Consider the following 57671-nt stretch of genomic DNA (forward strand, 5'->3'; position numbering starts at 1 on the left):
CACCGCCGGCGGGACGCTCTGCCGCGGGGTTTCCTGCTTCCGCGGCACCCGACTCTGGCGCGCAGCATGTTCCGCTACGCCTTCGGACCCGCGCTACGCGGATCCGGGGTGCCGCCGTCCGAATGCGCGTCCAGCGTCCGAAACAGGCGCGGAAACTGCGTCCCCGCGGGCACCCTGGGGCTCAAGGCAGCCACCGCCGGCGGGACGCTCTGCCGCGGGGTTTCCTGCTTCCGCGGCACCCGACTCTGGCGCGCAGCATGTTCCGCTACGCCTTCGGACCCGCGCTGGGCGGATCCGGGGTGCCGCCGTCCGAATCCGCGGCCCGCGTCCGAAACAGGCGCGGAAACTGGGTCCTGGCGGGCACTCCGCACGGGGGCAGGGAAGAAAAAGGTGGCAGAGGAGGGACTCGAACCGCCGAAGGCGTTGCCAGCCGAGCACCCTGGGGTTCAAAGCCTCCACCGCCGGCTGGACGCTCTGCCGCGGGGTTTCCTGCTTCCGCGGCACCCGACTCTGGCGCTCAGCATGTTCCGCTACGCATTAGGACGCGCGCTACGCGGATCCGGGGTGCCGCCGTCCGAATCCGCGGCCCGCGTCCGAAACAGGCGCGGAAACTGCGTCCCCGCGGGCACGCCGGTCTGAGGCAGGGAAAAGAAAAAGCCTCCGGAACCTGTGGGTTCCGGAGGCTTTTCCAAGGGTGGCAGATGAGGGATTCGAACCCCCGTAGGCGTTGCCAGCTGATTTACAGTCAGCCCCCTTTGGCCGCTCGGGTAATCTGCCGAACTTCAAAAGAAGATCACTCGCGGCTTCCTTGGTCGGAACGGCCGTTTCCGGTTCGTTCCGCTTCCAGTAACCGCGGGCAAGACAACTTTACAGAACTTATGCCGAAGAATCGAATCGGCGCTTTTTGGCCCCAAAAAGCCCGGAAAATCAGGCTTCTCCGAGGATGCGGCCAGCGAGTTTGGACTCAAACCGGGCCGCCTGCTCCTCCGTGATCTGGTTCAACTGGACGGCGCGTGCCAGATCAGTGTGGACGCCGTCGAGCCTGGACGAGGCATCCGCGGCCGGGCTGAAGATGATCGAGGCGGCCAGCGTTGCGGCTGCCACCGACGTCGCGGCCGTGGCGATCCCGCCTGCGGCGGCTGCGGTGGATCGGATGACATACCGGACGGCTTGATTCTGCATGAGCTCTGCCTTTCGAACGACTCTTCCAACTCCTCCAACTCTGCCGCACGAACCTTCGTTCCCGCCCGGACTCAGCTTTGAGCGGACTGTGAACCGAAGCGGGGTGTGAACCGAACGCCGCCGCCCGGCCTTCACATCAGGGGCATCCGTACTAGGCTGGATTGCAGACACCACGGCCCCCACCGGGCACCCCCCAACCATCAGGAGGACAGTCATGGCAGGCGAATCAACATTCGACGTCGTCAGCAAGGTCGACAAGCAGGAAGTCGCCAATGCGCTGCACCAGGCGCAGAAGGAACTGGTCCAGCGTTACGACTTCAAGGGCGTCGGTGCCGAGGTCGATTTCAGCGGCGAGAAGATCCTGATGAAGGCGAACTCCGAGGAGCGTGTGCTCGCCGTCCTGGACGTGCTGCAGTCCAAGCTCATCCGCCGCGGCATCTCCCTGAAGTCGCTCGACACGGGCGAGCCGTACCCTTCCGGCAAGGAGTTCCGGCTTGAGGCCACCATCAAGGAGGGCATCGCCCAGGACCTGGCCAAGAAGATCAACAAGCTCATTCGCGACGAGGCCCCCAAGTCGGTCAAGTCGCAGATCCAGGGCGACGAACTCCGCGTGACCTCCAAGTCCCGCGACGACCTCCAGGAGACCATGAACCTGCTGAAGGGCTTCGACGAGGCCGACCTGCAGTTCGTGAACTTCCGCAGCTAGCGGACGCACTTCCGGCGCAGAGCGGCGCGCAAGGGTCCGGGGGCCACCAAGATTTGGTGGCCCCCGGACCCTTCTTGCATTCCCCGGCTTGGCGTTCCCGGATCTTGCGTGCCGGATCGGGCGTTTCCGGGATCTTCCGCATCCCCTGCCGTTCCGCAATTGCCCATCGAAGTTCTTAATTAGGGCACGGAAATTTTGCTTAATGCCCGGACGTGGGTAATCTTCCAGGTTAGGTAAGCCTATGCTTGGTTCCGACATCCCGAGGGCACACAGAACATGACCGCAAACTTTTTGATTGGCCTGCGCGAAGGCCTTGAAGCATCCCTGATCGTGGTGCTGCTTCTCGCGTACGTGGTCAAGACCGGACGCCGCCACCTCATCCCGCGCATTTGGGCCGGCGTCGGAATCGCCGTCGCGCTCTCCCTCGGCTTCGGCGCGCTGCTGACCTTCGGCCCGCGCGGCCTGACCTTCGAGGCCCAGGAGGCCATCGGCGGGAGCCTGTCCATCGTGGCGGTCGGGCTGGTCACGTGGATAGTGTTCTGGATGGCCAGGACCGCCCGCTCGCTCGGAGCGGACCTGCGCCACCAGGTCGACCGGGCCGCAGGCGGCGCCGGCTGGGGACTCGTGGTCGTCGCCGCCCTCGCCGTTGGCCGCGAAGGCCTGGAAACTGCCCTCTTCCTGTGGGCCGCCGCCCAGGCCACCGGCGCCTCCACCGTGCCGCTGCTGGGCGCGCTGCTGGGGCTCCTGGTCGCCGCCGGGCTGGGCTACCTCCTGCACCGCGGCGTGCTCAAGGTCAACCTTTCCCGCTTCTTCACCTGGACCGGTGCCGCGCTGATCGTCATCGCCGGCGGCGTGCTCGCCTACGGCGTCCACGACCTGCAGGAGGCCGGCATCCTGCCCGGGCTGCATGCGCTGGCCTTCGACGTCTCGGCGGCAGTCCCGCCGTCGTCCTGGTACGGGACGCTGCTGAAGGGGACGCTGAACTTCTCCCCGGCCACCACGTGGCTCGAAGCCTCCGCCTGGGTTCTCTACGTCGCGCCGACCATGTACCTCTACCTCACTGCACACCGGCGGGGCGTTCGCCGCGCTGCCGCCCGCACCGCCGCCCAGCCGGTCGGGGCCTCCAACACCTAGCCGCACCTCCGCCGTTTTCCCTCCACCCAAGGACTCCCTGATGACTGCTTCCCCCCGCCCCGCCCACCAGCGGACCCCGCGCCGCTTCCGTTCCGGCCTGAACCTGCTCGCCGGCGCGGTCCTGATCCCGCTGGCCCTGGCCGGCTGCACCGACAACTCCCAGCCGTCGTCGTCGGCCAGCGACGGACCTGTCACGGTGTCCAGCACCGGCGACGCGTGCCAGGTCTCCACCGCGGAGGCCCCCAGCGGCAACCTCACCTTTTCGGTGAAGAACGACGGCGACCAGGTCACCGAGTTCTACCTCCTCGCCGAGGACGGGCTCCGCATCATCGCCGAGGTGGAAAACATCGGCCCCGGCATCAGCCGCAACCTGGTGGTCACCGCGCCCGCCGGGCGGTATGTCACCGCCTGCAAGCCGGGGATGGAGGGCGACGGCATCCGGTCCGCCTTCACCGTCACGGACTCCGGCACCGCCGTCACCGTCGACACGGACCTGCAGAAGCTGCGCGATACGGCAACAGCCCAGTACACCGCCTACGTGAAGGACCAGACGGAGCAGCTGCTGGCCGCCACCCGGACCTTCGCCGAGGCGTTCGCCGCCGGCGACACGGACAAAGCCCGCGCACTGTATGCCTCGACCCGGCTGCATTGGGAGCGGATCGAGCCGGTCGCCGAGTCCTTCGGTGACCTCGACCCCAAACTGGACCTGCGCGAGGCAGACCTGCAGCCGGGCGAAGCCTGGACCGGCTGGCACCGTGCCGAGAAGGACCTGTTCCCGCCCGCCGACTACACCGCCATGACCGCCGCCGAACGGGCCGGGATCGCGGCCGCGCTGGTGACGGACACCGAAGACCTCTTCACCCGCACACGCACCGTGGAGCTCACCGCCGACAAGCTCGGCAACGGCGCCAAGGAGCTGCTGGACGAAGTGGCCACCGGCAAGGTCACCGGCGAAGAGGAAGCCTGGTCGCACACCGACCTGTGGGACTTCCAGGCCAACGTGGACGGCGCACGGATCGCGTTCGAGAACCTGCGCCCGGTGCTTGACCAGAAGCAGCCGGAGCTGGCCGAGGAACTGGAGACCAAGTTCGCGGCGCTGCAGACTGAACTGTCCAAGTACGCCAAGGGGGACGGGTTCGTTTACTACAACGAGCTCACCCCTGAGCAGGTGCAGAAGCTGGCGACCCTGGTGGACTCCCTGGGCGAGCCGCTCTCCAACCTGACAGCCGCCGTCGTTCTCTAAGCGACCAATCCCCTAAGCAGGCAACAATGACGAAAGTAACACGCCGCGGACTGCTCTCTATGGCCGGGGTTGGCGGGGTGGGGGCCGCCGCCGGCCTCGCGGCCGGGTTCCTGGGCCACGACGCCGTGGCCGGGGCCGAGCCGCCGCCGCAGCCGGACAGCGACACGGTGCCGTTCCACGGCGAACGCCAGGCCGGCATCACGACGCCGGCCCAGGACAGGCTGCATATGGCCGCCTTCGATGTGGTCACCGAAGACCGCGACGAGCTCATTGCCCTGCTGAAGGACTGGACGGCGGCCGCGGCCGCGATGACGGCGGGCAAGGAAGCCGGCGCCACCGGCGCCGTCAACGGACCCTACGACGCCCCGCCGGAAGACACCGGCGAGGCCCTGGGCCTGAGCGCGGGCAGGCTGACGCTGACGTTCGGCTTCGGCCCGACGTTGTTCGAAAAGGACGGCACGGCCCGGTTCGGGCTCGAGGGCCGCAGGCCGGCAGCCCTGATCGATCTGCCGCATTTCCCGGGCGACGACCTGCAGGAACAGCGGACGGGCGGGGACCTGGTGGTCCAGGCCTGCTCCGACGACCCGCAGGTGGCAGTCCATGCCATCCGGAACCTGGCGCGCATTGCCTTTGGGAAGGCGCACGTCCGCTGGTCGCAGCTGGGCTTCGGACGAACGTCCTCCACCTCGCGGGCGCAGCAAACGCCGCGGAACCTCTTTGGTTTCAAGGACGGCACCAACAACGTGAAGGCCGAAGACGGGGGGCTGCTGGACGAGCATGTCTGGGTGCCCGCCGGGGCACCGGCCCCGGAGGCGTGGATGGAGGGCGGCAGCTATCTGGTGGCGCGCCGGATCCGGATGCATATCGAGATCTGGGACCGGACGTCGCTGCGGGAGCAGGAAGGCCTGATCGGCAGAACCAAGGCGGAGGGCGCCCCGCTCTCCGGGGGCACCGAATTCACGGCTCCGGACTTCGGGGCCAAGGGCTGGGCGGACGCGCCGCTGATCGCCACCGACGCCCACGTCCGGATTGCCCACCCGTCGCAGAACAGCGGCGTGCGGATGCTGCGCCGCGGCTACAACTTCACCGACGGATCAGACGGGCTGGGGCACCTGGACGCCGGCCTGTTCTTCATCGCCTTCGTGACGGACCCGCGCACCCACTACGTGCCCATGCAGTCGGCGATGGCCCGGCAGGACTCGCTGTCCGTGGAGTACCTGGTGCACACGGGCTCTGGCCTGTTTGCTGTCCCGCCCGGCGTCCGTCCCGGCGGCTACGTGGGCGAAGGGCTGTTCCCGGCGTAGGGGCCGGCTAGGCCAGCGGGCGGCCGGCCATCCGCTCGAGCCGGCCGATCCGTTCGCTCATCGGCGGGTGCGTGGAGAACATTTTCGCGACCCCGCCGCCGCGGAACGGGTTCGCGATCATCAGATGCGAGGCGTTGACCAGCCGCTGGTCCTGCGGCAGCGGTGCCAGCTGCACACCGTGCTCGATCTTGCGCAGGGCCGAGGCGAGCGCCAGCGGGTCGCCCGTGAGCTTGGACCCGTCCTCGTCGGCGTCGAACTCCCGGGTGCGGGAGATGGCCATCTGGATCAGCGACGCAGCAAACGGGGCCAGCAGCGCCATCGCGATCGCCGCGATCGGGTTGGCGTTGCGCCGGTCCCCGCCGCCGAAGAGCAAGAACATCTGCGCCACCGAGGTGATGACGCCGGCGACGGCGGCGGCCACCGAGGAGGTCAGGATGTCCCGGTTGTACACGTGCATCAGCTCGTGGCCCAGCACACCGCGGAGTTCCCGGGCGTCCAGCAGCCGCAGGATCCCTTCGGTGCAGCACACCGCGGCGTTCTGCGGGTTCCGGCCGGTCGCGAAGGCATTCGGGGCCATCGTCGGCGAGAGGTAGATCCGCGGCATCGGCTGCTGCGCCGTGGCGGAGAGCTCCCGGACGATCTGGTGGAGCTGGGGCGCCTCGGCCTCCGTCACGGGATAGGCCTGCATGGAGCGGATGGCGATTTTGTCACTGTTCCAGTAGCCATAAGCCGTGGTGGCGACGCCGATCAGGGCCATGATCCAGATCGGCGCGGCGCTGCGCATGCTGGAGGCCATCAGCGCCCCGAGGCCCAGCAGCACTGCCCACAGCACGCCGAAAAGGGCGGCGGTCTTCAGTCCGTTGTGATGCTGATGCACTTTTCCTCCAGAAGTCGTCCCACTGTGGATTCACACCCAAAAACGTCCGGCTACGGCACCGGGTTCCGCGCGTCGTACTTCAGGAAGCCCGACTGGCAGTGCGCCACGGTCCAGGCCACCGCGATGCACAGCAGGCCGCCCGCAAGCAGGACCCAGCCCTCATTCAAAATTTTAGTCCCACCGCCGGCGAGCATGTCCCCCACGCGGGGTCCGCCGGCCACGACCACAATGAACACGCCCTGCAGCCGGCCGCGCAGGTGGTCCGGCGCGGCCGCCTGCAGGATCGTGGTCCGGAAGACGGCACTGACGGAGTCGGCGATTCCGGCCATGCCGCAGCACAGGGCGGCCGGCAGCAGCCACCACGTCACGCCCCCGGCGCCGGCGCTCCCGGCGAGCACCACGACCAGGCCAAAACCGGCAATCGAGGCGCCCCAGCCCATCACGGACCAGACGACGGCGGCGCCCTGCCGCCGCACCGCCCCCAGCGGCCCGGAGAACAGGCCGGCCAGGAACGCGCCGACGGCGGTGGCGGCGAGCAGGATCCCTACCGTGGTTTCGCCGCCGCCGATCATCACGGCGCCGATCGCGGGCAGCAGCGCCCGAGGCTGGGCGAAGATCATGGCGACCAGGTCGACGACGAAGGTCATCCGCAGGTTGGGGCGGGTCCCCAGGAAGCGGAAGCCCTCGACGACGGAGCGCAGCCCCGCGCGCCGGGCATGTTCCCCGGGCGGCATGGCCGGCAGCTTCAGCAGCGCCCACAACGCGAAGGCGAAGGTGGCGACGTCGATCGTGTAGGTCCAGGCAAAACCCACCGTGGCCACCAGCAGCCCGGCCAGCAGCGGCCCGGCGGTCAGGGTGAGCCCGAAGCTGATCATGCTCAGCGCGTTGGCGGCCGGCAGGAGCTCCTTGCGGACCAGCACCGGAATGATCGCGCTGCGGGCCGGCTGGTTGATGGCCTGCGCCCCGCTTTGCACCGCGACCAGGACGTACAGTAGCCAGACGTTCCCCAGCTGCAGCCAGGCCTGCAGGGCGAGGCAGGCGGTGGTCAGCCACAGCACCGAGGAGGCCAGCAGGGCCACCGTGCGGCGGTCGTGGGCATCCGCGATCGAGCCGCCGAGCAGGCCGCCGAAGACCAGCGGGACGAGGGCGAAGATGCTCAGCAGGCCGACGTAGAGGCTGTCCTGGGTGAGCCGGTAGACCTCCAGGCTCACGGCCACCAGGGTCAGCTGGCTGCCCACTGCCGCGACAGCGGATCCCAGCCACAGGCGGCGAAACGCCGGACTCTCGCGCAAGGGCGTGAAGTCCGCCAGATATTTCCCCACCCGGATACTCTAGTGGCGCCGCCGCGGCGTCATAGGCGCGCCTTATTATGATCGACTCATAATAAGTGATTGAATGGGGGCATGACGGATTCGATGGGCACGCACGAAGCATGGGCCGCGGCCCTGCATGCCCACGGCCGCCGGGTGACCAAACAGCGGCTGGCCGTGCTGGCCGCCGTCGAGCACCACCCGCATTCCCCCGCCGAGCAGATCCTCGCCGCCGCCCGCCAGGAACTTCCCGAGCTGACCGCGCAGTCCGTATACGTGGTCCTGGGCGATCTGACCGATCTGCAGATGCTGCGCCGCTTCGAGCCGCCGCACTCCCCCGCCCTGTACGAGACGCGGGTGGGCGACAACCACCACCACGCCGTCTGCATCAGCTGCGGGCGGGTGGAGGATGTCGAATGCGCCGTCGGCCACGCGCCGTGCCTGACGCCAAGCTGGGACGAGAACAGCAGGCCGATGACCATCCAGATCGCCGACGTGCTGTACCAGGGCATCTGCGAGGACTGCCAGCGCACCCAAAAACTTCCCTCCACAACAGACAAGTAAGTAACGACAAAGGAGAATGATGACAGCGAACCTTTCTGCGCCCATCACGCATACTGCGACCACAACCCAGACCGGTGCCCCCGTCGCTTCCGACGAGCACTCGCTGACTGCCGGTGCCGACGGCGCCACCGCCCTGCACGACCGGTACCTGGTCGAGAAGCTGGCACAGTTCAACCGCGAGCGGATCCCGGAGCGCATCGTGCACGCCAAGGGCGGCGGCGCCTTCGGTACCTTCACGGTGACCGGCGACGTATCCCGCTACACCCGCGTGGCTGCCTTCCAGCCGGGCGCCCAGGTCGGCACGGCCATCCGTTTCTCCTCCGTGGCCGGCGAGCAGGGCTCCCCCGACACCTGGCGTGACGTCCGCGGTTTCGCGACCCGTTTCTACACCCCCGAGGGCAACCTAGACATCGTGGGCAACAACACCCCCGTGTTCTTCATCAAGGACGGCATTAAGTTCCCGGACTTCATCCACTCGCAGAAGCGCCTGCCGGGCTCCGGCCTGCGCGACGCCGACATGCAGTGGGACTTCTGGACCCTCTCCCCCGAGTCGGCCCACCAGGTCACCTACCTCATGGGCGACCGCGGCCTGCCCCGCTCCTGGCGCGAGATGCACGGCTTCTCCTCGCACACCTACCTGTGGACCAACGCCGAGGGCGCACGCTTCTGGGTCAAGTACCACTTCCGCTCCAACCAGGGCGAGCACAACATCACCAACGAACAGGCTGAGCAGCTGGCCGGCGCCGACGCCGACTACTACCGCCGCGACCTTTACGAGGCCATCGCCGAGGGCAACTTCCCCAGCTGGGACCTGCACGTCCAGGTCATGCCGTACGAGGACGCCAAGACGTACCGCTTCAACCCGTTCGACCTGACCAAGGTCTGGCCGCACGCGGACTACCCGCTGGTCGAGGTTGGCCGCTTCGAGCTGAACCGCAACCCGGAGAACTTCTTCGCCGAGATCGAGCAGATCACCCTGTCCCCCGCGAACGTCGTTCCGGGCCACGACATCTCCCCGGACAAGATGCTGATGGCACGGGTGTTCTCCTACCCGGACGCTCAGCGCTACCGCGTTGGCACCAACTTCAACGAGGTGCCGGTCAACCGTCCGATCTCGCCGGTGAACAACTACTCGCAGGACGGCTCGCTGCGCCACGGCTACAAGCCGGCGGCCGCCCCGGTCTACGCGCCGAATTCCTTCGGCGGCCCCGTGGCCGACCCGGCCCGCGCGGCTGAGGGTTCCTGGGAGTTCGACGGCGCGCTGGTGCGCACCGCTGCGACCCTGCACTCCGAGGACAGCGACTTCGGCCAGGCCGGCACGCTGTACCGCGAGGTCTACGATGACGCGGCCAAGGCCCGCTTCCTCGAAACCATCACCGGTGCCGTGAGCGGCGTCCAGAACCCCGGCATCAAGGAACGCGCCATCCAGTACTGGACCAACGTCGACGCCGAGCTTGGCGCCAAGCTGCGGGCCAACCTGGGCGCAGCCGCTGTCTCCGACGCCGAGGCCGCCAACAAGATCGGCTAATCAGTTTCGGACGAACGAAAACACCCCGCCACGGATCAATTGTGGCGGGGTGTTTTGTTTGGTGCCGGTGCGCCTCAGACGACGTCCGCGCCCGAGGAACACACCGCGAGCGCCCACATAGCGACAACAACGGGGTCATGTACGGCCCGCCCCTCCGGACGGGCCGTACATGACCCCGCGTTGCGGTTATTTAGGAGCGGGTGAGGGTGGCGTCCGGCTCGGCGTCCTCGGCGTCGGCGGCCGCACTCTTGGCGGGTCCGTTGACGGAGGCTCTGGCCGCTGCGAATTTCTCGTTCAGCCGGGAGTGTCGCTGGCCGTAAGAGAAGTAGATGGCTATGCCGATCACGAGCCAGATGGCGAAGAAGATCCAGGTCTCAACGGCCAGGTTTGTCATGAGGTACAGGCACAGGACGGCGGAGACGATCGGGAGCACCTTGCCCAACGGCACCCGGAAGGCGGGCTTGAGGTCCGGGCGCTTCTTGCGCAGCACGAGCACGCCGATGCTCACCGTCACGAACGCGGACAGCGTGCCGATGTTGATCATTTCCTCCAGCAGGTCCACGTTGGTGAGCCCGGCCACCACCGCGACAGCGGCGCCGCAGATGATCTGCAGGCGGACCGGCGTCGCACGGATGGTGCTGGTCCTGGACAGCGAGCGCGGCAGCAGGCCGTCGCGGCTCATGGCCAGCACCACGCGGGAGAGGCCCATCAGCAGCACCATGATCACGGTGGTCAGGCCCACGAGGGAGCCGAAGGCGATGATCTTGGCGGCGTCGGTGTTGCCCACGGCCTCAAACGCCGTGGTGAGGGTCGGGTTCTCGGCCTCGGCCAGCTGGGTGTAGGACACCATGCCGGTCAGGGCCAGGGACACCAGGATGTAGAGCACCGTGACGACGGCGAGGCCGCCGAAGATGCCGCGGGGCAGGGTCTTCTGCGGGTTCTTGACCTCCTCGGCCGAGGTGGCCACGACGTCGAACCCGATGAACGCGAAGAAGACCAGGGCAGCGCCGGCGAAGATTCCGAGCGTGCCGTACTGTGCGGGGGCCGCGCCGGTGAGGAAGGCGAAGAAGGACTGCTTCATAACGTCGGCGGCGCCGGTGCCGCCGGTCGGCACGGACGTGGGAACGAACGGTGCGTAGTTCTCGAACTTCACGTAGCTGAAGCCGACCACGATCACAAAGAGCACAACGCCGATCTTGATCAGCGTGAAGATGTTGCCGACGCGGGCGGACAGCTTCGTCCCCAGCACCAGCAGCACGGTGAACACGGCGACGATCAGGAAGGCGCCCCAGTAAAGGTCCACCCCGCCCAGGGAGATCGACGGCGGGATGTCCACGCCCATCAGCGCGAACACCTTGCTCAGGTAGATGCCCCAGTACTTGGCGATCACCGCGCCGGCGGTGAACAGCTCGAGGATGAGGTTCCAGCCGATGATCCAGGCCAGCAGCTCGCCCATGGTGGCGTAGGTGAAGACGTAGGCGGAGCCGGCAACGGGGATCGCGGTGGCGAACTCGGCGTAGCACATGATTGCCAGCGCACAGGTGACGGCGGCAATGGCGAAGGACAGGGTCACGGCGGGGCCGGCGAAGTTTGCTGCAGCCTTGGCTCCGACCGAGAAGATCCCGGCGCCGACAGCAACGGCGACGCCCATGATCATCAGGTCCCAGGAGCTGAGCGAGCGCTTCAGCTTGCGTCCCGGTTCATCGGCGTCCGCCATGGACTGCTCGATCGACTTGGTCCGGAATAGGTTCATAGGAAGGTCCAAAATTCTCGGTAGCTTGATGGAAACAGACCTATCCATAGTAGTGTCCATCCACTGGACGGCCAGATTTATCCCACAATGTGAGACTCCTGTGGTGAAGCCGCAGGTGGGACGGGCGGAGCCCGGACGCCACTGGCGGGACGCAAAAGCGGGCCGTGCAGGTTCCCCTGCACGGCCCGCCCGGGCGCAGCCCCTCCGGTTTAGACCGGCCAGTCCATCAGCGTGGACCGGATCAGGAACCGTTTGCCTTCCGGCGCTTCTACCGAGAATCCGCTCCCCCGGCCCGGGACCACGTCCACGGTCAGGTGCGTGTGGCTCCAGTAGTTGAATTGCTCCTTCGACATCCAGAACTCAATCGGCTGCGGCTGCAGGCCGTCGGAGATGTCGAACAGGCCCAGCTGCACATCCGAGTCCCCGGTGATGAACTCCCCGGTGGGGTAGCACATCGGCGAGGATCCGTCGCAGCAGCCGCCGGACTGGTGGAACATCAGCGGACCGTGCTGGAGCCACAGGGTGCGCAGCAGTTCCACCGCCACGGGGGTGAGTGCCACCCGGGAGAAGTCCTCCCCGGGAACGGTCACGGCGGCGTCGAGCTTGGTCGGTGGCATCAGAGTCCTTTCTTCATCAGTACCTGATGACCATCAGTACTTGATGACCACGCGGCCGTCGATCTTGGCGTGCTTCATCTCGTCGAGGACGTCGTTCACTTCGGAGAGCTCGCGGGTGGAGACGGTGGGGTGGATCTTGCCCTCGGCATAGAACTCCAGCGCCTCCTGCAGGTCCTGCCGGGTTCCCACGATGGAGCCGCGGACGGTCAGGCCCTTGAGCACAATCTCGAAGATCGGTGCCGGAAAGTCTCCCGGCGGCAGGCCGTTGAACACAATCGTTCCGCCGCGGCGGGCCATCCCGATCGCCTGGCCGAATGCTGACGGGTGCACTGCCGTGACCAGGACTCCATGACAACCTCCGGTTTCGCGCTGAATGACTTCAGCGGGATCTTCATGCAGGGCATTGACGGTCAGTTCCGCACCGTGCTTCTTGGCCAGGGCGAGCTTGTCATCGGCGATATCCACCGCAGCCACCCGGAGGCCCATGGCAACCGCGTACTGGACGGCGATGTGGCCGAGCCCGCCGATGCCCGAGATCGTGACCCACTGGCCGGGCCGCGCCTCGGTCATCTTGAGTCCCTTGTACACGGTCACTCCGGCGCAAAGCACCGGCGCCACCTCAACAGGGTCCGAGCCGGCCGGGATCCTGGCCGCGAAGCGTGTGTCGACCAGCATGTACTCGCCGAAGGAGCCGTCAACGCTGTAGCCGGCGTTCTGCTGCGCTTCACAGAGGGTTTCCCACCCGGTGCGGCAGTACTGGCAATCACCGCAGGCGGACCAGAGCCAGGCGTTGCCGACGAGGTCCCCAACGGCCAGGTCAGTGACGCCCTCACCGAGGGCCACCACCTCGCCGACGCCTTCGTGGCCGGGGATAAACGGCGGGGTGGGCTTCACCGGCCAGTCGCCTTCCGCGGCGTGCAGGTCGGTATGGCAGACGCCGGTGGTCAGCAGCTTGACGAGTGCCTCGCCGCGGCCCGGTACGGGCACCGGGAGGGTCTGGATCTGCAGGTCCTTGCCGAATTCTGTTACTACTGCGGCGTGCATTGTCGTCGTCGTTGTCGTCATTAGCGAAATCCTTGCGTCATCGGGCGTGGGTGTGGCTAAAAGGGGTGCGCAGTGGACCGGCGGCCTGCCGCGTGGGTGCACTAGTGGTGCGGGCGGGGCGGTCCATCGTGATCCGCCCCGCCCGGGTTTGCTGCGGCTTAGAAGAAGCCGAGTTTGTTCTCGTTGTAGCTGACCAGGAGGTTCTTGGTCTGCTGGTAGTGGTCCAGCATCATCGAGTGGTTCTCGCGGCCGATGCCGGAGGACTTGTAGCCGCCGAACGCCGCGCCTGCCGGGTAGGCGTGGTAGTTGTTCACCCACACGCGGCCAGCCTGGATCTCGCGGCCGGCGCGGTAGGCGACGTTGCCGTTGCGGGACCAGACGCCGGCGCCGAGGCCGTAGAGGGTGTCGTTGGCGATGCCCATGGCGTCGTTGTAGTCGCTGAAGCGGGTCACGGACACGACCGGGCCGAAGATTTCCTCCTGGAAGATCCGCATCTTGTTGTGGCCCTCGAAGACGGTCGGCTGGACGTAGTAGCCGCCGGCCAGGTCGCCGGGCAGTTCGGCCCGGGCGCCGCCGGTGAGGATCTTGGCGCCCTCCTGCTTGCCGATGTCGATGTAGGACAGGATCTTCTCGAGCTGGTCGTTCGAGGCCTGGGCGCCGAGCTGGGTTTCGGTGTCCAGCGGGTTGCCCTGGATGATTTTCTCCACGCGGGCCACGGCGTCGGCCATGAAGGAATCGTAGATGTCCTCCTGGACCAGGGCACGGGACGGGCAGGTGCACACTTCGCCCTGGTTGAAGGCGAACAGTGCGAAGCCTTCCTGTGCCTTGTCGTAGAACGCGTCGTCGGTGTTGTCGGCGACGTCGTTGAAGAAGATGTTGGGGCTCTTGCCGCCCAGTTCCAGCGTGACCGGGATCAGGTTCTGGCTGGCGTACTGGCTGATCAGCCGGCCGGTGGAGGTTTCGCCGGTGAAAGCGATTTTGCGGATCCGGGGGCTGGAGGCCAGCGGCTTGCCGGCCTCGACGCCGAAGCCGTTGACCACGTTGAGGACGCCGGCCGGGAGCAGGTCGCCGATCAGTTCCATCAGGACCAGGATCGAGGACGGGGTCTGCTCGGCCGGCTTGAGGACGACGGCGTTGCCGGCGGCGAGCGCCGGGGCCAGCTTCCAGACGGCCATCAGGATCGGGAAGTTCCAGGGGATGATCTGGCCGACGACGCCGAGTGGCTCGTGGTAGTGGTAGGCGGTGGTGTCGTCGTCGAGCTGGGACAGCCGGCCCTCCTGGGCGCGGACGGCGGAGGCGAAGTAGCGGAAGTGGTCGGCGGCGAGCGGGATGTCCGCGTTGAGGGTTTCGCGGATCGGCTTGCCGTTGTCCCAGGATTCAGCGACGGCGAGCATCTCGAGGTTCTCGTCGATCCGGTCGGCGATCTTGTTCAGGATGGCGGCGCGCTCGGCGACGGAGGTCTTCCCCCAGGAGGGGGCGATCTTGTGCGCGGCGTCCAGCGCCAGCTCAATGTCCTCGGCGGTGCCGCGGGCGACCTCGCAGAAGGCCTTGCCGGTGACCGGGGTGATGTTCTCGAAGTACTGGCCCTTGACCGGGGCCACCCACTCGCCGCCGATGTAGTTCTCGTAGCGGTCCTTGAAGGTGACCTTCGAGCCCTCGGTACCGGGCTGTGCGTAAACAGTCATTGCAGCTCCTTTGCTGTGCACGATGGTGGCGGCCCGTTGCGGGTGCCTCCGATGCGTTCAGCCTAGGAGCGGGGAGGTTGCAGTCAGGTTGCAACCGCGTGACCCGGGTCACTCCGGCGGGTCACTGCGGCGGGACCGGGCGCTGGCTCCGGCGCGTCAGGCGCTCAGTTCCGCCTCGAGCCGTTCCAGGTCAGCCACGACGGCGGCCCGCTTCGGCGAGCGCGGCGGCAGCAGTTTCAGCGCCGCGATTCGGACCTCGACGTCGTCCCTCGCCTCGGGCAGCTCGGCATACCTCAGCAGCGACTCGGCACTGCCGTCCGTCAGCACCGCTTCGCGGAGCAGGGAGGAGACCCGGCTCCGCAGCTCGGCGATGCCGGGGGCCTCGGAGCGGGGCAGGACGGCGCCGCGGTAGATCTCCAGGGCGATCCGGTGGGCGCCGCGCTGCAGGCAGCTCAGGACCTGGCCGGAGTCCGGCACCAGGTCCAGCGGCAGCCGGTAGGGCCGCGAATCCGGAACAGCGGCCGGGTTGAGCTGCTGCAGGACCTTGCGCAGGCGGACCATCTCGGCCCGCAGCGTCATGGTGGAGGCGTCGCCCGCGTACAGGAGGCCACAGAGTTCCTCGGCGTTGAGCCCTTCGGGGTGGGTGCTGAGCAGGGCCAGGATTTCGCTGTGCCGGGCGGACAGTGCCACGGTGCGGCCGTCGATGCTGAGCAGTGCCTGGTCCCGGCCGAGGAGCTGGAGGCTGTTGCGGTACAGGCTGCCTGCCGCCCCGTCACCGTCCCGGCCCGCCGCGGCGGAAGCGCTCCGGCGTCGGGCGGGCGTTGACTGCCTGGCGGCGGCGAGCTGGAGCCGCTCGACGCGGAGATGCGCCTGGGCGGCGGCCACGGTGGCCTCGACCAGGGACAGGGTGTGCGGGGCGACGGCGGACTCGGTGCCGGTGATGTCCACAACGCCCAGCAGGGCACCGGAATCCGGATCGTGGAAGGGGACGGCCGTGCAGCTCCAGGGGTGGACGGAGCGATTGTAGTGTTCGGCGCCGGAGATCTGGATGCCGCGGCCCAGGGCCAGGGCGGTGCCGGGGGCGCTGGTCCCCACGGTCGCTTCGGACCAGTCGGCCCCGGGCACGAACATCATGCCCTCGGCCCGGCGGCGCATCTCGGCGTCGCCTTCGACCCAGAGCAGCCGGCCCACCTCGTCACCCACGGCCACCAGCATGCCACTGTCGTGGCTGGGCAGGACCAGGAGCTTGTGGATGACCGGCATGATGGCGGCCAGCGGGTGCTGCCGCCGGTATTCCTCGAGTTCCTCGCGGTCCATCGCCAGCGGCGCCTCGGGGTTGTCCGGGTTGGCCTGCAGCTGGGCCGAGCGCCGCCACGACTCCTGGATCAGGCGGCTGAGGCCGGGCAGCTGCAGCTCGGCGGGAAAAACGAGTCCCTGGCTGCCCAGCTGCTCGTGGCCGGCGCTGGCATACTTCTGCCGCAACCCTGCGGGGACCCCGTCTGCCGGCGGGAACAGGGCTGCCGGATGGATCGGATTCCTCATTGAACTCCCACCGGACGGGCACGACGGCGTGCCGGAGGCAGCCATGTCAGGTCAAGTGTAGTGCGGGCGCCGGGCCGCCGCCAGAGTCCGGGGTCAGCGCGGTGCACCGTGTCCTGTCCTCGCGGGGATTCCGCGCCGGATTCAGACAGCCGCTGCGTGGATCCGCGTGGCGGCTGTCCGTTTCCGCAGCGGATTCCGCGGCCGGGGCAGTGGGGCAGTGCGGCCGGGGCAGTGGGGCGGGGGTCAGCCGCGGGAGATCTGCACCATGTCCTCGCGCGGAACCACCTTGACGCGTTCGCGCACGATGCCGTTGGCGTCGGCGGAGGCGGTCCACTCTGCGCCGAGGGCCAGTTCCCGGGCGTCGAGCTTGTTCCAGCCTTCCCAGGTGGTGTATTCGATCCCGCGCTCCTCGAGCAGGTCGATGATCGCCTGCGGATCCGGGTTCTGCGCCGGCGGGAGGCTCAGGCGGTCCTCGAGCAGGAAGCCGATCGTTTCCAGCGCGTCACCCTTGGTGTGTCCGATCAGGCCGACGGGGCCGCGCTTGATCCAGCCCGTGGCGTAGATGCCCGGGACGGGGTTGCCCTCGGCGTCGAGCACCCGGCCGCCCTCGTTGGGGATGACGCCGCGGCGCGCGTTGTATTCCAGCTCGTCCAGCGGCGATCCGTGATAGCCGATCGCCCGGTAGACGGCCTGCACCGGGTAGTCGAGGTACTCCCCCGTGCCCTTGACGTTGCCGGTGCCGTCCAGCTGCATGCGTTCGAACTTGATGCCGGTGACCTTGCCGGGGTGCGCGGCGTCGTCGTGGATTTCGACCGGGCTGTGCAGGAAGTGCAGGTGCAGCCGGCGGGAGGACGGTTGCTCGGCCTCGGCGTGTTCCTCGACCAGCCAGTTCGTCAGGGTGTTCACCATGGTGCGGATCTGGTTGTTGCCGCGGATCGCCTCGTCCGAGGCCTCGTCGAACTCGAAGTCCTCCGGGTACAGGACGATGTCGACGTCCCGGGCGTGGGAGAGTTCGCGCAGTTCCAGCGGGGTGAACTTGACCTGGGCCGGTCCGCGGCGGCCGAAGACGTGCACGTCCGTGACCGGGGAGTTCTTGAGGCCTGCATAAACATTGTCCGGGATTTCCGTCACCAGCAGCTCGTCGGCGTGCTTGACCAGCATCCGCGCCACGTCGAGGGCCACGTTGCCGTTGCCGATCACCGCGATCTCCTTGGCCTCGAGCGGCCAGTCGCGCGGAACGTCGGGGTGCCCGTCGTACCAGGAGACGAAATCTGCCCCGCCGAACGACCCCTCGAGCTCGACGCCGGGGATGTCCAGGTCCGCGTCCTTGATGGCGCCGGTGGAGAAGATCACGGCGTCGTAAAAGGCGCGGAAATCGTGCAGGGTCAGGTCGCGGCCGTAGGTGACGTTGCCGAGGAAGCGGATGTCGCCGCGGTCCAGGACCTTGTGCAGCGCGTTGACGATCCCCTTGATCCGGGGATGGTCGGGGGCGACGCCGTAGCGGATCAGGCCGTACGGTGCCGGGTACGCCTCGAACAGGTCGATGCTGACCTCGAAGTCGCCGTCCTTGACCTCGTTGGACTTGGTCAGGATATCCGCGGCGTAGACGCCGGCCGGTCCGGCGCCGACAATCGCAACGCGGAGCGGACGTTTGGACGTGGATTCGGCCGAGTTGGACACCGGGAGCCCTTCTGAGTCTTAGCGGCTGCGCCTATTCATGCAGCGCACAAGCTCCTATTCTAAATGTCCGCGGTAAGGAACGGGCGCTTCGGTGACCGACACCGCGGGGATCCGCGACCGGCGCCGGGCGCATCGGATCCGAAAGGCAGGAATAGCGGTCCCGGAGGTGGTGTTATGAATCGTGTGCCTACCCCCGACGGATCCCTCTCCCCAGCCACGCTGAGCGCCCCGGCCGCTCCTGCCTCCGGCGGCCCGTCCAAGCGACCGCCGGCCGCGCTGAAGGCAGTGGACACGGATACGACGGCGGGCATCATCTTCGGGATCGGCGCGTACGGCCTGTGGGGGCTGATGCCGCTGTACTTCTTCCTGCTGCAACCGGCCGGCGCGGTGGAAATTGTGGCCAACCGGGTGCTCTGGTCGCTGGTCTTCTGCGTCCTGCTGATAACCGTCACCCGCTCCTGGCCCGTCCTGGGAGCCGCGTTCCGGAACCGGACGGTGATCCTCCCGCTGATCATCGCGGCGGTGCTGATCGCGGTGAACTGGCTGACCTATGTGTACGGCGTGACCACCGGGCAGGCGGTGGAAGCGTCGCTGGGCTACTTCATCAACCCGCTGGTCTCGGTCCTGCTCGGCGTCGTGGTGCTGAAGGAGAAACTGCGGCCGCTGCAGTGGGCCGCCGTCGGAATCGGCTTCATCGCCGTGGGCGTTCTGACGGTGTCCTACGGCAAACTGCCGTGGATTGCCCTGACCCTGGCCCTGAGCTTCGGCCTCTACGGCTTCGTCAAGAAGCGCGTCGGCCCGCGTGCTGATGCGCTCACCAGCCTCTCGGTCGAGACGATCGTGCTCGCGCCGGTGGCCGCCGCCGTGATGGTTATCCTTGCGCTCACCGGCGCCGCGACGGTTACAGCCCTCGGCCCCGCGCACTTCTGGCTCCTCGCGGCGTCCGGCATTATCACCGCCGTGCCGCTGCTGTTCTTCGGCGCCTCCGCCCGGCGGCTGCCGATGACCACGATCGGCCTGCTGCAGTACTTCGCTCCGGTGCTGCAGTTCATCGTGGCGCTGGCCGTGTTCAATGAGCCCATGACCACGGACCGCTGGATCGGCTTCGGCGTCGTCTGGCTGGCGCTGCTGGTGCTCACCGTGGACATGCTGCTCTCCGCGCGGAAGAACTCCGTGAACCGGAAACTGGCCCGCGCGGCCGCCTGAGGTCTTGCCCAAGTTCGGGGTCAACGTCCAGCTGCTTCGGAGTCGACGTCCAGCTGCCGTACACCAAGCCGTTCCCCCGCGGAGCCATGCCAAGCGAGTAGCTGTTTACAGCACCTCAGCGGCGCCGTAAGGTGCTCATCTAACCACGTTCAAGATATCGTCGAGAACGGAAGTAGAGCACCATGAAGAAGATCAAACTTTCCGTCGCGGCCCTGGCCGCCGCGACCTTGGCCGTGGCCTTGCTGGCCGGCGGCCCGACCGTGGCGGCCCAGGCCGCCGACAAGCCCCTGATCGGCCTGACCTTCGACGACGGGCCCTCGCCCCAGCGCACCGCGTTCGTCCTCGACGTCCTCAAGCAGAAGGGCGTCAAAGCGACGTTCTTCCTCGAGGGCTCGCACGCGCAGCAGTACCCCGACCTCGTCCGCCGGATCAAGGCGGAGGGGCACGTGATCGGCAACCATTCTTGGGACCACGCCAACTTCCCCGAGATTAGCCAAGCAGCGCAGAAGCAGCAGATCGACCGCACCAACGCCGCCATCAAGGCCGTCACAGGCGAGGCGACCAAGCTCATGCGCTTCCCGTTCGGCAACAGCACCTCCTACGCTTCGGGCTACCTCAAGAACATCGGGATGAGCGGCGGGGTTCTCTGGCACTGGGACGTTGGCAACCCCGGCGACTTCGAGTGCCCCGGTGCGGCCGGCGTCCAAAAGTACGTGATGGCGGAGGCGGCGCCCGGCGCGATGATCCTGCTCCATGACGCTGAGGACGTCTTGTCCTGCCCCGCGTCGCAGTGGAACTACTTGGCCACCACCATCGACGCACTGCGGGCCAAGGGCTACGAGTTCGGAGTGGTCGCCCCCTCCACCACTGCCAACCCGGTCAACCAGGGCTCGCCGGCCGTCGTGGTCGCGCCCGCCGGCGGCTGATATTTAGGTCGGGTTGTCAAGAGGCATGGATAAACGGCTCCTGGGCTTTCTGTATCCGGGAGCCGTTTATTGTGCACCCGGCAAGATTTCCCGGCGTGTTTTGCCCTCCCGGGTGCGTCGGTCGCCGGTGCCCAGCCAGATTAGTTGCGTGGCCAGATCCGCTGCGTGGCCAGATCCGCTGCGCCGATTACCACGACGACGAGGCGTCCGTCATCTCGAGCGGCTGTCGGAGACCCAACGGTCAGCCGCCCAGCGCGCGCCTCATCTCGTCGTACGCGGGCGTTGGCTGCCCGTCGTCGAACAGGAAGTCGTGGCCCTGCTGCAGGCGGCCGTTGTCGTCGATCAACCAGTCGTAGCGGTCGTCCACGCCCCACGTCGTGTAGGAGACGCAGGCACGCGAGCGCAGGCAGGTGGCCAGGACCGTGGCGTACTGCTTCGCCTGGGCGCCCGTCCCGCGGCCGTCCGTTACGTCGTTTTCCGAGATGCGGACGTGCAGCCCGGCGTTCTCGAAGTTATTGAGCGTATCGGTGAGATCGCCGGCTGAGATGGCGTCGGTCTTGAGGTCGTAGACGTGGGCCTGGAGGCCGACGCCGTAGATGTGCCCGCCCAGCCCATTGGTGTCCAGCGCGAGCTTGAGCAGGGCGTCCTGTCGGCGCCCCGGCACGTCTGCCCCGTTCTCGTTGATGAACTGCAAGACGTCCGGATCGGCGTCGTAGACGGCCTTGGAGACGACCGCCGGGTAGCCGGGCCCGAAGACGCGGTACCAGATGTTCTGCTGGAAGCTGGTCCCCTGGTCGACGTCGAAGGGCTCGTTGACGACGTCGAGCGAGTCGAGCCGTCCCTTGAAGTGCGTCACCACCGTGGTGACGTAGTCGAGAAGCGCGGTGGCGCTGGACTGGCGCTCCGCGTCCGTGCCGCTGGGCAGCTCCTGCATCCAGCGGGGCATCGCCTCGGTGAAGGCGATCGTGTGGCCGTGCACCGCCATGCCCTTGCTCTCGGCGATCGCGAGGATCGCGTCGGCCTCCTCGAAGGTATACACGCCCTGCTGCGGGGAGAGGAACTGCGGCTTCATCGCGTTCTCCGCTGTGACGGAGCCGAAGTTGGACACCAAGTTCCGCGCATAGTCCTCGTCGCTGGTCAGCGGACCGAGCGCCACCGCCGCACCGATCTTGAAGTCCGGCCGGGTCCGGGCGGCCAGGGCCTGCAGCCCGTCCGCCGACTGCTCGGCCTGCGCGACGGCGGGGCCTGCGGTGGCCAAGGAGGCGCCCTTCGGAGCGGTGGCCGTGAGGGAGTTGACCTGGAAGGAGCCGCCGTCGCTCGACAGCCCCAGCCAGAGCTTTCCCGATTCGAACACCCGGCCGAGGGGCAGCGAGGACACGGTGTCCCCGCCGCTGGCGACCTCGAGCGTATCCCCGGACCGGCGCACCGAGAGCGCGGCCTCCGGATCCGAGACCGTCACATGCTCGTCGTGCGCCGGCTGGGGGTTGGTCACGTCCTTCTGGGGCGAGCCGTCGAAGACCGCAATCTCCAGGTCGTCGCCCCGGAGGGTGAGGCGCAGGCCCCCCGGCTCGATCCGGAACTCGTCGGCTATCACCGGCGGGCTGTCGTAGACGGTCCAGGACGCGTCGGAGGTCACGTCGGTGAATGACGCGCTGAGGGAGAAGTCCCCCTCGGCCACGAGGTGCGTGCCGGCCAGGTTGAGCGGCGGGTTCGGCTGGCCTCCCCCGCCGTCCTGCTCGACGATGCTCCGTGCGGTGGCCGCGACCTGCAGCCCGTCGCCGCCGGCCTTCACCCCCGGCGTGTGCTGCCAGTCCTGCTGGAGCAGGTCAACTACCACGTTGGGCTCCGGTGTCGGGTCGTTTGGTGTGCAGCCTGCGAGGGCTAGCAGAAGGCCGGACGCCAGCACCACCTTCAGTGCGTGTGGGCGCCCGGCCATCCTGGGTCCTCTTCCTCGTCGTTAGGGCTTGGTCCAGCGGACGTCGTCGAAGTACGCCTGCAGTCCGGAGTTGCCCTGGACGATGACCTGCAGGCTCGCCTTGGCGACCGCAGTCGTGCTGGGCGAATATGTCAGGTCGGCGTTGGTCACACCGGCGACCGCTACCCCGAGCTTATACTGCCCGGAGATCCACTGCCCGGCGGCGTTGTACTCGTCAATGTAGAACCCCACCTCACCGCTGGTTCGCGCCGCGACGTTGAGGTACGCGGCGATCTTGTAGGTACCGGGCGTCACCGCGACCTGCGGGGAGAACAGGTGCTTGTTCGCCGTGGTGGCCGTCAGCTTGACCGAGTTCACGGGGTTGGCCGGGCTTCCGTGGTTCGCGGCGTCGGCCACAATGGTGGCAGCCGAGTCGGTCGTCCAGCCCGAGCCGATGCCGGCGTCGAAGGTGCCGTTGGCGACCAGGTTGGATGCCGGCGGCGGGACCGTCTCCGCGGCGAGCGACAGCATCTGCACGTTGTCCACATATGCCGTGATGCCGGTGCCGGTCACCCAGATCTGCAGGCTCGCCGAGGCCACATTGGTCGAGCTGGGCGTGTAGGTGAAGTTCATCGACTCCACCCACCGAGTGTTCTCCCGCTTACGGAACTGCCCGGAGATCCACTGCCCGGCCGAGTTGTACTCGTCGACGTAGAACCCGACCTCACCGGTCGTGATCGAAGCCACGTTGAGGAAGGCCTTGAACATGTAGTTCGTCGTTGGCGACACGGGAACCGTCGGCGAGAACAGGTGACCCGTCGTGGCGCCCGAGACCAGCTTCACCGACTTGGCGAAGTCGGGGTAGCTTCCGTTGTTCGCGGCGTCCGCGGTGATCGTCGCCGGGGCGTCGGTGCGCCAGCCGTCCCCTAGTCCGTTGTTGAACGTCGGATTCGCGAGCTTGTTGGGGCTGCCGTTGACCAGGCCCTTGCTGATGTTGACGTTCTTGATCTGGCCGGCCGTCACCTTTGTCTTCACGTACGCGGCCAACTGGTCCAGCTCCGCCGTGCCGTACTCGTAGTCGTCCGGGTTCTGGCTCGGCGTCGGCCTGATGTCGTGGAACGTGAACACGACCCACGACTTGTTCGCGATCGCCTCGTCGACCTTCGCCTTCAGCGTGGCGACCGGGGTGGTGACCTCCTGCACGGGGACGTTGCGGAGCAGGTAGTCGCCCAGCGGCCAGATGTTGTTGCCTGTGTCGGCGAAGCCGCGCATCGAGCTGTAGTACTTGGCCACCCGGGCGACCGCCGACATGTCGTAGTCGCCGTACGGCGCGGCGAAGGCGGTCGCGTTGATGCCCTGTGCCGCCAGCGCAGCCTTGCTGTTGGCCAGCTGGGCATCCACCTGGGCGGCCGTCAGCTTGTTGTTCTGGCAGTCGCCTCCGACGCTCACGAGGCACTGGTGGTCGACCGTGTGCGAGCCGATCTCCCAGCCGTAGGTGGTCTGCAGCTGCTTGATCTGGGCCCAGGTCATGTACGGGATATCAGTGTTGGCCCGGCAGGTGTTCGGCACGGTCGTCATGCCGACGCAGTTGGTGATGACGTAGTTGGTGCCGGTCAGACCGTACTTCTGCAGCGTCGGCGCAGCCTGCGTCAGGGCGCTCTGGTCGCCGTCGTCGAAGGTGAACGACACCAGCGGCGAGGGGGCAGGATTGTCGACGGCGGCGTTCGCCGCCGTCGGTGTCAGGAGTGCTGCGGTCAGCGCCAGCACCGCCCCCGCCCCGGCGGCGAGCTTGGTGCACCCCCGCGCGATGCGGAATCTGCTCCTGGTCATGAGGTTCTCCTTATTTCGAGCGGCCGACGGCGCCGGGTTACACCGCCGAATTGTGATCACGGGCCCTGCAACTGCTTGAACGCCTGCGCGACCGGCTGGACTTCGATGCCGCTGGCGTCGATGAGCTGCAGCTGTGCGGCGAGGACTTCGCTGGTGATGGTGCTCCGGTCCCCCGCGATGGTGTTCTGCTGAGTGCCGGTCGACTCGGGGGTCGCGATCTGGTGGTAAACGAGGATGAGCCAGCCGTTCATTCGGGACGTCTCGGCGAGCGCTTCGGCCAGCTTGTCGGGCGTGGTCTCGTCGGTCACGTATAAGACCTTCAGATCGTGCGGTTTGAGGTTTTGCCGGGTGTTGATGCCGTCGTCCGTCCCGCGCATGATCTGGAAGTACTTGCTCGCGTACCAGTCGACCTGGGGGTCGGACCGTCCGTACGGGGGTGCCAGATCGTCGGTGCCCAGGCCGGCAGCCGCCAACGCCTCCTCACTCCTCCGCATCTGCTCGTCCAGCCGGCTGGTGGCGATGGAGGTGAGGTCGAGGTGTTCGTAGCTGTGTGCGGCGATCTCGTGTCCGGCCTCGTGCATCTGCTGCACCTCGGCGGCCGTCATGAAGTTCGGCGTCTCGATGGAACTGGCATTGACGTACTGGGTGGACCGGAAGCCGTGCTCGTTCAACAGAGGCAGGGCGCGGTCGTACACCGACTGCCAGCCGTCGTCGAACGTGATCGAGACCATGGGCTGGTCCCAGCGAAGGGGCCCTGGCTTGGTGACGTCGGTCAGCGAATAGTCGCGGACGCCGGTGGTGCCGTCACCGTGCGACACCAGGGTGACCATCGCCGTCTTTGCCCCGTTTGGGATCTGGAACGCCTCCCTGATCGTCGTCCAGTCTCCCGCCGGCGGCACCGTCGCCAGGTTGTGGAATGCGCGCCCACCGTCCGCTAGCTCGAACTCTGCCACCACGTCCACCTCGCGCTCGGACTGGTAGGTCGCGCCGAACTCGAAGTACCGGTCGGGGGTCACCGGGACCGGCTGGTACTGCCACTTCGCCTCGCCGTTCTGGTAGTTCGCGGTGCGGGTCCAGAGGAAGCTGCCGTTCCCGTCCCCGCCGCGCCCGGATTCCACGGTCGACGTCCCGGAGGCGTATGGGGACCATAAGTCGGGTGCGCCCGGCTGTGGACCGGCGAGCCCGGGGTTGGGGACGAGGTTGGGGGCCGACGTCGCGGCGGGCGGCAGCCGGACGTCGTCCGCCGCCTCGAGGTACGCGCCCTCGACCCGGACGGTGCCCTTCGCTGCGAGCCGGAAGATGTACTCTACCGCGGTCGTCGTGTCTGAGCTGTGGAACGCGTCGCTCACCGTGAACGGGGAATTGCCCGGCCGTTCAAGAGGGTCCTGCAGCTGCTCCAGGGTCGTGCTGCCGTCGGGGTGATGCCGGCGGGCCAGCAGCGTGAAGTCCGCGTCGGTGGTGGCGAACGCCTTGAAGAGGTAGGTCTTGCCGGGCTCGACGTCCACCCGTGGGCTCGTCAGCGTGACATCGCCCGAGGCGTACTGGGTGATGTCGAGCTTCAGCGCCTGGCCGCCCAGCTGCCCGTCGACCAGTTCCAGCGAGGTCTGGGCGTCCCTGCTGTGGCTGACGTTCCAGCCGCCCATGGGGCCGGCGGGCGCCGCCGGGCCGGACGCCGCCGGAGCGCCCGCCGCAGCCAAACCGAGCGCGGGGAGCAGGTTCGCGCCGGGCCGCGCCTGAGCGATGCTGCTCGTCCCACTGGTATACAGCAGCCACCCGGTGGTGACCATGACGACCACCACCGAGATGACTACGAGCGGATTCCGCAGCACACGGAGAACCCGCCGGCGCTTACGCGGCACGAGCTACCACCACCGCGCTGCCGGCCCGCTGCGGCGACTTCCAGGTGTTGATCTTGGGACGCCGGAACAGGCCACGCGAACGCGCGATGCAGCGAAGCGCCGCCGTCAACTGCACCAGGTCCATGATGTAGAACAGGAAGTACGCCGTCGGCGCGTACATGGACAGCCGAACGCGTTCACGCGCGGTCAGGTTCTCATACATCCAGACAGTCAGCAGTGTGTAGGCGGTGATGGTCGCGTACGCACCGAGTATCAGGGCGGGCGTTTGCGTGACCAGCGACCAGTAGACCGCGTACGTCCAGGCCAGGGGCGAGACGAGCAGCGTGAACTCGCCGAGCAGCGCCATCGGCATCCGGTAGTAGGTCAACGTGCGGGTGTACCGGCGGCTCGGGTTGAGCATCATGCCGCGGTACTTGATGAGGTTCTGGAGGCTCCCGTACTTCCAGCGGTAGCGCTGCTTCGCCAAGGCGCGGAACGTGAGCACGCCCTCAGTCTTCGCGACCACGTCAGCGCCATAGACCACGCGGAAGCGCCGGTTGCCCAGGCTGGTGATCTTCGCGCTCAGGCCGATGTCCTCGGTCATGGTGTCCGTGTCGTAGAAGCCGACTTTGCGCAGCACACGCATCCGATAGGTGGAGGCCACCCCACCCACCACGAACTCGCAGTTCAGCAGCGAGAAGAACTTCTTCGAGCGGTAGCCGATCATGTGCTCGAACCGCTGCAGGATGCCGAGCACCGTCGTCTCCTCCAGGATCTGCACGTTGGCGGCGACACCGGCCACGTACGGGTCGTCGAAGTAGGACAGCGCGTTCGTGATGGCGTCCGGCTCGATGATCGAGTCGGCGTCGATCGTCATCACGAACTGACCGCGGGCGTGCCGGCGGAGCGCCGAGTTCAGTGCCGCGCCCTTGCCGACGTTCTTGCGCATCCGCACGATGCGCAGGTCCATCTCGGGGTGACGCACCTGGTAGTCGCGGACCAGCCGACCGGTGAGGTCGGTGGACGCGTCGTCCGCGACGAGGACCTCGTAGGAGCGGTAGGTGCTGCGCCGGATGGAGTCAAGCGTCCGGACGATCACCGCCTCTTCGTTGTGGGCAGCGATGGCGATGGAGACTAGCCCGGGCACCTCGGGGAGGGCACGGCGGGTCCACGTGGCCGTCGCCGCGCACTCCGCCTCGTACGCGGGGGGGAGCCGGACGCCTCTCATCCCCTTCCGACGCTGCTGCCAGACGTCGTAGAAGTTGGCGCCCACCAGGAACAGGCCGAAGTGCACGACGTAGAGGATGCTCACGACGGCGAACAGCCAGAAGATCACGAGCGCCAAGTCCATGCTCACACCTCTGTGGAGTTGCCGGCGAGCGCGGGCACGTGCCCTGCTGACCGGGACTCAGCGCGCCGGTTGCGAGCCGCGCGGCGCGGCACCATCACGGACGCAGCGACGGCGGCCGGCTGGACCAGGTCGATCGCGGCCGTGGAGGCCGGAACGGCGGCGCTCGGCGCCACGGTCTCGACGAGGGCCGTACGGGCGGCGCGGCGCCGATAGATCTGGATGCCGACGAACCGGATGACCACAGTGAGGACCACCGTGGTCCACAGCACCAGGCTCAGCTGTGCCACGAAGTCGAGCAGGCCCTCGAACATCGCGCCGTCCCGGCCGAAGGTCGCTTGGGCGGTCACGGCGACGCTCTGGAGGTGTGTCATCGGAGGCTCTCCCCTGCTGCTTCCAGTTCAACGGGAGATCGTCGGAGGTTTTTTGGGGGGAAACAGATGTGCTTCTTTTGCGGAAGAGATGCGTGTGCCAGGGGCAGGACTGTGATCTTCGCCGACATCTCGTTTTGGGTAACCAACTTGTGCCTCCTAGATTGCGGCGTGCGGCATACCTCCAAAATATGGGGATGCATGCAGGGGGACACGAGTGCTGGTTACGTGAATAACTTGCCTGCCAGAAGAGCGCAGTACTCGGTTCGGCGGGGAGCTACTCGGATACGTAGCCGCGGTTACCCGACCATTGGCGCTGGTTGCCTTCCGTAGGGCCCTAAGAACCCCGATCGCGGGGCTTCATCACTTGGAAACGCCGCCCGAGACGCAGGAGCTAACATGCTTCACTACCCGGCGATATTTTCGGCCGCCGGCCTTAAAAAGCCATGGCCCGCCAATGTGTCGTCATTATGACGCACTGGCGGGCCGGGATCCGACGCGCAGTGGCGCGGCGTCGCTCCGACTGAAATCAGGCTGCCGGGCTGTCAGACTGCCGGGCTCGTCTTAATCCGTGCGTAGTCGCGCGGCACCACCACCATGGGCACCGGCAGGGCCAGGAGCACTTTGTGGGCTGTGCTGCCGAGGAAGAGCTTGTTCTTCTCCGCCAGACGTGACGACCCCACGATCATGATTTCGCCGTCGTCCCATTCGAGGTCGTCGATCGCTTCTTCAATCGTGCGCCCGTGGGCAACCTCAACGCTGACGTCGTGCCCGGCCGGGAGCCGTTGGGCGGCCGCGGTGAGGACGGTATTGGCGTGGATATGCGCCGCGTTGATGTTCTCACCGCTGTCCCCTTCGGCGTCGAGTTCCACAAGGGACACCAGCCGCAGCGGGACCCCGCGGCGTTCCGCGGCCGTAATGGCGACGTCGATTGCCGCCTCCGCGCCTGCCCGCTGGCCCACCGCGAGGGTCAGCCGCGTGATCGGCTCCGTGCGCCGGTAGCCCCGGGGGGCCAGCGCCACCGCAACGGGCGAGGCGTGGAGCAGGGCGTTGGCCGCGCTGCCGATGGTGTACCGCTTGAACAACCCCGCACTGGCGGCACCCACAACGATCAGGCCGGCCTCGTAGTCCAGGGCTGCATCAATCAGGCCGGCGGCGTGGGAGTCGGCGTGGCGGACATGGAACTTCGCCTGGACGTCCTTGGGGATGAGGGACAGACCCTCCCGTTCGGCGGTGATCATTTCCTGCTCCGCGGCGCTGGCGCCGCTTCCCTCCGGCTGCGGAGAGACGTAGGGGGTCCGGCGGTCCACGACGTAGACGAGGTCAAGATGTGCGCCCTGGGCGCGGGCCAGCGCGGAGGCCAGTGCAACGGCGTCGGCGCCGCGGTCGCTGGGTGTGTAGCCAACTACGTATCGCATCTATGAACCCCTTTTGGGTCTGTGGCAGAAGCCAGCTTTGCTCCGGGGGTTCCGGGCGACGTCGGCCGGTCTGCGTTCGTGCAGTGGTAGGAACGACTCTAGCCCTTCGGGGCCCGGAATTGGCGCTGCCGGTCCGTGACATTCGGCCCTGAGCAGGGCAATCATCCGTTCCGGGCCTGGCGGGGTCGAGGCGTCTGACACCAGAAGTACATGATTCTGGGTCTGCAGCCGGAACAAACCCCAGGGTTGCCCTATCACTTTTGGTGCCCAAACCCGGGGTTTGGGCACCAAAAGTGATAGGGCAACCGGAGGGGTGGCGTCAGGCGTTCGCCTTGATGGCCGCGGCCAGGACCTGGAGGCCGTCCAGCAGCAGCTCGTCGCTGATCACCAGCGGCGGCAGCAGCCGGATGACGTTGCCGTAGGTGCCGCAGGTGAGGATGATCACACCCTCCTTGAGGCAGGCCGCGGCGACGGCCTTGGTCAGCTCCGGGTTCGGTTCCTTCGAACCGGCCTGGACCAGTTCGATTGCCAGCATCGCGCCGCGGCCGCGGACATCGCCGATCACCGGCTGCTCCGCGGCGAGTTCGCGCAGCTTGCCGAGGGCGATTTCCTCGATGTGCCTGGCCCGGGCATTGAGGCCGTACTGTTCCATTGAGCCGATGGACGCCAGCGCCGCGGCGCACGCCACCGGGTTGCCGCCGTAGGTGCCGCCGAGGCCGCCCGGGTGGACGGCGTCGAGCAGCTCGGCGCGGCCGGTGATGGCGGAGAGGGGCATGCCGCCGGCGATGCCCTTGGCCATCGTGATGATGTCCGGGACAACACCCTCGTGGTTCACGGCGAACCACTCACCGGTGCGGCAGAAGCCGGACTGCACCTCATCGGCGATGAACACGACGCCGTTGTCCTTCGCCCAGGCGGCCAGCGCCGGCAGGAACCCCTCTGCCGGGACGATGAAGCCGCCCTCGCCCTGGATGGGTTCGATGATGATCGCGGCCACCTGCTCGCCGCCGATCTGCTTCTCGATCATGGTGATGGCGCGTTTGGCGGCCTCGGCCCCGGTGATGGCCGGGTTTTCCTCGCGGTAGGGGTAGCTCATCGGCATCCGGTAGACCTCGGGCGCGAACGGGCCGAAGTTGGTCTTGTACGGCATGGCCTTGGCGGTCAGCGCCATGGTCAGGTTGGTGCGGCCATGGTAGGCGTGGTCGAACGCGACGACGGCGTCCCGGCCGGTGGCCAGGCGGGCCACCTTGACGGCGTTCTCCACGGCTTCGGCGCCGGAGTTGAACAGCACGGTGCGCTTCTCGTGGTCGCCGGGCGTGAGCCGGTTCAGCTGCTCGGCGACGGCGACGTAGCCCTCGTAGGGCGTGATCATAAAGCAGGTGTGGGTGAAGTGCTCCACGGCTTCCTTGACCGCGCCGACGACGGCGGGATCGGAGGCGCCCACGCTGGTCACGGCAATCCCGGAGCCGAGGTCGATGAAGGAGTTGCCGTCGACGTCGCGGATGATGCCGCCGTCGGCGTCGGCGACGAACACGGGGACGCTGGACGCGACGCCGGCGGCGACGACGGCCTGGCGGCGCTCGGTCAGGGCCACGGACTTGGGGCCCGGGAAATCGGCCTGGACGCGTCGCTTTTGCTCCAGGCGGTAGGTGATGTCAGAGGCGGTGGTGGTCATGGGAAAGCCTTTCTGGCGTGCTGGTTCGGCGGCGAGGCTGGACGGCTGGGGTGCGCGGCGGCGTCAGTCGACGGCGTCATGCATCCGCGTTAGGCGTCGAGCGCGCTCATCACGTGCTTGATGCGGGTGTAGTCCTCCACGCCGTACATGGAGAGGTCCTTGCCGTAGCCGGACTGCTTGAAGCCGCCATGCGGCATTTCGGCGGTGAGCAGGATATGCGTGTTGATCCAGACGGCGCCGAAGTCCAGGTCGCGGCTCAGCCGCATGGCGGTGCCGTGGTTGGACGTCCAGACGCTGGACGCGAGGGCGTAGTCGACGTCGTTCGCCAGCTCGACGGCCTCCTCCTCGGAGCTGAATTTCTGCACCGTGATGACCGGTCCGAAGGCTTCCTTCTGCACGATGTCGTCACTCTGCTTGGCTCCGGTGACGATCGTGGGCTCAAAGAAGTAGCCCTTCTCCCCCGCCTGGTGGCCGCCGGTCTCGATCCGGCAGTTCTCCGGGAGGGACTCCACCAGGGACTTGACCGCGTTGAAGTGGTTGATGTTGTTCAGGGGGCCGAAGTAGTTGTCCTCGTCGTTCTGCGAGCCGGTGTGAAGGGTCTTCGTGTGCTCCACGAGGGCTGCGACGAGATCGTCGTAGGCGGAGTCCTGGACCAGCACGCGGGCGATCGCGGTGCAGTCCTGGCCGGCGTTGAAGAAGGCGAACTCGGCGATGGCCGCCGCGCTCTTTTTGATGTCGGCGTCGGCAAAAACCACTGCGGGGGCCTTGCCGCCGAGCTCCAGGTGGGCGCGCTTGAGGCCCTTCGCGGCACCGGAGGCGACAGCGATGCCGGCCCGGACGGAGCCGGTGATCGAGACCAGGCCGGGGACCTTGTGCTCGACCATCAGGGCGCCGGTCTCGCCGGTGCCCAAGACGACGTTGAGCACGCCGGCCGGGAAGATCTCGCCGGCGAGGCGGGCCAGGACGAGAGTGGATTCCGGCGTCGTGTCCGAGGGCTTGAGCACCACGGTGTTGCCCGCGGCCAGGGCCGGACCGATCTTCCAGATCGCCATCAGGAACGGGTAGTTCCAGGGCGCGACCTGCGCGACGACGCCGATCGGCTCACGCCGGACGAAGGAGGTGTGGCCCTCGAAGTATTCCCCGGCGGACTTGCCCTCCATGATGCGGGCGGCGCCGGCGAAGAAGCGCAGCTGGTCCGCGCCGGCGGCGACTTCCTCGGACGCGATCAGGGAGCGGACCTGGCCGGTGTTGCGGTGCTGGGCCTCGACGAGTTCCTCGCTGTTCGCCTCGACGGCGTCGGCGAGCTTGAGCAGCATGAGCTGGCGCTGCCCCGGCGTCGTGCGCTTCCACGTCCTGAAGGCGTCCTTCGCGGCGGTCATGGCGGCATCGACGTCGGCCTGCACCGAGACGGGCGCCTTCGCGACGATCTCGCCGTTGGTGGGATTGACGATATTCAGCAATCCGGTTCCGGCCGGCGTGACAAACTCGCCGTTGATGAAGTTCTGCAAGGTTTGAACCACGGTGTGCAACCTCTTTCGCGCTAAAAAGGACCCAATGAGACTGCTCCGAGCCTATGCCAGCCGGCACTCCGGGGGAATAGCCACCTGCACACCGTTCACCGCACTTTTTAGTGCGCTTGACCAACCCGCGGCTATCCTGAATCCATGGCCATTTCCCTTGCTGCCCTGCTGGCGGTGCCGTCCCTCAAACTGGCCAAGGCCGGCCTCGCCGAAACAACCTGGCACCAGGACATCGTCTGGGTGGCCGTCACCGAACAGGAAGACCCGCAGCGGTTCCTCAACGGCGGCGAACTGATCCTCACCACCGGCATGCGGCTCAAGAGCGCCCCGGAACAGCGCCGCTTCGTCCGCCAGGTCCAGCGCGCCGGGGCGGTGGGGATCGGGTTCGGCATCGGACTGACGCACGACGCCGTGCCGCCGGCCCTGATCGCCGAGGCCAACCGCTGGGGGCTGCCGGTCGTCGAGGTGCCGTACGAGACCCCGTTCATCGCGATCGGCAAGCTCGTCGCCGACGCCCAGGCCGCGGACCACGTCACCAAGCTGGAGCGGCTCATTGCCGGACACCAGATCCTGGCCCGCGCCCTGCTCACCGGCGGAGGCCTGGCCGAACTCCTCAAGCACCTCGGGTCCATGCTGCGGACCGACATCGTGCTGACCCAGTTCACCGCCCAGCTTTACCACAGCGTCCCCGGCAGCCCCGCTCCAAGCGCCGACGGCTGGGTGTCCTTCCCGATTCCCACCGGCCGCCGCGATGCGTGCACGCTCTGGATCAGGCAGCCCTTCGAGGACTCGGGGATCGTGGGCTACGCCCAGAACCTGATCAGCGTCGAGTTGAACAACATGGTCAAGCAGCGCCAGTCCCAGCGCGCCCTGGCCGGGCAGGTCCTCGAGGACGTGATCCACGGGACCCTGGACCCGAGCGAAGCCACCCGGCGGCTGGCCGGGATCGGCGTCAACAGCACCCGCCGGAACGTGGTCCTGCTGGCCGAATCCGCGGCGCACTTCAAGCAGCTCGGGACGTCCTCCCTGCCGCAGCAGTTGGAGAAGTCGGTGAGCGCCGTCGTCGGCAAGGACCTGGTGGCGGTGGTGCCCGACGACGGCAGCGGCGCCAGCGCGCTGGCCAAGAGCCTCAGCGACCATCTGGCCGAGGCCGGGATCCACGCCACCATCGGGATCGGCGGGGCGTACACGAAACCCAACGGGCTGCGCTGGAGCTACTTCGAGGCCCGCGATGCGGCCAGCCACGGGCTGCCCGTGAACGAACCGGAGCGGCTGAGCCTGACTTCGCTGCTGCTGGCCAGCGAGGACGTGCCGCTGGCGGACATGGCCAACGAGTCGCTGAATCCGCTCCGAAGCTTCGACGCCGCCCATGGCGCCGAGCTGATGGCCACGCTGGAGAGCTACCTGAACAACAACGGCTCCGTGGCCGCCGTGGCGGAGGCGCTGACGCTGCACCGCAACACCGTCCGCTACCGGCTCGCCCAGATCACCGAACTCACCGGCTACGACCCGGCGCAGACCTCGGACCGGGTGCAGCTCTGGCTCGCCCTGGCCGTGCAGCGGCTCAGCGCCCGGCACCCGCGCTGACCCCCGCCGCGCCGGCCGCCCCGCAGACCGGCACCCCATTAGGGTCTTAGTGCCGTAGACCGGGCTCCCGGCCCCGGTGAACACTGGGATTGGCAGCACGCTGTACGAGAGTGCCCCTTGAAGTGTCTGCGCCCTTCCGCCCGTTCCGCGGACGAAAGCGCCGGTCCGATGGATGCCGCGGCGCAGTTGCCTGATTCGCCCTAGGAAGTATCCAACTAGGAGGCCGATCGTGGGCAAGAAAAAGAAGAAGAGCGCCGACGAGGAGCTCGGGACAAAAATGCGCCGCAAGGAATACGAGGCGGAGATGGCCAAGCTGCAGGGCGAACTGGTCGCGCTGCAGGAATGGGTGAAGTCCACCGGAGCCAAGATCTGCATCGTGTTCGAGGGCCGCGACACGGCCGGCAAGGGCGGCACCATCAAGCGCATCGTCGAGCGGGTGAGCCCCCGGGTGTTCCGGGTGGTGGCGCTCCCCACCCCGACGGACCGGGAAAAATCCCAGATGTACCTCCAGCGCTACATGGCGCATTTCCCGGCGGCCGGCGAGGTGGTCATCTTCGACCGCAGCTGGTACAACCGTGCGGGCGTCGAGCCTGTGATGGGTTTCTGCACCCCGGAGCAGACCCAGAGGTTCCTCAACATGACTCCGATGGTGGAGAAGGCGATGGTGGACTCCGGCATCATCCTGCTCAAGTACTGGCTTGAGGTCAGCGCGGACGAACAGACCCGGCGGCTCAAAAGCCGCATGGACGATCCGCGCAAGACCTGGAAGCTGTCGCCGATGGACCTGAAGTCCTACAAGCGGTGGTACGACTACTCCCGGGCGAGGGACGCCATGTTCGAGGCGACCGATACCGCCTGGGCGCCGTGGTTCGTCGCGGACAACAACGTCAAGAAGCGCGGACGGCTCAACATCATCAGCCACCTGCTGAGCCAAGTGCCTTACGAGCCGTACCCGGGGCTCGACGTCGAACTGCCGAAGCGCCAGAAGGCCGGGGACTACCGCGAGCCGACCCTGGCGGTGCGGCGTGTCCCGACCCTGTTCTGATCCGCGCCCGCGATGAGGAGGAAGCCATGAACGACAAGTCCGGTGCAGCAGAAGAGGTGGCCGAAGCCGAGGCGGACGCGACGTGGTACACGCTCCCGCCCGGGGAGGTCGCGGGCCGGCTGGGTGTTGATCCGGCCCGCGGGTTAAGCGCGGCCGAGGCGCAGCAGAGGCTGCAGGAGTACGGACCGAACGCCCTGGCCGCCCCGAAGCAGGAGCCGGTCTGGAAACGGTTCTTCAAGCACTACAAGGACTACATGCAGATCGTGCTCGTGGTCGCCGCACTGGTCAGCCTGTTGATCGAGGAATACGGGACCGCGATCGGGCTCGCCATCCTGACACTGTTCAACGCATGGCTGGGCTACCACCAGGAGGGCAAGGCCGAAGCGGCCGCAGCCTCCCTGGGGCAGATGATGAAATCGATGGCCAAAGTGCGGCGCGACGGCGACATGGCGGAGGTCCCCGCCGAGCAGATCGTGCCCGGCGACATTGTGGTGGTCGATGCCGGTGACCGGGTCCCCGCCGACGGCAGGGTCATCCTGGCGGCGACGCTCCAGATCGAGGAGGGCGCCCTGACCGGCGAAAGCGTCGCAGTCGAGAAGGACACCGCCGTCATCGGCCGGCACGACGTCGGCATCGGGGACCGCGTCAACATGGCGTTTATGAACACCAACGTGACGCGCGGCCACGGCGAGATCCTCGTCACCACCACCGGCATGGGCTCGGAGGTCGGCCACATCGCCCACATGCTGTCCGGGCAGAAAGTGGAGAAGACCCCGCTCACCAAGCAGGTGGACCGCCTCACCATCTTTATCATCATCGCCGCCCTCTTCGCCTTTGTCGCGATCGTGGTGATGGGCCTGGCCCAGGGCGAGTCCTTCGCGGTGCTCTTCGGGATCGGTGTGGCGCTGGCCGTCGGTTCCATCCCGGATGCGCTGCCCGCCGTCGTCACCACCATCCTGTCCGTCGGCTCGGTCAACATGGCCAAGAAAAACGCCATCATGAAGGTCCTTCCCGCCGTCGAGACACTGGGCTCCACGTCGGCGATCAACTCGGACAAGACCGGCACCCTCACCCTGAACCAGATGACGGTGCGGGAGTTCGTGACCGTGCAGCACCACTACACGGTCAGCGGCGAGGGCTACAGCTTCGACGGGCAGGTCCAGCGGACCACCGGCGACGCCGAGCGTGACCTGGACTATGTGATGTACCCGTGCGCGCTGTGCAACGACTCGGATATCGAGGACGGCGAGGTCATCGGGGACCCCACCGAGGCGGCGCTGTACGTGCTCGCGCAGAAGGGCGGTGTGGACGTCAGGGAGTTCCGCCGGAACAACCCGCGGGTGGCGTCGGTACCCTTCGACTCCGACTACAAGTTCATGGCCACCTTCCACCGGATGCCAGGTGCCGACGGCAAGCCCGTGATCCGCGCCTACGTGAAGGGCGCGCCCGACGTCGTGCTCGACCGGTCGTCGTCCGGGCGGTTCCCGGGCGGCCGGGCCGAGCCGCTCACCGAGGAGATGCGGGCGAAAGTGCTCGCCGCGAACGAGCGCATCGCCAGCCAGGGCCGGCGGGTGCTCGCCCTGGCGCAGCGCGAGTTCGACCCGGCGACGTTCCAGCCCTCGGGCGACCTCATGGAGCTGATGAAGGACCTGGAGATTTGTGCGCTCATCGGCGAGGTGGACCCGCCGCGGGCCGAGGCCGTGGCCGCCATCGCCAAGGCCAAGCACGCCGGCATCCGGGTCCGGATGATCACCGGCGACCACGCCATCACCGCGGCCGCGATCGCGGACGAACTGGGCATCCGGGGCCGTGCGGTCACCGGTGCCGAGTTCGCGGCGATGAGCGACGCGGAGGCCGACAGCCAGGTGGACGGGATCGGCGTGATCGCCCGGGTGGCCCCCGAGCACAAGGTCCGGCTGGTCGAGGTGCTCAGGCGCAAGGGCAACATCGTCGCGATGACCGGCGACGGCGTGAACGACGCGCCTGCCATCGCAGCGGCCGACATCGGGATCGCGATGGGCATCACGGGCACTGACGTCGCCAAGGGGGCGGCCAAGATGATCCTGGCGGACGACAATTTCGCCACCATCGTGACCGCGGTCGAGCAGGGCCGGCTGGTGTACGACAACCTGCAGAAGTTCATCCGGATCCAGGTCGCCAACCTGTATATGTTCATCCTCGCGTTCATCGGGTCCACGGCCTTCGCGATCGCCGGCACGGCGCTGCTCAGCCCGGCCCAGGTGCTGTGGATCCACATGGCGATCGTCGCGCCGATCGGCGCCGTGATGGGCCTGGACCTCGCGACGCCGGGCATCATGGACCGCAAGCCCCGGCCCTTCAACCAACCGATCATCGTCAGGTCGATGATGGTGCGGCTGTTCGTCGTCGGGCTGTACATGGCGGCGGCAACGCTGGTCCTCGTGCAGATCGGCAAGACCACCTACGGCTCCCTCGAGATCGGCCAGAGTATGGCCATCGTGGGTCTGGGGCTGATGAACATCGCCGTCGCCCTCAACCTGCGCTACCCCACCGAGAGCGCCTTCGGGCCCTCCACCATCTCCAACCCGAAGCTGCTCTGGGCGTTCGCGTGGGCCATCTTCGGCTCGATGCTGATCACCCAGATGCGGGTGCTGCAGGACCTGTTCGGCACCGTGGCACTCACCGGCGAGCAGTGGCTGGCATGCCTGGTTGCGGCCGTGGTGCTGCTGCTCCTCGGCGAACTGTTCAAGATCATCCTGCGGGCCCGGCACGCGCACTGACCCCACTTAACCGGCCGAGACATTCCCCACTAAAGCCTTGCGCTCAAACATCAAACGTCTAACCTTTAGGTATGGCTAGCAGCACGGCGGCGTCCGCCCCTCCCCAGACAGCACCCTCCGCCGTCGTGCGCACACCGCGCGGCGTGATCATCGCCGGTGTCGTCGCGCTCGTGCTGATCGGCCTCAACTTGCGCGCCGGCATCACCGGCGCCGCCGCGCTCCTGCACGACCTGCAGGAAGTCCTGGGCTACGGGCCGCTGGTCGCCGCCATCATTCCCTCGATTCCCACCCTGTGTTTTGCCGTGGCCGGCGCCGCGACGTCCTGGCTCACCCGCCAGCTCGGGCTCGAGAAGGCCATCCTGTTCTCCCTCGTGCTGCTCGCGGCCGGGCTGCTGGTCCGCGGGATCCCGTCCACCGGCATGCTGCTGGCCGGCAGCGTCGTCGGGATGTCCGGGCTGGCGATCTGCAACGTGGCGATGCCGTCCTTCATCAGGGTCCATTTCGCGCACCGGACCTCGCTGATGACGGCGCTGTACACGGTGACCATGACGACGGGAGCCACCGCCGTCGCCGTGCTGATCGTCCCCGTGGCGCAGCAGCTCGGCTCGCCCTCCGCCGGCGTCGGAGCGATCGGTTTCCTGGCGCTGGGCGCCTGCCTCGGTTTCCTGCCGATCGCCCTGCACGCGCACCGCAATGCGCCCGCGGTCAAGGCCGGCCGGGTCTCGCCCTGGCCGCTGCTGCGGACCCGGACCGGCGTGCTGATTACGCTCGGCTTCACGGTTCAGGCCCTGTTGGCCTACGCCGTGCTCAGCTGGTATCCCTACATGCTGGTCACGCTGGGCGTCTCGGCCGCCGAGGGCGGGCTGATGTTCGGCCTGATGCAGCTCGTCTCGGTCCCGGCCGGCATGGTGCTGGTCGCGATCGGCTCACGCCCCCGGATGCGGCGCACCGCGTTCTACCTGGCCACGGTCACGATGGCCGCGGGGGTCCTCGCGATGCTTGTCCTGCCGGTTTCCCTGGCCCCGCTGACAGCGGTGCTGCTCGGCATCGGCCTCGGCATCTTCCCGCTTGTGATGGTGATGATCAGCCGCAGCGGCCGCAGCACCGCCGAAACCACCGCCCTGTCCACGGTCGCGCAGTCCGCGGGCTACCTGCTGGCGACGATTGGCCCGTTCGGCATGGGGCTGCTGCACAGCGCCACCGGATCCTGGACGCTGCCGTTGATCCTGCTGCTCGCCGTCGCCCTGGGCCAGATCGTCGTCGGACATCTGCTGAGCGCCCGGCCAAAGCCACCCCGGCCCGCAGAATCCGGGCGCACTGCCTCGCAGCCCGCAATATCCCAGGAGCAGTCATGACCCTCACGACGTCGCACCGGCCGCCGCTGGTGGAGGAAATCACCGCCAAGCTGCGCGAGCTGATCCACTCGGGCGAGTGGCCGCTGCAGCAGCGGATCCCGGCCGAACCCGAACTCATGGCCATCCTTGGCGTCTCGCGGGGCACCCTCCGCGAGGCCGTGAAGGCCCTGGCCCACAGCGGCATGCTGGAAGTCCGGCGCGGGGACGGCACCTACGTCCGCGCCACCAGCGAGATTTCCGGCGCCGCCCAGCGGATGTACCAGGACCACTCGCAGATTCATATCCTGGAGGTCCGGGTCGCGCTGGACACCCAGGCGGCCCGGCTCGCCGCCCGCCACGCCACCGCCGACGACGTCGATGCGATGCGCGCGCTGCTGGAGACGCGCCGTACCGCGTGGCAGTCCGAGGACTACGCCGGCTGGGCCCGGGCGGACTGGGACTTCCATGCCCTGGTGGCGCAGGCCTCCGGAAATCCGCTGCTGCACGAGCTGTACATCAGCTTCGGCGTCGTATTCCACGCCGATCTTCTCCGGCAGCAGCGCCGCGGCGGTTTCAACGGCCTCCCGCTCGAAGGCCACGACGAACTCGTCGACGCCATCGCCGCGCACGACGAAACGGCCGCCGTCGGGAGCGTGCACCGGAACCTGAACTCCTGCGCGGAGTGGATCCGGCAATAGGGCCGACGCTGCCGGCGCCCGAGGCGCTGGAAGTCTTGCCTGGGAGGCTCTCCGCTACCCTGCGGCTTTCCGGTCCGCCGCGGCCTTCCGCAACGGGACCACGTCGCCCTCGCGGTACAGCAGGGCCCGGACCTCGGATTCCGCGGAGTCCACCCGCTTCGGGTCGATGGTCTCCCCCGCGGCGAAGTGGTCCAGGATCCGGGGATCCACATAGCTCTTCCGGGCGATCGACGGCGTGTTGCCCAGCACGGCGGACGCGTCCAGCATGGCGCGGCTCACCGCGCGTTTGCGGGCGAACACCTTGGGCTGCGGCCCGCTCCGCGCCAGGCTGGCCGCCGCCGCGCACGTTCCGCGCAGGGTGCGGAAATCCTTGGCGGTAAAGTCCTGGCCGGTGCGCTCCTTGACGTACTGGTTAATCTCCGCGCTGGAGACCGGGTGCCAGCGCCGGCCCTCCTTGTACGCCAGCAGGCGGGCGTTACCGCCGCGGCGCTTGAGCTGGCGCACGACGGCGGCGAGGTCGGCGTCGTCGATCCGTGACTCCCAGGTTTTGCCGCTCTTGGCCGGGAAGCTGAGCCGGAGCTCATCCTTGCGGACCGCCACGTGGGCGCAGAGCAGCGTGGCGAGGCCGTGGCTGCCGTTTTCGTTCGTGTAGCGCTCGGAGCCGACCCGCAGCGAGCCGCTGTCCAGCATCCTGAAGGCGGCAGCCAGCACCCGCTCCCGGGTGAGGCCCTCGGAGCGCAGGTCCAGGGTGACGAGCCGGCGCGCGGCGGGCAGGGTTTCGGCGAGCTGGAGGGAGCGGTCGAACTTCAACCGGTCCTTCCGCTCGCGCCAGCTCGGGTGGTAAATGTACTGGCGCCGGCCGACGGCGTCGAGCCCGGTGGCCTGGATGTGCCCGTTGTCGTAGGGTGCGATCCAGACGTCCGTCCACGCCGGCGGGATGCCGATGCTTTCGAGCCGTTCACGCACCGGCCCGGGCGGCAGGGTCGATCCGTCCAGGTCCTTGTAGCTGAACCCGGTCCCGGCCGTGACCCGGCGGTAGCCGCGGCCGGACGCGTTGCTCTGACGGAGCCTCATCGGCCGGTTCCGGGAATCTGCTGCTCATCCATGACGGTAAGCCTACTGACTACCGCCCGGGTTTCCCCGCAAAGCAACCAACGCGGGATCACTTCGCGCCCATAATCCGGGATGGGCGCGATGTGACCCCGCGTTGTTGGTGTGTCGTGGTGGGCGGATCAGACCTCCGCGGCCACTCCGTCGCGGGAGATCTGGACCATGGCCTCGCGCGGGACCACCTTGATGCGTTCGCGCTGGACGCTGCCGGCGTCGACGCTCGCCTTCTCGCCGAGCGACCGCTCGTGCGCGTCCAGGGCCAGCCAGCCTTCCCAGCTGGTGTACTCCACGCCGCGGTTTTCCAGCAGTTCGACGATCGTCTCCGGCGCCGGTGCCGCCGCCAGCGGCAGCTTGTCGCGGTCCTCGAGCAGGTAGGTCACGGTTTCGAGGGCGTCGCCCTTGGTGTGGCCGATCAGCCCGACCGGGCCGCGCTTGATCCAGCCCGTGGCGTAGATGCCCGGCACGTGGGTGCCGGAAGCGTCCAGGACGCGGCCGCCGTCGTTCGGCACCACACCCTTGCTGTGGTCGAACTCGACCTCGGGCAGCGAGGAGCCGAAGTAGCCGATGGCGCGGTACACGGCCTGGACCGGGTAGTCGACGAATTCCCCGGTGCCGCGGGCGTTGCCGGTGCCGTCCAGTTCGGTGCGCTCGAACTTGATGCCCGCGACGCGGCCGGGGGCTTCGGCGCCGTCGTACACCTCGACCGGGCTGTGCAGGAAGTGCAGGTGCAGGCGGCGGGAGGCCGTGAGCTCGGCGAGGTCCTCGGGCTGCTCGGCGATCCAGTTGGTGAGCGTGCCCACCATGGTCTTGGTCTGGTTGTTGCTCTGGATCTGCCGGTCCGATTCGGCGTCGAACTCAAAGTCCTCGGCGTAGAGGATGATGTCGACGTCCTTGGAGTGCGAGAGTTCGCGCAGCTCCAGCGGGGTGAACTTGACCTGGGCCGGGCCGCGGCGGCCGAAGACGTGCACGTCGGTGACCGGGGAGTCCTTCAGGCCGGCGTAGACGTTGTCCGGGATTTCGGAGACCAGGAGGTCATCGGCGTGCTTGGACAGCATCCGGGCCACGTCCAGGGCGACGTTGCCGTTGCCGATCACGGCGATTTCCTTGGCGTCCAGGGGCCATTCGCGGGAGACGTCCGGGTGGCCGTCGTACCAGGAGACGAAATCGGCGCCGCCGTAGGAGCCCTCGAGTTCAATGCCGGGGATGTTCAGGTCCGCGTCCTTGATGGCGCCGGTGGCGAAGATGACGGCGTCGTAGTGGGTGCGGAGGTCCTCGAGCGAGAGGTCCGTGCCATAGTCGACGTTGCCGAAGAAGCGGATGTCGCCGCGGTCCAGGACCTTGTGCAGGGCGTTGACGATCCCCTTGATGCGCGGGTGGTCCGGGGCGACGCCGTACCGGATCAGGCCGTAGGGCGCCGGGTAGCGGTCGAAGAGGTCGATACTCACGGTGAGCTCGCCGCTCTTGACGGCCTCACTCTTGGTCAGGATGTCCGCGGCGTACACACCGGCGGGTCCGGAGCCGACGACGGCGATGCGCAGCGGGCGGGCAGCAGTTCCTGCAGGGGTGTTCGTTGACACGGCTGTGTTCCTTTTTTCTGTCACGGCCCAACTGACTCGCAGTTAAGGCCGTTATGAGGGCTCAAAACGGCTTCTAATGCGAGCTAGTTGGGTGGGGCTAGGGGGTCAGTACGCGGGTCTTGGTGGTGCTGGTGGTGCGGGGTGTTCGGGGGGCGTTCGGGGTGGTGGTGCCGTAGTCTGCGGTCTTGAAGTGCGACGGCGCGAACGGGCTGACGCGGACCACGTCGCCGATCACGATCACCGCGGGGTTCGCGACGCCTGCGGCCTCCGCCTGGTCCGCGATGGTCCCGAGCGTTCCGATGGTCACCCGCTGGTTCGGCAGATAACCATTCTCTACGATGCCAACAGGCGTCTCCGCTGGCAAACCGGCGCGTCCCAGCGAGGCCGCGGAATCGCGCAACTGGCCTACGCCCATGAGCAGGATCACGGTGTGGTCGGCCCGGGCGGGGACTTCGGCGAGCTCCTCGTGGCCGGTGACCACGCTGAAGCCCTTGGCCAGCCCGCGGTGCGTGACCGGGATGCCGGCGGCGGCCGGGACCGAGATGGCCGAGGTGACGCCGGAAACCACTTCAACCTCGACGCCGTGCTGCCGGCAGAACTCGGCTTCCTCGCCGCCGCGGCCCAGGACGTACGGGTCGCCGCCCTTGAGCCGGACCACCCGGTGGCCCTGCAGGGCTTCGTCGACGAGGATGCGGTTGATCTCGGACTGCGGGACGGGGTGGTGGCCGGGGGTCTTGCCGACCTCGATCACGCGGACGTCGGGGGCCAGCTCGGCCAGGAGGTCGCGGGGGCCGAGGCGGTCAGCGACGACGACGTCGGCCTGCCCCAGGAGCCGACGGCCGCGGACGGTGATGAGTCCGGTGTCGCCGGGTCCGCCGCCGACGAGGGCCACGGTCCCGGCGGTGGTGGTTGCGCGTTGCCGGCGCAGCGGCAGGTCCCCGGTTTCCAAGGCGGTGGCGACGGCGTCGCGCAGGGCCATGGCGCGGCGCGGGTCTCCCCCGGCGTTCACGGCAATTTTGACGTCATCCACGACGGCGACGGCGGGCGTCCAGGCGGCGGAGGCTTCGTGGTCGGAGGCGTTGACGCACCAGATGCGCTGTGCCTCGGCGTCGGCCGCAACCTGGGCGTCCACCGCCGAATCGCCGGTGGCGGTCTGCACGAACCAGACGCCGTCGACGTCGGCCGGGCGGTAGGTGCGGGGCTCCCAGGTGAGCAGCCCGGCGCCGGCGAGCCCGGTGAGGGCGGGGCAGGCCTGCGGCGCCACGACGGTGACGCGGGCGCCGGCGTCGAGCAGTCCTTTGGCGCGGCGTGCGGCGACCGGGCCGCCGCCGACGACCAGCACGGCGCGGCCGAGGAGGCGCAGCGCCGTGGGGTAAATGTCCTGAATTGCCATGCATCGACGATAGGGCGGCCTCATATGGCGGGACAACGGTTCGGAAACACCCGTTCACGCAGGGTAACGCCACGTCACATACTTGTCTCGGTTCCGGCGCGCTCCCGGGGGCGCCCGGCGCCTATTTCACCGCGCCTATTTAATCGCGCCTATTTCACCGCGACGAGCTCGATGAGTTTGATGTCGGGGTCCTGGGCGAGCAGCTCCGGCCCGTACTGGCCCAGGGCCGCGGGGATGGCACCGTCGAGGTGGGCCTGCCGGTCCTCCTCGGTGTCGAAGGTGTCGAAGATGCCGAACGTGTTCTCGTTGACCCGGAAGGCGTACCAGGTCCGGGTGCCGGGCTCAGCCAGAACGATCTCGCGGCCGCCCTTGAGGAAGTCCCAGACATCCTGTTCCTTCCCCGGTTTGGCTTCGACCAGTGCCAGCACTCCGTATTTTGGCGCCACGGCTGTCTCCTCAGAATTGGTCTGGAACGGCCGCATACCGGCCTATAGCCGCGAGTGTAGGCCCGTCCCGGGGTCCGGACAAGGCGTCCCCAGAAGCACCCCGCGCCCGGCAATAAGGCGTTCCAGATAGCGGCGCAGGATGACCCGCTCGGCCAGCCAGCCCAGGGGTCCGAAGGGTGCCGTGAACTCAATCCGGTCCGTCATCACCGACCCTGCGCCGGTGGCCGCGAACTCGTGGACATGGCGGAACGCCTTGAAGGGGCCCTTCACTTGTCATCCACGAACGACGCGGGGTAGTCGAGGCGGGTCACGCGGCTGGTCATGGTCAGGGGAACGCCGAAGTGCCGGGCCCGCCAGGTCACTTCCTCACCGGCACCGATGAGTCCTGCAGTCACCCCGGCAACGGCACGCTCTCCCGACGCCGCCATCGTGTCGACATGTGCGTCGATGTTGCGCGCCCGGTCGAACAGCTGTTCCCTGGGCAGAACGGATTCGGTGCGGCAGACGAAGCTCACGGTCATGCCGCCAGTCTGCCAGAAGCAGCGGGCCCCGACGGCGGAAGTCGCCTTCGGGGCCCGGTGCCGGGTTGCGCGCGTGGTTAGCGGGTGCTTCCGGCGAGGAGACCACGACGGCGGAGCAGGCGCTTTTCGATCGGGGCGAAAACGAGCAGTTCGATCAGGATGCCGACGGCGAGGATCAGCAGGATCGCTGCCATCACGATGGTCATGTCGGAGAGCACCCGGCCCTGGTCCAGCAGCGAGCCAAGACCGAAGCCGATGGAGCCGCCAACGGCGATGATTTCGGCGGCCATCAGCGAGCGCCAGGAGAAGGCCCAGCCCTGCTTGAGTCCGCCCAGGTACCCCGGCAGGGCGGCGGGCAGGATGATCTGCAGTGCCAGTTGGAGCCGCGACGCGCCCAGGACTTTCCCGACGCTGCGGTACTGCGGCGGGATCTGGTCCACACCGGAGATCAGCCCGTTGATGATCGAGGGGATGGCGCCCATGAACACCACAAAGTACACGGTGGCGTCGGTGAGCCCGAACCAGATGATGGCGGCGGGTACCCAGGCCACGGATGGCAGCACCTGCAGCCCGGAGATCAGCGGCCCGAAGGCGCGGCGCAGCGGGGCGACCTGGGCGAGCAGGAGTCCGACCGGGGTCGCGATGGCCACGCTGATCAGGAAGCCGACCAGCCCGCGCTGCAGCGACGTCCAGACGGCCTCCTGCAGTTTGCCCTCGGCCCAGAGATTCCCGAATTGAGCCAGCACATCCAGCGGGCCGGGCACCAGGTCCTGCCGTTTGAACCCCATCGACACATAGAGCTGCCAGATGATCAGCAGCACCGCCAGGGCCGCAACAGGCAGCAGGATCCGGCTCCAGTCGACCCGGGCCTTGCGCCCGGCGTCGGACTGCAGCGAGTCCAGTCCCGCCTCGAGCTCGCGGAGGTCGGCCGGACCGGACGAGGACCGGGTCAAAGCCGCGGTGATGTGGCGGGTATCGGGCACCGCCCCCGATGCCGCCCCGGGAGTGGCATCGGGCCTGTCGGAGCCGGCCGCTTCGTCCGCAGGACGAATGCGATCCGGCGAAGGGGCGGGGGCGGCATCGGGGGCGGAGCCCCAGAGGAACTTACTTGGCATGGCGGCGGATCTCCTCGCGTAGCCGGGCGGTGATTTCGCCGGTGAGATGCCCAGCCAGTCCGGCGTCGGTGCGGTGCTCTTCGCTGACGTGCCATTCCCGCACGACGCGGCCGGGCCGGGACGAGAGCAGCAGCACGCGCTGGCCCAGCCGGACGGCTTCGCGGACGTTGTGGGTGACAAAGACGATCGTGCGGCCGGTTTCCTTCCAGATCCGTTCCAGCTCGTCATGCAGCAGGTCGCGCGTGATCGCGTCCAGTGCCGCGAACGGCTCGTCCATCAGCAGCAATTGCCGGTCCTGGGCGAGCGAGCGGGCCAGCGCCACGCGCTGGCGCATCCCGCCGGAGAGCTCGTGCGGGCGTTTGTCCCCCGCGCCGCCCAGGTGCACGAGGTCCAGCAACTCACCCGCCTTGACCCGGCGCTCCGCCTTCCCGACGCCGCGCAGCTTCAGGGCCAGCTCGATGTTCTCCCGCGCGGTCAGCCAGGGGAACAGCGCGGCGTCCTGGAACATAAACGCGGCGCCGTCGCTTGGCACCTCCAGGGCGCCCGACGTCGGGGCCTCCAGTCCCGCCATGATGTTCAGCAAGGTGGACTTGCCGCAGCCGGAGGCACCGAGCAGGGCGACGAACTCGCCCTGCCCGATGGTGGCGTTGACGTCGTCCAGCACCGGGGCGCCGTCGCCGAAACGCTTGCCCAGGTTTTCCAGTACGACTGGCATGGTCACGTCCTTACTTCTGTTGGCGGGCTGGAGGCTCGAACTGGCTAGTCCTGGCCGAGGCCCTGCGCTGAGACCCTGGTCCCGGTGGCGCCCTCGCCCAAGACGCTGTTCAGCGCCGTGAGGTCGAAGATGCCGTTGATGTCGGCCTGGGTGGTGGTGCCGGCGTCGACACCGTCCTGGAGGAGCTTCTTGTAGGTTCCGGCGAGCGGGTCGACGGTGTAGACGATGTTCTTGAGCGAACGTTCAATCACATCGGCCGGCAGGGCGGCGCCGGCGGATTCCTTGAGTGCGGCATTGAGGACCGTGGACTTCTCCGCGGCGGGGGCGGCGTTGAGCCAGTCCACCGATTCAACGTGGCCCTTCAGCAGCGCGGCGACGGTGGCCGGGTGTTCCGCGGCGAACTTCTTGTTGACAATGAGGACGGTGGTGATGAACTCGCCCTTTTCCCACAGGTCCTTTTCGTCGACGAGGACCTTCGCGCCGGCCTGGAGGACGAGGCGGGAGGCCCAGGGCTCGGGCAGCCACGCGCCGTCGAGCTTGCCATCCTGGAAGAGTTTCAGGGTCTGGGCGTTCTCGGTGGGGTTGATGGCGACGTCGCCGCTGCCGTCAGTACTGGTCTGGTAGCCCTGCTTGCCGAGCCAGGCGCGCAGTGCCACGTCCTGGGTGCCGCCGAGCTGCGGGGTCGCGAGCTTCTTGCCCTTGAGGTCAGCGGCCGAGCCGATTTCGGGTTTGACCACCAGCTGCGCCCCGCCGGAGGCCGCGCCGGCGATGATGCTGATCGATTCGCCTTTGCTCTTGACGTAGGAGTTGATCGCCGGGTTGGGGCCGATGTAGGTGGCGTCAATGGCGCCGGCGTTGAGGGCCTCGATCGCGGCGGGGCCGGCGTTGAAGACCTGGGTGCTGAGTTTGGTCTCGCCGAGGCTCTTCGCGATCAGGCCCTGGCTGGTGCCGACGAGGGCCGGGGCGTGTGTGATGTTGCCGAAGTAGCCGAGCCTGAGTTCGGCGGCGGCGGTGTTGGCCGCGGCGGCGGCCACGGGCGCGGCTTCGTTGTTGCGGGACACCGTGGACGCGACGGCGGCACCGGCGCCGATCAGCAGCGCGAGGCCGGCGGCGAGGCTGATCTCCAGAGTGCGCTTGCGCTTGGGCTTGGCAGATTCCCCGGCGACGATCCGGGTGGTGCCGGGCGTGGGGCCGGAGGTGGCCTGGCTGGGGGTCTGGCCGGGGTTGGGGTTGTTCGTTGGGGATGACATGCGCGAAGTCCTGTTCGTGGGGGCGTGCGGGGAAGCCGGGCGGGTGGTCAGCGCCGGCGACATCGCCCCCGGAACGCATCGCGGGGGCTGTTGGAGAGCCGATCCGTAGTTGTCATTGCTTCACCATAGGGACTGTCCGGAACACGGATCAACGGTCCGGAAACCCGGGGTCACGCGCGTTCATGCAACGTCACATGCGGGCCGCCATCCGGGCCGTTCCACGGATTGGGTGCGGATTAATCGCCCTTAACGTTGACGAGCTGCCGGAGCTTGTGCCGTATTTTGACCAGGTCCGCGGAATCGCGCATCACCTGGTCAATGGGTTTGTACGCCGCCGGGATCTCGTCGATGAAGGCCTCGCTGGGACGGAATTCGATCCCGTGCATGGCGGCCTTCAGCTCGGCGAGGGAGAAGGTCCGCCTCGCGGCGTTCCTCGAGTATTCCCGCCCGGCGCCGTGCGGGGACGAGTTCAGGGACACGGGGTTGCCCAGCCCCACAACTACGTAGGACGCCGTGCCCATGGACCCGGGAATCAGCCCAGGGTCCCCGGCCTGGGCCCTGATGGCGCCCTTGCGCGAGACCCAGACGGACTTGCCGTAATGCTTTTCCTGCGTGGTGAAGTTGTGGTGGCAGTTGATCCGTTCCGCCTCCCGGACGGGACCGCCGACCCAGGTTTCAAACTGCCGGACCACCCGGTCCATCATCTCCTCGCGGTTCAGCAGGGCGAAGTGCTGGGCCCAGCGGAGTTCCGTGATGTAGCGGTCGAATTCCGGTGTGCCTTCCGTCAGGTAAGCCAAGTCCGGGTGCGGCACCACGATGCGCCGGCTCCGGACCTGGCTGCGGGCCTCGGCGATGTGCCGCTGCGCGAGCTTGTTGCCGACGCCGCGGGAACCGGAATGCAGGAACAGCCAGACGGCGTCGGCCTCGTCCGCGCACACCTCGATGAAATGGTTGCCCGAGCCCAGCGATCCCAGCTGCAGCGTCCAGTTCGCGGCGTACTGGGCGGGGTCGAAGCCTACTTTGGCTGCCCTCCGCCGCAATTCGGCCACGCGCGGTTCGGCCGTGGCGGTGATTTTGCGGTTGTTGTGGCCGGCGGACAGCGGGACGGCGTGCTCGATTCCTTCCCGCAGCCGTTTCCGGTCCTTGGGCAGATCCTTGACGGCATACTGCGTGCGGACGGCGATCATGCCGCAGCCGATGTCAACGCCCACGGCGGCGGGGATGACGGCGCCGAGCGTCGGGATGACGGATCCCACGGTGGCGCCCAGGCCCAGGTGGGCGTCCGGCATCAGCGCGAGATGCGGGTAGATGATGGGCAGCTGCGCGGTGGTCAGGGCCTGCTCGCGGGTCAGGTCATCCAGGATCGAGGCCCAGCTGACCAGCCGGCTGTTGATGACTTCCACGGCGCCTCCCACCACGATGATCGTGGCAGGGCAGCCGTGCTGGCAAGGGCCGGAAACGCCGAAATCGCCGCAGACGCTTGGGGTCGCTGAAAGTTTTCAGCTACCCCAAGCGTCTGCGGCGATTCGCGGATAATCAGGGCTGACAGCGGCCGCCCACAGGTCAGGGGCGCCTGACGGGGGGCCGCCCGGGCCAGAGGCGCCTAGATCGAGTAGCGCTCGTCCTCGTGGTCGCCGGGGTGGTCCTTGACCAGGCCTGCGGCGAGGGTGTTGCCGTCCAGCGGGTCGATCACGAGGAACGCCCCGGTGCGGCGGTGGTGCAGGTAGTTCTCCAGCGGCAGCGGCGCGGCGAGCCGCAGCTGGGCATGCCCGATGTCGTTGAGCTCCAGGGTGGAGGTCGGCTCGAGCTGGAAGTTGGTGAGGTCCAGCTTTCCCGTCACATTCCGGACCAGGGCCTGGACCGTGCGCGTACCGTGCTTGACCAGCACTTTCGCTCCCTCACGGAGCGGCTTCGGCGACAGCCAGCACAGCGCCGCGTACAGGTCCGCCGAGGCTTCCCGGATCGTGCCCGCCGCCGCGATGGTGTCGCCGCGGGCGACGTCGAACTCGTCCGCCAGCCGCAGCGCAACGGACTGCGGGGCCACGGCTTCGGTGAGGCGCTGCCCGGCGAAGTCGATGCCGGTCACCGTGGTGGTGCGCGGCGCCTGGCCCGGGGTGAGGACGCTGACTTTGTCCCCCAGCTTCACCGAACCCTCGGTGATCTGGCCGGCATACGCGCGGTAGTCGCGGTAGCCGTCGACGTCGAGTCCGCCGGCGACGGCGTCGGGCGCCAGCGCACCCTGCGGCCGGACGACGAGCTGCACCGGGAACCGGAAGCTCTCCAGGTGGCTTTCGAGTTCGTCCGCGGCCGGCAGCGTCTCGAGGACCTCGAGCAGGGCCGGTCCGCCGTACCAGGGCGTGCGGTCCGAGCGGTCCACAACGTTGTCGCCGTCGAGCGCGGACACGGGAATCACCAGCAGGTCCGCAACCCCGTCAGATCCGAGCCCGAGTTCGCGGCCCACTTTCTGCACGTCGGCTTCAATCTCGCGGAACACGGCCTCGCTGAAGTCCACCAGGTCGATCTTGTTCACGGCAACAATCACATGCGCCACCCGCAGCAGCTGCAGCACGGACAGGTGCCGGCGGGTCTGCTCGAGGACACCCTTGCGGGCGTCAATGAGCACGACGACGGCGTCCGCAGTGGACGCGCCGGTCACCGTGTTCTTGGTGTACTGCACGTGGCCGGGGCAGTCCGCGAGGATGAAGCTGCGGCGGTCCGTGGCGAAGTAGCGGTAGGCGACGTCGATGGTGATGCCCTGTTCCCGTTCGGCGCGCAGGCCGTCGGTCAGCAGCGCGAGGTCAATCGCTTGAGTGCCGGTAGCCCCGGATCCGCCGAAGCCGCGGTCCGCCGAGGTGCGGGCGACGGCGTCGAGCTGGTCGGCGAGGATCGCTTTGGAGTCGTGCAGCAGCCGGCCCACCAGGGTGGACTTGCCGTCGTCGACCGATCCGGCGGTCGCGAAGCGGAACAGCGAAGCATGCGCGAGGGGCGCCTCGTCAAGCAGGGCGGCCGCGCGGGCGGTGTCGATTTCGGTGCTCATTAGAAATAGCCGTCCTTCTTGCGGTCTTCCATGGCGGCCTCGGAGATGCGGTCATCCGCCCGGGTGGCGCCACGTTCGGTGATGGTGGAGGCGGCAACTTCGATCACGACGTCGCGCACGGTGGCGGCGGCCGATTCCACGGCGCCGGTGCAGGACATGTCGCCGACGGTCCGGTAGCGGACGGTCTTGGTGATGACCTGCTCGGTGTCGCGGGGCTGGGAGACCTCGCCGACCGCGCGCCACATGCCGTCGCGGGCGAAAACCTCGCGGTCGTGGGCGTAGTAGAGGCCGGGCAGGTCGATGTTTTCGCGCTCGATGTAGCGCCAGACGTCCAGTTCGGTCCAGTTGCTGATCGGGAACGCGCGGACGTGCTGGCCCACGGTGTGCCGGCCGTTGTAGAGGTTCCACAGCTCGGGCCGCTGGTTGCGCGGGTCCCACTGGCCGAACTCGTCGCGCAGGCTCAGGATCCGTTCCTTGGCCCGGGCCTTGTCCTCGTCGCGGCGGCCGCCGCCGAAGACGGCGTCGAACTTGTTGCGCTGGATCGCGTCCAGCAGCGGCACGGTCTGCAGCGGGTTGCGGGTCCCGTCGGCGCGCTCGGCCAGCTCGCCGGAGTCGATGAACTCCTGCACGCTGCCGACGACGAGCTTCAGGCCCAGCCGCTCCACGGTCCGGTCGCGGAACTCGATGACCTCCGGGAAGTTGTGCCCGGTGTCCACATGCAGCACCGGAAACGGCACCTTCCCCGGCCAGAACGCCTTGGTGGCCAGGTGCAGCATCACCACGGAATCCTTGCCGCCGGAGAACAGCAGCGCCGGCTTCTCAAACTCGGCAACCACCTCGCGGATGATATGAATCGCCTCGGACTCCAGGGTGTCCAACGACGACAGGCGAGCCGACCGCACAGCCGGAGCAGCAGATGCCGCCCCGGGAGTGGCATCGGGCCTGCCGGAGCCGCGCGCATCGTCCGAAGGACGGATGCCGCGCGGCGCAGGGGCGGGGGCGGCATCTGCTGTGGAGGCGGTGGTGATTGGTGCGGCATCAGAGTCGACGGCCACGAAAGTTGGGAAGTTGCTCATACGTGTAGTCCGCATTCTGTCTTGTCGGTTCCTGCCCAGCGTCCGGCGCGGGGGTCGTCGCCGGGCGCCACCTTGCGCGTGCAGGGCTGGCAGCCAATGGACGGGTAGCCCTGTGAAAGCAGCGGGTTGACGGGGAGGAGGTTGTCGTCGGAGTACTGGACCAGCTGGTCGAAACTCCAGGCCGCGACCGGGTTGACCTTGACCAGCCCGTTGGTTTCATCCCAGGTGACCAGCGGGGTGTTCGTGCGGGTGGGTGCTTCGTCGCGGCGGACGCCGGTGAACCAGAGTTCGTAGCCGGCGAGGGTGCGGCGCAGCGGGGCCACCTTGCGCAGCGCGCAGCACTGGGCGGCGTCGCGGGCGAAGAGGTCCTTGCCGAGCAGCCGGTCCTGCTGCTCCACGGTGTTCTCCGGGAGCACGTCGACCACATTGACATGCAGGTTTGCGGCGACTTCGTTGCGCGTGGCGTAGGTTTCCGGGAAGTGGTAGCCGGTCTCCAGGAAGAGCACGTCGACGCCGGGAAGCTGGTCCGCAACGAGCGCCGGGAGGACGGCGTCGGCCATGGAGCAGGCCACGGCGACGGCAGGCAGTTCGAAGTTGCGCACCACCCAGGCGATCACGTCGCGGGCAGGGGCGTCCCAGCCCAGCTCGGCGGCGCCGGCTTCAGCGATGACCTTGAGCTCGTCGTGCGTGCGGAGGTCTTTTGTCCGGGTCACTGCAGGTCCCCTTCCTCGGCGGCGAAGGCCCATTCGGCGAAGGTCTGGCCCTCGGTGTGGTCGGCGACGAACTTGCGGACCACGCGCTCCACGTAGTCGGGCAGGTCGTCGGCCGTGACCTTGAGGCCGCGGACGGTGCGTCCGAGGCCGGCCTCCTCGCGGCTGTCGGAAGCCAGCCCGCCGCCGAGGTGGACCTGGAAACCCGGGGTGGGGTCGCCGTCGGGCGTGGGAAGCATCATCCCCTTGAGGCCGATGTCCGCGGTCTGGATCCGGGCGCAGGAGTTGGGGCAGCCGTTGATGTGCAGCGACAGGGCCTGCGGGAGCTGCTCGGTCTCGACGAGGTCGGCGAGGCGGCGTTCCAGCTCGGCAACCGCAGTCGCGGCCGTGAGCTTGGTTTCAACGATGGCGAGCTTGCAGTATTCAATGCCGGTGCAGGCGATGGTGCCGCGGCGGAACACCGAGGGCCGGGCGGAGAGGCCCAGGGCGTCGAGTTCGGCGACGAGCGGTTCCACCTGGTCCCCGGGCACGTCGAGGACAACGAGCTTCTGGTGCGGGGTGGTGCGTAGCCGCTGCGAGCCGCGGGCCTCCAGGGTGTCGGCGAGCTTCACGAGCTGGCTGCCGGAGAGCCGGCCGGCAATGGGGGTGGCGCCGATGAAGAACTTGCCGTCCTTCTGCTCGTGGACGCCGATGTGGTCGCCCGGGGTGGAAGGCTTGGGGGCGGCCGGGCCGTCGTCGAGCTTGTAGCCGAGGTATTCGTCCTCGAGGACCTGGCGGAACTTCACCGGGCCCCAGTCGGCCAGCAGGAACTTCAGACGCGCCTTGGTGCGCATGCGCCGGTAGCCGTAGTCGCGGAAGATGCTGGTGACGCCGAGCCAGACGTCGGCGGCCTGGTCGGGGCGGACGAAGGCGCCGAGGCGCTTGCCCAGCATCGGGTTCGTGGATAGCGCGCCGCCCACCCAGAGGTCGTAGCCGATGCCGAGTTCGGGGTGGACCAGGCCCACCAGGGCGACGTCGTTGATCTCGTGGACCACGTCCTGGCTGGGGTGGCCCGTGATGGCGGTCTTGAATTTCCGCGGCAGGTTGGCCAGTTCCGGATCGCCGATGAACCGTTCGGCGAGCTCGTGGATCAGCGGCGTCGGGTCGATGATCTCGTCCTTGGCGATGCCGGCGACCGGGGAACCGAGGATGACGCGCGGAACGTCGCCGCAGGCCTCCGTGGTGGACAGCTCGACCGACTCGAGGCGGCGCCAGATTTCCGGCACGTCCTCGACCCGGATCCAGTGCAGCTGGATGTTCTGCCGGTCGGTGAGGTCGGCCGAGTCGCGGGCGAAGTCAACGGAGATCTGGCCGATGACGCGCAGCTGCTCGGTGGTGAGGGCGCCGCCGTCGATCCTGACCCGGAGCATGAAGTACTTGTCCTCGAGCTCGTGCGGCTCGAGCGTGGCGGTCTTGCCGCCGTCGATCCCGGGCTTGCGCTGGGTGTAGAGGCCCCACCAGCGGAAGCGTCCGTGCAGGTCGGTGCCGTCGATCGAGTCGAAGCCGTGCTTGGCATAGACCGACTCGATCCGCTCGCGGACGTTGAGGCCATTGTCTTCCTGCTTCCAGGTTTCGTTGGCGTTCAGCGGCGCGGTGCCGTCCACTTTCCACTGCCCGTGCGGCTTTGCGGCGGGGCGGGACGCGGGGCGCTTGGTGCGGCCTGGGGCAGCCTGGTCCGGGGACGCTCCGGCTAGAGCTGTATCAGTCATGGATCGACTTTAGGGCGGGCCGTAATGCCGTCACAAAGGGTCAGAAACGCGGGGTCACCTAGGGCAACAAATCGTCACGTTGCGTCGGCGAGCCTTGAAGTGGCGCGGGTCGTGTGCATGGCTGCGGGGCGGCGCGGCGGCCGGGTCGGGCGCCGGCCAGCGGCCGGGTCAGGCGCCGGGCAGCGGCCGGGTCAGGCGCCGGCCGCGAGGGCGGGTCAGGCGCCGGGCAGCGGCCGGGTCAGGCGCCGGCCGCGAGGGCGGGTCAGGCGCCGGGCGCGAGGGCGGCGTCGTAGCGTTCCAGGGCGATTTCGGCGAGCACCGGGGACGGCAGCAGCGCCGCCGTGACGAGGTCCGCGCCGGCCTTGGCAAGCTGGTCGTGGAAGAAGCCCGGCGCCAGCAGGTAAGCGGCGATGACCACCCGGCCACCCAGGTCCACCGCCCCGGCCGACTCGCCCGCACCCGCGCCGCCGGCGGCTTCCTCGCGGAGCATGGCCACCGCGTCCGGCACCGAGGGCTTCGCGGACGCGCCGTACGCGGCCACGATCCGGTTGGAACGCAGGGCGCGGAGCTGGTCTGCGAGTTCCTCGACGTTCTGCGCGGCGGTGGGATCGGAGGAACCGGCAGCGGCGAGGATGACGGCGTCGTTGTCGGTCACGCCGGCTTCCCGGAGCCGGACGTCCAGCAGCGCCGCGAGCCGCGGATCGGGCCCCAGCGGGGCGGCGGCGCGCGTGTCCGGCCGGCTCTTGACGGCCCGGGCGATGTCCACCTTGACGTGGTACCCGACGCTGAGCAGCAGCGGGACGACGACGGCGGTCTCCCCCGCTGGCAGGCCCGCCACAACGGCCGGCAGTTCGGGCTCCTGGACATCGACGTAGGCCTCGCGGACGTCGAGCCCCGGCCGCAGCGCCGCGATCCCGGCGCGAAGGGCGTTGATCTCGGCGGCACCCTCGGCGCTCGAGGTGCCGTGGGCGCAGGCGATCAGGATGGGGCTATTCATAGCCGTTAGCGTAACCTTGGAGCCGCCCCATCCGCCCCCTTGATATCCCACCGGGACCCTCCATGACTTTTTCCTTCAGCGTTGTCCTGCTCGGGCTGGACCTGGCGGGCGTCTTCTTCTTCGCGGTCTCCGGGTCCCTGCTCGCGGCACGGAAGCAGTTCGACATCATCGGCTCCCTGCTGCTGGCCTCGGTAGTGAGCCTGGGCGGTGGCGTCATCCGCGACATCATCATCAGCGCCGGCCCTCCCGCGGCCTTCACCAACCCGGCCTATCTCGCCCCGCCGCTGCTCGCCACGGTGCTGGTGTACTTCCTCTTTTCCAGCGTCCAGCGCTTCACCTCCCTGCTCATCCTGTTCGACGCCGGCGGCCTGGCCCTCTTCTGCATCACCGGAACCCTCAAGGCGATGGATGCGGGGATGAACCCCGTCGCGGCGGTGCTCCTCGGGGTCACGACGGCGGTGGGCGGCGGCCTGCTGCGCGACATCACCGCCAATGAGGTGCCGCAGCTGTTCGACCCGAAGGACCTCTATGCGCTGCCGGCCTTTGCGGGCGCGGTCCTGACCATGATCCTGTCCGTTACCGGCGCCTTCAATGCGGTGACCGCGGGTGCCGTGGCCGCGATTGTTTTCGCCTTCCGGGTCACCGCCTGGCGGCGGCAGTGGCACGTTCCGCTGGCGGTCCGCGGCTGGCACCGCCTCGGCCTGGACACGGCGGAAGACGGGGCAAAGGATTAGCTAGGATAAGACCCATGACTGACATGTTCCTCGAGAAGTTCCGCGCGCTTGTTCCGAAGTATCTCGAAGACGAATGGCAGGAAGAGGATGGCCTCCCGGCGGACGAGCTGGATGCGGCCCTCGCCGAGCACCAGTTCCAGGTGCCGCTGGTGCTCAGGGAGTTCTACCTCGCGGTCGGCGGCTGCGAGGACATCATGGAGGCGTACCACTACTTCTGGGACCCCGAAGAGCTCGAAGTTGATGACGAAGGCTTCCTGATGTTCCTCGAGGACGAGGAAGAACAGTTCACCTGGGGTTTCCGGGTCGGCGACCTCAGCGTCCCGGACCCGATCGTGTACCGCCGCAACAACGCCCGCGCCCAGTGGAAGAGCGAAGAGGGGACCTTCTCCGAGTTCGTCTTCGACATGTTCGAGTGGGCCTTCAACGACGACGACGAGGACTAAGGCCAGCTCCCCCGGCTGCCCGGGCCGCGGGTGTGGGGCCGCGGACGACGACCCGCACTCCCGCACCGCGTTTTCCGCGCCCGCCCGCGTTTTCCGCGCCGATTTCAGACAGCCGCTACGCGGATCCACGTAGCGGCTGTCCGTTTCCGAAGCGGATTCCCGGCGGACGCCGCGGTACGCCGTCGCATGGGGGAAAGCCGCGAACCGCTCCAGGCTGGCGCGCTCCGACCCCGCCCACCGGATGACCCCGCCGCCCGGTCGCCCGGATCCGGAAGCGCGGACGACGTCCGTTACTCCCGCACCGCGTTTTCCGCGCCGGCCCGCGAATTCCGCACCGACTTCAGACAGCCGCTACGCGGATCCACGTAGCGGCTGTCCGTTTCCGCAGCGGATTCCCGGCGCACGCCGCGGTACGCCTTTCTCAGGGCTGACGAACTCCGACCATGTCCACCGGATGACCCGCCACCCGGTCGCCCGGATTCGGAAGCGCGGACGACGTCCGTTACTCCCGCACCGCGTTTTCCGCGCCGGCCCGCGTTTTCCGCGCCGATTTCAGACAGCCCCTACGCGGATCCTCGTAGCGGCTGTCCGTTTCCGTAGCGGATTCCCGGCGCACGCCGCGGAACGCCGTCGCATGGAGGAAAGCCGCGAACCGCTCCAGGCTGGCGAGCCCCGACCAGGTCCACCGGATGACCCGCCACCCGGTCGCCCGGAACCTGAAGCGGGGACGACGTCCCGCACTCCCGCACCGCGTTTTCCGCGCCTACTCGCGATTTCCGCACCGACTTCAGACAGCCGCTACGCGGATCCACGTAGCGGCTGTCCGTTTCCGCAGCGGATTCCCGGCGCACGCCAGGGAGCGCCTCTCTCCAGGGCTGGCGAGCTCCGACCCCGGCCCTTCCTCACCCGCAGCCGAGGGAACGGCCCAGACCGCGGCAAAGTGGCCCCGGACGGCATTAAGCCCGGCTAAAACCCGGCGAAAAATTCTGTGACTCGCAAATTACACGAGGGCTAGACAGCGTGACACTTCTGTCATAGGCTCATTCATGGGTTCACTACATGCCTCCGGTGGATCTGATGCGAACGGAGAAATGGCCCCGGTTCGACACAACGGATGACGTTGTGAGAACCGGGGCCATTCCGCTTAAGACGGGGAATCC

General features: G+C 68.1%; 47 protein-coding genes and 1 tRNA gene. 15 read left to right on the forward strand and 33 right to left on the reverse strand.

Annotated features, from left to right (window positions below; translation table 11 throughout):
• Positions 1-695: 695 nt before the first annotated feature.
• Both J2X01_RS11765 and J2X01_RS11770 read right to left on the reverse strand, forming a co-directional pair.
• A tRNA-Tyr gene (locus J2X01_RS11765) sits at positions 696-777 on the reverse strand.
• A 150-nt stretch (positions 778-927) separates the two neighbouring features.
• Positions 928-1182: a hypothetical protein gene (locus J2X01_RS11770; protein WP_310057229.1), complete on the reverse strand. Its 255-nt coding sequence runs from the start codon at positions 1180-1182 to the stop codon at positions 928-930.
• 214 nt (positions 1183-1396) lie between these two features.
• Between J2X01_RS11770 and J2X01_RS11775 the strand changes: the two genes are divergently transcribed.
• The 4 genes from J2X01_RS11775 to efeB all read left to right on the forward strand — a co-directional run bounded on the left by J2X01_RS11775 (position 1397) and on the right by efeB (position 5569).
• Positions 1397-1888, forward strand: a complete 492-nt coding sequence (locus J2X01_RS11775; RefSeq protein ID WP_310057231.1) for a YajQ family cyclic di-GMP-binding protein — start codon at positions 1397-1399, stop codon at positions 1886-1888.
• A 276-nt stretch (positions 1889-2164) separates the two neighbouring features.
• Complete coding sequence (gene efeU / locus J2X01_RS11780; RefSeq protein WP_310057233.1) at positions 2165-3022, forward strand: iron uptake transporter permease EfeU; 858 nt, start codon at positions 2165-2167, stop codon at positions 3020-3022.
• A 40-nt stretch (positions 3023-3062) separates the two neighbouring features.
• Positions 3063-4265, forward strand: coding sequence for an iron uptake system protein EfeO (efeO, locus tag J2X01_RS11785; protein ID WP_310057235.1), 1203 nt, complete (start codon positions 3063-3065; stop codon positions 4263-4265).
• 26 nt (positions 4266-4291) lie between these two features.
• Entirely contained in the window at positions 4292-5569 is a 1278-nt protein-coding gene (gene efeB / locus J2X01_RS11790) for an iron uptake transporter deferrochelatase/peroxidase subunit (protein ID WP_310057240.1), read from the forward strand.
• Positions 5570-5576: 7 nt separating this feature from the next.
• On the opposite strand, the gene htpX is transcribed toward efeB, so the two are convergent.
• Entirely contained in the window at positions 5577-6446 is an 870-nt protein-coding gene (gene htpX / locus J2X01_RS11795) for a zinc metalloprotease HtpX (protein WP_310057242.1), read from the reverse strand.
• 50 nt (positions 6447-6496) lie between these two features.
• A complete protein-coding gene (locus J2X01_RS11800) occupies positions 6497-7768 on the reverse strand; it encodes an MFS transporter (RefSeq protein ID WP_310057245.1) in 1272 nt (423 codons plus the stop codon).
• Between the two features lie 81 nt (positions 7769-7849).
• Between J2X01_RS11800 and J2X01_RS11805 the strand changes: the two genes are divergently transcribed.
• Positions 7850-8320: a Fur family transcriptional regulator gene (locus J2X01_RS11805; RefSeq protein WP_310057248.1), complete on the forward strand. Its 471-nt coding sequence runs from the start codon at positions 7850-7852 to the stop codon at positions 8318-8320.
• Positions 8321-8339: 19 nt separating this feature from the next.
• Positions 8340-9848 carry a catalase gene (locus J2X01_RS11810; RefSeq protein WP_310057251.1) on the forward strand — a complete coding sequence of 503 codons (1509 nt, stop codon included), beginning with the start codon at positions 8340-8342 and terminating at the stop codon, positions 9846-9848.
• A 190-nt stretch (positions 9849-10038) separates the two neighbouring features.
• On the opposite strand, the gene J2X01_RS11815 is transcribed toward J2X01_RS11810, so the two are convergent.
• From J2X01_RS11815 to J2X01_RS11840, 6 genes are all read right to left on the reverse strand, one after another.
• Positions 10039-11601 (reverse strand): amino acid permease, encoded by a 1563-nt coding sequence (locus J2X01_RS11815; RefSeq protein WP_310057253.1) that lies wholly within the window; start codon positions 11599-11601, stop codon positions 10039-10041.
• Positions 11602-11810: 209 nt separating this feature from the next.
• On the reverse strand, positions 11811-12218 hold the full coding sequence (locus J2X01_RS11820) for a DUF779 domain-containing protein (RefSeq protein WP_310057256.1): 408 nt from the start codon (positions 12216-12218) through the stop codon (positions 11811-11813).
• 33 nt (positions 12219-12251) lie between these two features.
• Positions 12252-13262, reverse strand: coding sequence for an alcohol dehydrogenase AdhP (gene adhP, locus J2X01_RS11825; RefSeq protein ID WP_310057635.1), 1011 nt, complete (start codon positions 13260-13262; stop codon positions 12252-12254).
• Positions 13263-13420: 158 nt separating this feature from the next.
• Entirely contained in the window at positions 13421-14947 is a 1527-nt protein-coding gene (gene exaC / locus J2X01_RS11830) for an acetaldehyde dehydrogenase ExaC (RefSeq protein WP_310057260.1), read from the reverse strand.
• Between the two features lie 156 nt (positions 14948-15103).
• Positions 15104-16489, reverse strand: coding sequence for a GAF domain-containing protein (locus tag J2X01_RS11835; RefSeq protein ID WP_310057263.1), 1386 nt, complete (start codon positions 16487-16489; stop codon positions 15104-15106).
• Between the two features lie 243 nt (positions 16490-16732).
• Entirely contained in the window at positions 16733-18169 is a 1437-nt protein-coding gene (locus J2X01_RS11840) for an FAD-dependent oxidoreductase (protein ID WP_310057265.1), read from the reverse strand.
• A gap of 174 nt (positions 18170-18343) precedes the next feature.
• Between J2X01_RS11840 and rarD the strand changes: the two genes are divergently transcribed.
• On the forward strand, positions 18344-19375 hold the full coding sequence (gene rarD, locus J2X01_RS11845; RefSeq protein ID WP_310057269.1) for an EamA family transporter RarD: 1032 nt from the start codon (positions 18344-18346) through the stop codon (positions 19373-19375).
• Between the two features lie 182 nt (positions 19376-19557).
• Entirely contained in the window at positions 19558-20301 is a 744-nt protein-coding gene (locus tag J2X01_RS11850) for a polysaccharide deacetylase family protein (RefSeq protein ID WP_310057273.1), read from the forward strand.
• Positions 20302-20542: 241 nt separating this feature from the next.
• Here J2X01_RS11850 and J2X01_RS11855 read toward each other — a convergent pair whose 3' ends face one another.
• The 8 genes from J2X01_RS11855 to J2X01_RS11890 form a co-directional block, all read right to left on the reverse strand.
• A complete protein-coding gene (locus J2X01_RS11855; protein ID WP_310057276.1) occupies positions 20543-22237 on the reverse strand; it encodes an endo-1,4-beta-xylanase in 1695 nt (564 codons plus the stop codon).
• A gap of 21 nt (positions 22238-22258) precedes the next feature.
• Positions 22259-24046, reverse strand: coding sequence for a polysaccharide deacetylase family protein (locus J2X01_RS11860; RefSeq protein ID WP_310057279.1), 1788 nt, complete (start codon positions 24044-24046; stop codon positions 22259-22261).
• 56 nt (positions 24047-24102) lie between these two features.
• Complete coding sequence (locus J2X01_RS11865) at positions 24103-25905, reverse strand: polysaccharide deacetylase family protein (protein WP_310057282.1); 1803 nt, start codon at positions 25903-25905, stop codon at positions 24103-24105.
• Complete coding sequence (locus tag J2X01_RS11870) at positions 25895-27235, reverse strand: glycosyltransferase family 2 protein (protein ID WP_310057286.1); 1341 nt, start codon at positions 27233-27235, stop codon at positions 25895-25897. Before J2X01_RS11870 ends, J2X01_RS11865 begins: the two co-directional genes overlap by 11 nt.
• Before the next feature lie 2 nt (positions 27236-27237).
• Positions 27238-27606, reverse strand: coding sequence for a hypothetical protein (locus tag J2X01_RS11875; RefSeq protein ID WP_310057289.1), 369 nt, complete (start codon positions 27604-27606; stop codon positions 27238-27240).
• 542 nt (positions 27607-28148) lie between these two features.
• Entirely contained in the window at positions 28149-29021 is an 873-nt protein-coding gene (locus tag J2X01_RS11880; protein ID WP_310057291.1) for a universal stress protein, read from the reverse strand.
• Between the two features lie 319 nt (positions 29022-29340).
• A complete protein-coding gene (gabT, locus tag J2X01_RS11885; RefSeq protein ID WP_310057293.1) occupies positions 29341-30696 on the reverse strand; it encodes a 4-aminobutyrate--2-oxoglutarate transaminase in 1356 nt (451 codons plus the stop codon).
• 89 nt (positions 30697-30785) lie between these two features.
• Positions 30786-32216, reverse strand: a complete 1431-nt coding sequence (locus tag J2X01_RS11890) for a gamma-aminobutyraldehyde dehydrogenase (RefSeq protein WP_310057296.1) — start codon at positions 32214-32216, stop codon at positions 30786-30788.
• A gap of 144 nt (positions 32217-32360) precedes the next feature.
• On the opposite strand from J2X01_RS11890, the gene J2X01_RS11895 reads away from it, so the two are divergent.
• The 5 genes from J2X01_RS11895 to J2X01_RS11915 all read left to right on the forward strand — a co-directional run bounded on the left by J2X01_RS11895 (position 32361) and on the right by J2X01_RS11915 (position 39639).
• Positions 32361-33803 carry a PucR family transcriptional regulator gene (locus tag J2X01_RS11895; protein ID WP_310057299.1) on the forward strand — a complete coding sequence of 481 codons (1443 nt, stop codon included), beginning with the start codon at positions 32361-32363 and terminating at the stop codon, positions 33801-33803.
• A 229-nt stretch (positions 33804-34032) separates the two neighbouring features.
• Positions 34033-34848, forward strand: coding sequence for a polyphosphate kinase 2 (ppk2, locus tag J2X01_RS11900; RefSeq protein ID WP_310057302.1), 816 nt, complete (start codon positions 34033-34035; stop codon positions 34846-34848).
• A gap of 26 nt (positions 34849-34874) precedes the next feature.
• On the forward strand, positions 34875-37607 hold the full coding sequence (locus J2X01_RS11905; RefSeq protein ID WP_310057305.1) for a cation-translocating P-type ATPase: 2733 nt from the start codon (positions 34875-34877) through the stop codon (positions 37605-37607).
• A gap of 71 nt (positions 37608-37678) precedes the next feature.
• On the forward strand, positions 37679-38962 hold the full coding sequence (locus J2X01_RS11910; RefSeq protein WP_310057308.1) for an MFS transporter: 1284 nt from the start codon (positions 37679-37681) through the stop codon (positions 38960-38962).
• On the forward strand, positions 38959-39639 hold the full coding sequence (locus J2X01_RS11915) for a FadR/GntR family transcriptional regulator (RefSeq protein ID WP_310057311.1): 681 nt from the start codon (positions 38959-38961) through the stop codon (positions 39637-39639). The genes J2X01_RS11910 and J2X01_RS11915 overlap by 4 nt, the downstream gene beginning before the upstream one ends.
• Before the next feature lie 54 nt (positions 39640-39693).
• On the opposite strand, the gene J2X01_RS11920 is transcribed toward J2X01_RS11915, so the two are convergent.
• The 15 genes from J2X01_RS11920 to J2X01_RS11985 all read right to left on the reverse strand — a co-directional run bounded on the left by J2X01_RS11920 (position 39694) and on the right by J2X01_RS11985 (position 55334).
• A complete protein-coding gene (locus J2X01_RS11920) occupies positions 39694-40713 on the reverse strand; it encodes a DNA topoisomerase IB (protein WP_310057314.1) in 1020 nt (339 codons plus the stop codon).
• Positions 40714-40871: 158 nt separating this feature from the next.
• Positions 40872-42326, reverse strand: a complete 1455-nt coding sequence (locus J2X01_RS11925) for an FAD-dependent oxidoreductase (protein WP_310057317.1) — start codon at positions 42324-42326, stop codon at positions 40872-40874.
• 97 nt (positions 42327-42423) lie between these two features.
• Positions 42424-43719 carry a uroporphyrinogen-III C-methyltransferase gene (gene cobA / locus J2X01_RS11930; protein ID WP_310057320.1) on the reverse strand — a complete coding sequence of 432 codons (1296 nt, stop codon included), beginning with the start codon at positions 43717-43719 and terminating at the stop codon, positions 42424-42426.
• 149 nt (positions 43720-43868) lie between these two features.
• Positions 43869-44165: a putative quinol monooxygenase gene (locus J2X01_RS11935; RefSeq protein WP_310057322.1), complete on the reverse strand. Its 297-nt coding sequence runs from the start codon at positions 44163-44165 to the stop codon at positions 43869-43871.
• Positions 44166-44207: 42 nt separating this feature from the next.
• On the reverse strand, positions 44208-44435 hold the full coding sequence (locus J2X01_RS22015) for a hypothetical protein (protein WP_374724966.1): 228 nt from the start codon (positions 44433-44435) through the stop codon (positions 44208-44210).
• Positions 44432-44686 (reverse strand): SRPBCC family protein, encoded by a 255-nt coding sequence (locus tag J2X01_RS22020; protein ID WP_374724967.1) that lies wholly within the window; start codon positions 44684-44686, stop codon positions 44432-44434. The genes J2X01_RS22015 and J2X01_RS22020 overlap by 4 nt, the downstream gene beginning before the upstream one ends.
• Positions 44687-44763: 77 nt before the next feature.
• Positions 44764-45801 carry an ABC transporter permease gene (locus J2X01_RS11945; RefSeq protein ID WP_310057325.1) on the reverse strand — a complete coding sequence of 346 codons (1038 nt, stop codon included), beginning with the start codon at positions 45799-45801 and terminating at the stop codon, positions 44764-44766.
• The gene (locus J2X01_RS11950) at positions 45791-46516 is read right to left on the reverse strand and encodes an ABC transporter ATP-binding protein (RefSeq protein ID WP_310057327.1); all 726 of its coding nucleotides are present in this window, start codon (positions 46514-46516) and stop codon (positions 45791-45793) included. Before J2X01_RS11950 ends, J2X01_RS11945 begins: the two co-directional genes overlap by 11 nt.
• Positions 46517-46560: 44 nt before the next feature.
• The gene (locus J2X01_RS11955; protein ID WP_310057329.1) at positions 46561-47766 is read right to left on the reverse strand and encodes an ABC transporter substrate-binding protein; all 1206 of its coding nucleotides are present in this window, start codon (positions 47764-47766) and stop codon (positions 46561-46563) included.
• Positions 47767-48002: 236 nt separating this feature from the next.
• On the reverse strand, positions 48003-49169 hold the full coding sequence (locus tag J2X01_RS11960; RefSeq protein ID WP_310057332.1) for an RtcB family protein: 1167 nt from the start codon (positions 49167-49169) through the stop codon (positions 48003-48005).
• A gap of 200 nt (positions 49170-49369) precedes the next feature.
• Positions 49370-50803, reverse strand: a complete 1434-nt coding sequence (locus J2X01_RS11965) for a sulfate adenylyltransferase subunit 1 (protein ID WP_310057336.1) — start codon at positions 50801-50803, stop codon at positions 49370-49372.
• Positions 50803-51879 (reverse strand): sulfate adenylyltransferase subunit CysD, encoded by a 1077-nt coding sequence (gene cysD / locus J2X01_RS11970; RefSeq protein ID WP_310057339.1) that lies wholly within the window; start codon positions 51877-51879, stop codon positions 50803-50805. The genes J2X01_RS11965 and cysD overlap by 1 nt, the downstream gene beginning before the upstream one ends.
• A complete protein-coding gene (locus J2X01_RS11975) occupies positions 51876-52625 on the reverse strand; it encodes a phosphoadenylyl-sulfate reductase (protein WP_310057342.1) in 750 nt (249 codons plus the stop codon). The genes cysD and J2X01_RS11975 overlap by 4 nt, the downstream gene beginning before the upstream one ends.
• The gene (locus J2X01_RS11980; RefSeq protein WP_310057345.1) at positions 52589-54337 is read right to left on the reverse strand and encodes a nitrite/sulfite reductase; all 1749 of its coding nucleotides are present in this window, start codon (positions 54335-54337) and stop codon (positions 52589-52591) included. Before J2X01_RS11980 ends, J2X01_RS11975 begins: the two co-directional genes overlap by 37 nt.
• Before the next feature lie 262 nt (positions 54338-54599).
• Positions 54600-55334: a sirohydrochlorin chelatase gene (locus J2X01_RS11985; RefSeq protein ID WP_310057348.1), complete on the reverse strand. Its 735-nt coding sequence runs from the start codon at positions 55332-55334 to the stop codon at positions 54600-54602.
• A gap of 62 nt (positions 55335-55396) precedes the next feature.
• On the opposite strand from J2X01_RS11985, the gene J2X01_RS11990 reads away from it, so the two are divergent.
• Positions 55397-56068: a trimeric intracellular cation channel family protein gene (locus tag J2X01_RS11990; RefSeq protein WP_310057351.1), complete on the forward strand. Its 672-nt coding sequence runs from the start codon at positions 55397-55399 to the stop codon at positions 56066-56068.
• Positions 56069-56082: 14 nt separating this feature from the next.
• Positions 56083-56511 (forward strand): hypothetical protein, encoded by a 429-nt coding sequence (locus J2X01_RS11995; RefSeq protein ID WP_310057354.1) that lies wholly within the window; start codon positions 56083-56085, stop codon positions 56509-56511.
• Positions 56512-57671: the final 1160 nt, after the last annotated feature.

Origin of the sequence: Arthrobacter ginsengisoli, assembly GCF_031456935.1 — a bacterium.
Lineage (GTDB): Bacteria > Actinomycetota > Actinomycetes > Actinomycetales > Micrococcaceae > Arthrobacter > Arthrobacter ginsengisoli.

What these genes read in the sequence shown, in the direction of transcription:
- J2X01_RS11915 (WP_310057311.1), top strand. Translation starts at nt 38,959, where the DNA reads ATGACCCTCACGACGTCGCACCGGCCGCCGCTGGTGGAGGAAATCACC.
- J2X01_RS11980 (WP_310057345.1), bottom strand. Translation starts at nt 54,337, where the DNA reads ATGACTGATACAGCTCTAGCCGGAGCGTCCCCGGACCAGGCTGCCCCA.
- J2X01_RS11985 (WP_310057348.1), bottom strand. Translation starts at nt 55,334, where the DNA reads ATGAATAGCCCCATCCTGATCGCCTGCGCCCACGGCACCTCGAGCGCC.
- J2X01_RS11995 (WP_310057354.1), top strand. Translation starts at nt 56,083, where the DNA reads ATGACTGACATGTTCCTCGAGAAGTTCCGCGCGCTTGTTCCGAAGTAT.
- J2X01_RS11880 (WP_310057291.1), bottom strand. Translation starts at nt 29,021, where the DNA reads ATGCGATACGTAGTTGGCTACACACCCAGCGACCGCGGCGCCGACGCC.
- J2X01_RS11815 (WP_310057253.1), bottom strand. Translation starts at nt 11,601, where the DNA reads ATGAACCTATTCCGGACCAAGTCGATCGAGCAGTCCATGGCGGACGCC.
- J2X01_RS11950 (WP_310057327.1), bottom strand. Translation starts at nt 46,516, where the DNA reads ATGCCAGTCGTACTGGAAAACCTGGGCAAGCGTTTCGGCGACGGCGCC.
- efeO (WP_310057235.1), top strand. Translation starts at nt 3,063, where the DNA reads ATGACTGCTTCCCCCCGCCCCGCCCACCAGCGGACCCCGCGCCGCTTC.
- cysD (WP_310057339.1), bottom strand. Translation starts at nt 51,879, where the DNA reads ATGAGCAACTTCCCAACTTTCGTGGCCGTCGACTCTGATGCCGCACCA.
- exaC (WP_310057260.1), bottom strand. Translation starts at nt 14,947, where the DNA reads ATGACTGTTTACGCACAGCCCGGTACCGAGGGCTCGAAGGTCACCTTC.
- rarD (WP_310057269.1), top strand. Translation starts at nt 18,344, where the DNA reads ATGAATCGTGTGCCTACCCCCGACGGATCCCTCTCCCCAGCCACGCTG.
- J2X01_RS11805 (WP_310057248.1), top strand. Translation starts at nt 7,850, where the DNA reads ATGACGGATTCGATGGGCACGCACGAAGCATGGGCCGCGGCCCTGCAT.
- J2X01_RS11855 (WP_310057276.1), bottom strand. Translation starts at nt 22,237, where the DNA reads ATGGCCGGGCGCCCACACGCACTGAAGGTGGTGCTGGCGTCCGGCCTT.
- J2X01_RS11945 (WP_310057325.1), bottom strand. Translation starts at nt 45,801, where the DNA reads ATGCCAAGTAAGTTCCTCTGGGGCTCCGCCCCCGATGCCGCCCCCGCC.
- J2X01_RS22020 (WP_374724967.1), bottom strand. Translation starts at nt 44,686, where the DNA reads ATGACCGTGAGCTTCGTCTGCCGCACCGAATCCGTTCTGCCCAGGGAA.
- J2X01_RS11850 (WP_310057273.1), top strand. Translation starts at nt 19,558, where the DNA reads ATGAAGAAGATCAAACTTTCCGTCGCGGCCCTGGCCGCCGCGACCTTG.
- adhP (WP_310057635.1), bottom strand. Translation starts at nt 13,262, where the DNA reads ATGCACGCCGCAGTAGTAACAGAATTCGGCAAGGACCTGCAGATCCAG.
- efeB (WP_310057240.1), top strand. Translation starts at nt 4,292, where the DNA reads ATGACGAAAGTAACACGCCGCGGACTGCTCTCTATGGCCGGGGTTGGC.
- J2X01_RS11870 (WP_310057286.1), bottom strand. Translation starts at nt 27,235, where the DNA reads ATGGACTTGGCGCTCGTGATCTTCTGGCTGTTCGCCGTCGTGAGCATC.
- J2X01_RS11775 (WP_310057231.1), top strand. Translation starts at nt 1,397, where the DNA reads ATGGCAGGCGAATCAACATTCGACGTCGTCAGCAAGGTCGACAAGCAG.
- J2X01_RS11895 (WP_310057299.1), top strand. Translation starts at nt 32,361, where the DNA reads ATGGCCATTTCCCTTGCTGCCCTGCTGGCGGTGCCGTCCCTCAAACTG.
- J2X01_RS11975 (WP_310057342.1), bottom strand. Translation starts at nt 52,625, where the DNA reads ATGGGCCTTCGCCGCCGAGGAAGGGGACCTGCAGTGACCCGGACAAAA.
- J2X01_RS11905 (WP_310057305.1), top strand. Translation starts at nt 34,875, where the DNA reads ATGAACGACAAGTCCGGTGCAGCAGAAGAGGTGGCCGAAGCCGAGGCG.
- efeU (WP_310057233.1), top strand. Translation starts at nt 2,165, where the DNA reads ATGACCGCAAACTTTTTGATTGGCCTGCGCGAAGGCCTTGAAGCATCC.
- J2X01_RS11770 (WP_310057229.1), bottom strand. Translation starts at nt 1,182, where the DNA reads ATGCAGAATCAAGCCGTCCGGTATGTCATCCGATCCACCGCAGCCGCC.
- J2X01_RS11810 (WP_310057251.1), top strand. Translation starts at nt 8,340, where the DNA reads ATGACAGCGAACCTTTCTGCGCCCATCACGCATACTGCGACCACAACC.
- J2X01_RS11990 (WP_310057351.1), top strand. Translation starts at nt 55,397, where the DNA reads ATGACTTTTTCCTTCAGCGTTGTCCTGCTCGGGCTGGACCTGGCGGGC.
- J2X01_RS11965 (WP_310057336.1), bottom strand. Translation starts at nt 50,803, where the DNA reads ATGAGCACCGAAATCGACACCGCCCGCGCGGCCGCCCTGCTTGACGAG.
- J2X01_RS11920 (WP_310057314.1), bottom strand. Translation starts at nt 40,713, where the DNA reads ATGAGGCTCCGTCAGAGCAACGCGTCCGGCCGCGGCTACCGCCGGGTC.
- J2X01_RS11835 (WP_310057263.1), bottom strand. Translation starts at nt 16,489, where the DNA reads ATGAGGAATCCGATCCATCCGGCAGCCCTGTTCCCGCCGGCAGACGGG.
- gabT (WP_310057293.1), bottom strand. Translation starts at nt 30,696, where the DNA reads ATGACCACCACCGCCTCTGACATCACCTACCGCCTGGAGCAAAAGCGA.
- J2X01_RS11910 (WP_310057308.1), top strand. Translation starts at nt 37,679, where the DNA reads ATGGCTAGCAGCACGGCGGCGTCCGCCCCTCCCCAGACAGCACCCTCC.
- J2X01_RS11955 (WP_310057329.1), bottom strand. Translation starts at nt 47,766, where the DNA reads ATGTCATCCCCAACGAACAACCCCAACCCCGGCCAGACCCCCAGCCAG.
- J2X01_RS11860 (WP_310057279.1), bottom strand. Translation starts at nt 24,046, where the DNA reads ATGACCAGGAGCAGATTCCGCATCGCGCGGGGGTGCACCAAGCTCGCC.
- cobA (WP_310057320.1), bottom strand. Translation starts at nt 43,719, where the DNA reads ATGGCAATTCAGGACATTTACCCCACGGCGCTGCGCCTCCTCGGCCGC.
- J2X01_RS11875 (WP_310057289.1), bottom strand. Translation starts at nt 27,606, where the DNA reads ATGACACACCTCCAGAGCGTCGCCGTGACCGCCCAAGCGACCTTCGGC.
- J2X01_RS11820 (WP_310057256.1), bottom strand. Translation starts at nt 12,218, where the DNA reads ATGCCACCGACCAAGCTCGACGCCGCCGTGACCGTTCCCGGGGAGGAC.